Source organism: Nocardioides sp. Soil774 (genome assembly GCF_001428125.1).
Classification (GTDB): Bacteria; Actinomycetota; Actinomycetes; order Propionibacteriales; family Nocardioidaceae; genus Nocardioides.
Genome location: NZ_LMSM01000009.1, coordinates 1 through 55,243 on the forward strand (window position 1 = coordinate 1; position 55,243 = coordinate 55,243).

The following is a 55,243-nucleotide window of genomic DNA, read 5'->3' on the forward strand; positions in this document are numbered from 1 at the left end:
CGCGGAACTCCTTGGGGAACGCCTTTGGCACGCGGAACTCCTTGGGGAACGCCTTTGGCATGGTGAACATCCTTCCAGCGCCGACACATCGACGCAGATTCAGATGTCACCTATCCGTGCAGCAGTCCCGACGGCCGACGGTGCGTTCATGTCTGCGGAGGTCCGTTCGGCGCCTCCCCCACATGTGTCGCCGGTGGTCTCTTCGACGCTGAGCGAGGCTGACAAGCGGCGCAACTAAGGACAGAGCGCAGCCAACGGTCGAAGAGCCCAGCGTGGCTGCCCATTCCTTTAGGCGGCAGCCAGGCCGTCAACACCAGCAACCCCCGATGCGGCTTAGGGGGAGTGCAGCCTGCTAGTTGGGGGCATGTCGCCTTGCGCGTCTCGCTCGATGGACTCGAGGCGATGCTCGCGGATGAAGCGGTGATGGCACGCCCGCACAGTGGCGGAGGCGACGGTTACGAGCGTGGTCGCGATCGCCGCAGCCCATGGGGCGCCGGTGAGGGGCCACAGGATGGCAGAGATGCTCAACCACATCGCAACAATCACGCCGACCAGGTACCACCACTGCAGACGGCCGATTATGTATCCGAAGCTTGTGGCGGCGAACATCAGGACCACGAGGAGCAGAGTCACGGCACCGAGACCGTAGGTGGACTGGAAAACGAGCTGACCCATCGAAGTTGTTCCTCTCCTTTGGTGCCGCTACTCAGCTTCCGTCGGCGGCTCCAGCGGAAGCTCATGCTTGGTCTCTTTCGGCTTCCGCCCCCAAGGGACCAGCGCCCGTAGTTTGTTCGTCCCGTCCGCCTGTCCAGCGATGCGGACGGTTCCTAGGGTCAGGAAGCCTATGCACGCGACGAAGCACACGCCGAGCACCATGACGGCGTTCGAGTTAGCGTCCACCCTGACGTCGGCGTTGACATCGACATTGACGTGATCGTTCAGGTTCTGCTCGTACATCTCAACAACTTTCCACAGCGACTGACCACCGGAGACTGGGGCAGAGCTGCTTCATCGGTCGTTGTTAGACGCTGCCCCTCCGGGCGACAGAGTCCGTGTCGTCATCAAGGTCCACTGGTGGCCTCGCTAAATAAGTCCGCTTGCGAACGGCGGATCGCTTTGAATTAGAACGAGCCCCCGAAGGGGGTCTCGCTCTGCTGGTCGTGCAGGACGAGCATACGGACGCCTTCCCGCATGGCAACCCCAATCCCGGCGTGGCACGAGGTCATTCGCACTCAAGTCCTGGGCGGTCCTTGGACAGCTGCTGGCCTCGCGGGCCGTGGCCAGGTGGAACGCCGGCCTGACGAAGGTTTCGAGGTGCGGGGCACCGCGCCGCCCCGTCCGCTACTTTGGCGACGCGACTAGCGGCCTGCTGCGACACTGAGAACGCCGGTCGTGCTCTGAGTTGATGGGGGATCGACATGGCAACGACACTGGTGCCGCGAAAGCTTCGCGACGCAATCGAGCAGGCGATCCTCAATTCGTCCGCAGGTCTGGACGACCTGGTCGCTGACAATCTGGAGATAGCGACGTGGCCGCGCGCACGGCGGTTGCCGCTGGCCGTGAAGTATGTGCCGTCTGAGTACGCAGCCGACTACCGCGCGCCAAACCCGGGGCTCTACATCGGCGCTAACAACTACACATGGGGTCGCGGCGTTTACGTCACTGGTGTGAGCGAGCCGCTGTCTACGGCGATCTACGGGCGCGCTGGTGTGTTGAGCCGCTTTGACCCCGCGGTTGGCGCGCGTTCGATGCTCGCATCCCCGCGAACGAGGATCTGTACCTCAGGTGGCTGCAGGCTCAGCCCGTCTACCGGGACGCTGTCCTGACCGTGCACTCCGGGCTCTGGCTAAACGACCTGCGGAACCACTTTCGCGAGCAGTTCCACATCGATGTCGTGTTGTTCCGACCCGACGAGCGCGACGCACACGCTTGGTACACCCAAATGAGCGACACGTGGCTGACCGTGAGCGACTGGACGGCCTCGGGCACCCTCGACACGGAGTACTCCACCCGCTTCAGCGACTCTCGCCTTACGGTCCTCATCGAGGAAGAGTTCAAGGAGGACGACCCGGCGCTCACAAGGTCCCCACTGTTTGCGCTCTCGGGCGGATCGCCGGCCTCGTCCACGTTGTCAAATCTGGTGCGGCATGCCTACGCAGGCAACACCATGATCAGGGTGCAGTCATGAGTCTTGTCCCGCTCGCCGCTGCTCTCATTCGCCTTGCGGCAACGGACGTGGGCTACCAACGGAACTTGACCAGCGCCACGGCAGACGCCCTGGCGCTTCAGGGTCTCGTGGACAGCGCCATCGGTGAGCAAGACCTTCCGTGGCTAAGCCCGTCCGAGTGGCTCTGGTTCCTACAGTGGCGCAGGGACCGCGGTGGTGCGACCGCGGAGGTCGTGCTGCGCCATTTGGAGGAACAATTTCGATACGGCCCTCGGTATCTCCAGTTCTCCTTGCGAGGCGTCGTCCTGCTAGACCCTGCGGCTAACGCCGAGGCCGCGTACCTTGTCTCCGAGCGGCAGGAGGCCGAAGGCTCCGGCCTGCGCTGGCTCCGTAGCCACGCTCTGGAAGCCGCACAGCCCCTCGACCTCGCGCGTGACGCACTCCAGTTCGGAACGCCGGCGGCTTGGTACGTTCTACGGACTCTGACAGCCGCCCGCGAGGGCCGCAGTTCCGAGGTCCGGGCATGGCTCGGACGCTTCACCGGAGCACGTCGGCTGGATCGCGAGACGACGACCCAGTGGCGGTTCGAGGACGACCGCTAGCCAGGACCTGAGGACTACCAGTATCAGACGCGAGTCGCGTTCGTCATAAGGAACTCGATAGACAGCTCCGACTCGCGCGAGTCGGCATCTCTCCGCTCAACCTGGTCGAGCAGGTCGAGAGCCTGCTTGCCCCGCGGCGTGCAGTCTTTCGCGTCATCGCGTCATCGCGCAATCGCGGCCTACGGCACGGTGAGACCATCGTCCTTGAGGTAGGGCCGTCCCGGCTTCGACAACGGACGTGCAGCGCTTGGGTCGTGCGGCCCCAGCGGGATCCCAATACTTCCTCGGCGGTAGTACTCCTCGCCAAAGACCCACCAATGGAGGTCATAAAGCTCTCTTGGCCAGAGCACGATCCCAGCCCCGGCGGTCTCACCGGTGAGCCGGGTATGTGCGAGTTCCTTCAGCAGCGGCACGAGATCGTGGCCCGCCTTTCGCCCGGCCACGGCGGCTGTCGTCGCAGCCGTCACCAGATCGGCAAGCTGGAGATGGGGGACGTGGTCCGATGGGGCCGTGACGATCGGCATTACCACTCGCTCGGCCTTCACGTGCCGTGTGCCGTTGTTCGTCAGGCTCAAGGTCTCCGTGAGCCAGTGCTTCTCGGCCTTCGCTCCGCCCCCGGGCTGATCAGCGATGACCATTCCAACCTCCTGGTAGTCGGACAGGCTCATCTCGATCCGCTCGTAGAGCCAGGCCAGCACCTTCATACCTGCCTCTGCTGTGCTCAATCCTCGGTACGCCGCGCCATGGTCGAGCACCACAACTGCCGAGCGGATGTCGCATTCCTTGGCTGCGACGAGCATGCTGCGGCGCAGGTCAGTTACGACATCACCACCCGCGGTGCTCAGGAAGCTTCCCTTCGGAGGCTTCCACTTCAACTCCTCGCCTTCGGGAATCCCCAACCGAGACCGAAGGTCCTGCAGGCGGCTGCTGAACGGTGCCAGCTGCGACTCGTCGATGATGACGGCGCCGATGGCGACAAGCGGCCCGAGACCCCTGCGCGGGGGAACCCTTTGCTCACTGTCGTCGATAAACACAAGGCGCATACGCCACCTCAGGATCTTTAAGCGGGCGCATAGGAGCAGAGTCGTTCAGCGCTAACGACCGGGGCTGCGCGCGTGCTGAGCGTCAAGACGTCTCGGGGAACTTGACTCCCGTGTTCGAGTGACACCTGTACCCGAATACGTTTTTTGCGAGGTACTGCTGGTGGGCGTCCTCGGCGTAGTAGTACGGCGTCTCGCTGGCCGGACGGATCTCGGTGGTGATCTCGCCGAGGCCCCGGCGGTCGAGCTCCTCGCCGTAGACCTTGGTGAGCTCGCGCGCGGTCTGCTCCTGCTCGGGCGTGGTCCAGTAGATGGCCGAGCGGTACTGGGTGCCGACGTCGTTGCCCTGGCGCATGCCCTGGGTCGGGTCGTGGATCTCGAAGAACTTCTTCAGCAGGTCGGCGTAGGACACCTTCGACGGGTCGAACACGACGCGCACGGCCTCGGTGTGGCCGGTGTGGCCGCTGCAGACCTCCTCGTAGGTGGGGTGCGGCGTGCTGCCACCGGCGTAGCCGACCGACGTCGACCACACGCCGGGCACCTGCCAGTAGATCTCCTCCGCGCCCCAGAAGCAGCCCAGCCCGAGCACCGCGACCTCGAAGCCCGCGGGGGCCTCGTCGGTGACCACCGGCGTGTGCAGCACGACGTGCTCGCCGAGGGTCCACATCGACTCCGCACGGCCCGGCAGGGCCTGGTCGGGGGTGGGCAGGGTGGAGGGCTTGCCGAATCCGAACATGGGCCCATCATCCCCCCGCGGACAAGCGCGTCGCGTGGCCGTCCCGCACCCCGGCCCTACGTGGAACTACGCGGTCTAGACGTCGTACTGGCACCGATGCGCACGGACGCTCGTGCGAGGACCGTGGAGGCCTACTCGTCAGTGGAAAGGAACGCACCATGTCGTCACGTCGTTCGGTCCGGCAGCTCCTCGTTGCCGTGCTTCTCGGGGTCCTGGTCGGTGGGGGCCTGATGGCCGTCACACCCGCGGGCGCCGAGGTCAGCCAGGCGGTCGCCACCAACTGGAAGAAGATCTGGAAGAAGAACCTCAAGCCCCTCGCGGACAAGCGCTACTACACCAAGGCGCAGAGCGACACGAAGTACGCCACGAAGGCGGAGTCTGCCGCCGGCGACGCCGCGTCCAACGCGGCCACCGACGCCAAGCTGGGCAGCTACTACAAGAAGACCGAGTCCGACGCGAAGTACGCCGGCGCCGGCTCGAGCTACAGCAAGGCGGAGAGCGACGCGAAGTACGCGCCGACCCCGACGGTGATCCGTGGGTCGTGGTCGATCATGGACGGCGGGAACTCCGGTGCGTACGGCAGCACCGACATCAACTGGGGCTACACGTTCTCTGGCGCGGTGACGCCGCACTACATCCCGTCCGGTGGACCGCTTCCCGTCGGCTGCTCCGGCACAGTGGCCGCGCCAGTGGCCAGCCCCGGCCACCTGTGCGTGTTCGAGTACGCCAAGGCCAACTTCGGAACCGTCTACATCCGCGGTGTCCTGGACAACCCGAACAACACCGCTGCATTCGGGGCGAACCTGTTCTCCACGACCACGAGCACAACGAACGCTTACGCCTTCGGCTCGTGGGCGGTCCGGGGAGCCGGGATCGCGGCTGGTGCCTTCGTTCCCCCGAGTCCGAGCAGCGCCAAGGACTCTCACGGGTCCATCGTCTCGGGTGACTGACGGATCACGCTGACGAATGGCCGCCACTCCGGGGGGAGTGGCGGCCATTGCGCTGTCCGGGCGGGGTCCGGCTGGGTCTACGCTCGGCACGTGACCCAGGAACGCGCCAACAAGGCCGGGTTCGAGACGCGTGCGATCCACGCCGGCTACGAGCCCGACGCGATGACCGGGGCGGTCAACCCGCCCATCTACGCCAGCAGCACCTACAAGCAGGACGGCGTCGGCGGCCTGCGCGGCGGCTACGAGTACAGCCGCTCGGCCAACCCCACGCGTACGGCGCTCGAGGGCGCCCTCGCCGCCGTCGAGGACGGCGAGAAGGGGTTCGCCTTCGCCTCCGGCCTGGCTGCGGAGGACACCATCCTGCGCGCGCTGACCGGTCCCGGCGACCACGTGGTCATCCCCGACGACGCCTACGGCGGCACGTTCCGCCTCTTCGACAAGGTGGCGAAGGTCTGGGGCCTCGACCACAGCCCGGCGCCGGTCGCCGACACCGACGCGGTGGCCGCCGCGATCGAGCCGGGTCGCACCAGGATCGTCTGGGTCGAGACGCCGACCAACCCGATGCTCACCATCGGCGACATCGAGGCGCTCGCCACCGTCGCCCACGACGCCGGCGCCCTGCTCGTCGTGGACAACACCTTCGCCTCGCCCTACCTCCAGCAGCCGCTCACCCTCGGCGCCGACGTCGTGGTGCACTCGACGACCAAGTACGTCGGTGGCCACAGCGACGTCGTGGGCGGCGCGGTGGTCGTGCGCGACCTCGACCTGGCTGAGAAGATCGGTTTCCACCAGAACGCCATGGGCGCGGTCGCCGGACCCTTCGACGCCTTCCTCACCCACCGCGGCCTCAAGACGCTCGGCGTGCGGATGGACCGCCACTGCGACAACGCCGAGAAGGTCGTGGAGTTCCTCGACGGTGACCCGCGGGTGGTCGAGGTGATCTATCCCGGCCTGGCCGCGCACCCCGGCCACGAGGTCGCCGCGCGCCAGATGAAGCGCTTCGGCGGGATGATCTCCTTCCGCGTCGCCGGCGGGATGGAGCACGCGCTCGCGGTGTGCGAGCGCGCGGAGGTCTTCACCCTCGGCGAGTCGCTCGGCGGCGTCGAGTCGCTGATCGAGCACCCCGGCAGGATGACCCACGCCAGCGTCGCCGGCACCGACCTGGAGGTCCCGGCCGACCTCATCCGGCTCAGCGTCGGCATCGAGAGCGTCGAGGACCTGCTCGCCGACCTCGACCGGTCGCTGGGCTGATGGCCGAGCCCGACATCCGTTTCTCGCTCGCCAACGAGCGCACCTTCCTCGCCTACGAGCGCACCGCGGTCGGCCTCGTCGCCGCCGCGCTCGCCGTCTTCCACCTGCTCGACGCCTCCTGGTCGCAGCGGGTGCTGGGCATGCTGCTCATCGCGACCGCGGTGGTCGCCGCCGGAGGCGGGTGGCTGCGCTTCCGCCAGGCCGAGCGCGCCATCCGGGCGGGGGAGGACCTGCCCGCCGGCACGACCGTGCACCTCCTGGCCGCGGCGGTGCTCGTGGTGATCGTCGCTGCCGGCATCTCGGTGGTCGTGTGAGCGGCGGGCCCACCTGCGTGGTGTGCGTCGACTTCGGGTCGACCTTCACCAAGGCCGCCCTGGTCGACCTCGCGACCGGTGACCTCCTCGCCACCGCGAGCCACCCCACCACGCTGCCCGACAGCCAGGGGGATGGTGACGTCCTCGACGGGTACGACGCGTGCGTGCGCGCCCTCGCCGAGCAGGACCCCCGTGCCGAGGACGCCGACGTGCTGGCTTGCTCCAGCGCGGGTGGCGGCCTGCGGATCGCGGTCGTCGGCAATGAGGAGCTGGTCACCGCAGAGGCGGGTCGCCGGGTCGCGCTGTCCAGCGGCGGCAAGGTCGTGCTCGTGCTGCACAGCGGTCTCGACGCCTCCAAGCTCGCCGAGCTGCGCGCCGCCGAGCCCGACGTGGTGCTGCTCGTCGGGGGCACCGACGGCGGCAACGCCGAGGTCCTCGAGGGCGACGCCGCCTTCCTGTCCGGCACGCCGTGGACCGGCCCGGTGGTCGTCGCGGGCAACGTCGAGTCGCAGCCGTTGGTCGCGTCCCTGCTCCAGCAGGCGCAGACCCCCTACGTCCTCGCCGACAACGTCGTGCCGCGGATCGGCGTCCTCGCCCCCGACAGCGCCCGTCGCGCGATCCGCGAGATCTTCCTCAGCCACGTCATCGGCGGCAAGCACCTCAGCAGCCGCACCGACCCGCACGGCCGGTCCTTCACCGACCTCGTGCGCGGCGCGACACCCGACGTGGTGCTGACCGGGGTGGAGCTGCTCGCGCGCGGCCTCGACGACGGGCACCGCGGTGCCGGTGACGTCGTCGTCGTCGACGTCGGTGGCGCCACCACCGACGTGCACAGCGTCGTCGAGCTCGACCCGGAGGACAGCGGCCTGGCGCGCGAGGTCGTCGCCACCACGCCCGTGACCCGCACCGTCGAGGGCGACCTCGGCATGCGGTGGTCGGCGGTCTCCACCGTCGAGGCCGCCGGACGCGACGACCTGCACGCCGCCGCCGTACGCCGCCGGGCGCAGCCCGACCTGCTGCCCGACGCCTGTCCCGACCCGGCCGCCGAGCGCGAGGCAGACCTCGACATCGCCGCCGCCGCCGTGCGGATCGCCCTCGAGCGCCACGCCGGTCGCAGCAAGGTCGTGGTGAGCCCCGAGGGGCGCGTGGTCGAGCGCAGCGGCAAGGACCTGCGCGAGGTCGACCTGCTGGTGGGCTCCGGTGGCGTGCTGCGCCACGGCGGCCCCGATGCCGTACGCCGTGTGCTGGCGCCCGCGACCGGCGACGCCTTCGAGGGCGGGTGGCAGCTGCCGCGCGACCCGCGGGTGGTGGTCGACCACGACTACGTCCTCGCTGCCGCGGGCCTGCTCGCCGAGGCCCACCCGGTCGCGGCGCACCGGCTCGTGAGCCGTCTCGCGACGGCCGGGGATCGGTAGCGTGGGCGAGGTGAGCGTGCCGCACCCCTCCGAGCCGGACGAGACCGACGAGTCACGGCGCCGGCGGATCTTCGCCGCTCTGGGTCGCGGCGACGACGAGGACGGCCTGACCGAGCGCTTCGTCGCCCAGTGGGCGCAGGCTCGCGCCGAGCGCCGCAGCGAGCCGGTCATCACGACCGGCCCCTCCAACTTCAGCCGTGCGCAGGTGCCGTGGGGCCTCGACCTGGCCGCCGCGTGGTCGTGGCGGCTCATCGTCATCGTCGTCGCGATGCTGGGCCTGCTCTGGACGCTGCGCTACTTCGCCGTCATCACCCTGCCGCTGGCGGTCGCGCTGCTCGCCGCGGCGCTGGCCGTGCCCCTGGTCAACGTGCTGCGCCGGACCGGGCTGCCGCGCGGGCCGTCGGCGGGCATCGTGATGGTGCTCGGCCTCGGCGCCGTGGCGATGCTCTTCACCTTCGTGGGCCAGCAGGTGGCCGCGGGAGCCAGCGACCTCGGCGGCTCGGTCGTCACCGGCCTCGACCAGGTGCGGGAGTGGCTGCGCAACGGCCCCCTGCACGTCAGCGACTCCCAGCTCGACGGCTGGATCCAGGAGATCCAGGGCGCCGTCACCGACAGCACCGGCAGCAACGGTGTCGTCACCCGGGTCTCCGAGGTCGGCACGGCGCTGGGCCACGTGGTCGCGGGCTTCTTCATCGTGCTCTTCTCGACCTACTTCTTCCTCGCCGACGGGGAGCGCATCTGGTCGTGGCTGGTGCGGCTCACCCCGCGCGCCGCACGTGAGCGCGTCGACGCCTCGGGCCGGGTGGCGTGGGTCTCGCTCACGCAGTTCGTGCGGGCCACCGTGCTGGTCGCGCTCACCGACGCCCTCGGCATCATGATCGTCGCGTTCTGGCTCGACGTGCCCTTCGTGGTCGCCCTCGGCGTGCTGGTCTTCCTCGGCGCCTTCGTGCCGATGATCGGCGCCACCGTCGCCGGCACTGTCGCGATCCTCGTCGCCCTCGTCGACCAGGGCCCGGTGACAGCGTTGCTGATGCTCGCGGGCGTGGTCGTGGTGCAGCAGTTCGAGGGCCACGTGCTCCAGCCCTTCCTGATGGGACGCTTCGTCTCCCTGCACCCGCTCGGTGTGATCGTGGCCATCGGCTGCGGCGTGCTCGTCGCGGGCGTCGCCGGCGCGCTCGTCGCCGTACCCCTCGCTGCGGCCGGCAACGCCGTCGCGCAGCACCTGGCGAGCTACACCGACATCGGGGACGACGAGCCCGACGACGCGCTCGAGGACGACCTCGGCAGGCCACCGCCGCCACCCGAGGTGCCCACCGACGACAGCCCGCTCGCCGGACCCGATGCCCCCCACCGCTCCGACGACCCCGACGAGGACGACCCCGCATGACCGACCAGGTGACCCTCGCCGACATCGTGGCCGCCCGCGAGCTCCTCGAGGGCGTCACGGTGACCACGCCGATGGAGGAGTCGCGCTGGCTCTCCGCGCTGGTCGGCGGACAGGTCTCGCTCAAGTGCGAGAACCTCCAGCGCACCGGCTCCTTCAAGTCGCGCGGCGCCTACGTCCGCATCGCCGGGCTCTCGGCCGAGGAGCGCGCCCACGGCGTGGTCGCGGCGTCGGCCGGCAACCACGCGCAGGGCGTCGCGCTCGCCGCCACCACCCTGGGCATCAAGTCCACGGTCTTCATGCCCGAGGGCGCACCGATCCCCAAGGAGAAGGCCACCCGCGGCTACGGCGCCGACGTCGTCTTCCACGGGCGCTACCTCGAGGACTCCCTGGCCGCGGCGCGCGCCTTCGCCGAGGAGACCGGCGCGGTGCTGATCCACCCCTTCGACCACGTCGACATCGTCGCCGGGCAGGGCACGCTCGGGCTCGAGGTCCTCGAGCAGGCCCCCGACGTACGCACGGTGCTGGTGCCGACCGGCGGCGGCGGGCTGCTGGCGGGGGTGGCGATCGCGATCAAGGCGCTGCGCCCCGACGTGCGGGTGGTCGGCGTGCAGGCCGAGGGCGCGGCGGCGTACCCCGGCTCGCTCGCCGCCGGGCACCCGGTGCCGCTCGAGCACATGAGCACGATGGCCGACGGCATCGCGGTCGGTCGCCCCGGCGACATCACCTTCGCCGCGGTGCGCGACCACGTCGACGAGGTCGTCACGGTGTCCGAGGAGTCGCTCTCGCGCGCGCTGCTGGCGCTCATCGAGCGGGCCAAGCAGGTGGTCGAGCCGGCCGGGGCCGCGGCCGTGGCGGCCATGCTCGACAACCCCGGCGGCTTCGAGACCCCCGCCGTCGCGGTCCTCTCCGGCGGCAACATCGACCCGCTGCTGCTGAGCAAGGTGATCCGGCACGGCCTCGCCGCCGCCGGGCGCTACCTCTACCTCCGCGTGTGCATCCCCGACCTGCCCGGCGGGCTCGCCTCGCTGCTCGCCGAGGTCGGCGCCGAGGGCGCCAACGTGCTCGAGGTCGCCCACGAGCGGATCTCGCCGTCGCTCACCCTCAACGAGGTCGAGGTGCGCATCCAGCTCGAGACCCGCGGCGAGACGCACGCCGAGCACCTGATGGGCCGGCTGCGCGAGCGGGGCTACAAGGTCAACAACTGACCGCTGCCCCGTCGGTCGCGATCCCCGGATATCCGGGGAACCTCGAGGTTCCAGTGCGAAGTTTCGGGGGTGAGGCTCCAGTTTCCCCGGATATCCGGGGAAACCGACGAGCGCTGCGGGGCGGAGCGGGAGGACGGTTCCACGGGCACAGAACCCGCCTCACGCACCGCCCGTACGCCGAAATGCCGCGGGGCGGTGCGCGAGGCTGGTTCCGCGGGTGCAGAACCTGCCTCACGCACCGCCCAGGCGGTGATCGCGACGCTCAGGCGCGGTAGGGCTCCGCGTCGACGATCGTGACGGTGAGGTCCTTGCCGTTGGGCGTGGTGTAGGTGACCTCGTCGCCCTTGGTCTTGCCGTTGATGGCCGCGCCCATGGCGGACTCGGGGGAGTAGACGTCGAGGTCGTCGCCCTCCATCAGGTTCTCGCGCGCGCCGAGGAGGAACTTCTCGGTGTCGCCGTCGCCGAAGTCGACGGTGACGACCATGCCGGGCTCGACCACGCCGTCGTCGGGGGGCGTCTCGCCGACCTCGGCGCGGCGCAGCATGTCCTCGAGTTGGCGGACCCGGGCCTCCTGCTGGCCCTGCTGGTCCTTGGCCGCGTGGTAGCCGCTGTTCTCCTTGAGGTCGCCCTCGTCGCGAGCCGCGGCGATCTTCTCGATGATCTCCTGGCGCCTGGGACCGCGGAGGTCGTCGAGCTCGGCCTGCAGCTTGTCGTAGGCCTCCTGGGTCAGCCAGATGGTGCCCTGGTCGGTCATGTCGTTGCTCCTGCTTCGCGTCGGACCGGGTGCGGGTGTGCCTCAGCGGCCCCGCACCGGGTCGGTTGGTGTCTTCCGTCCGATCGGAGTCGGCGCGGCGACGGACGTCGGCCAGCGCACCCGGACGGGCAGAACGATCAGGTTAGCAAGGTGCGCGCAAAAGCGCAGGCCGACGACTCGGGGCGGGTCAGCGGGGTCGCGACTGGCCCGGGGCGGTGCAGCCGAGCTTCTCCACGCTCGTGGCCCGCCGCTCGGTGCGGATGACGACCTCGTTGGCGCCCGCGACGGGGGAGAAGGCGAGCTCGCCGACGGCCGTCTTGTCCACGGCCAGCGCCCGCAACCGGCAGCTGGCCTGCACCCCGTCGCCGAGGCGTACGTCGAGCCGCGCGGCGACCTCGTGGTCGCTGGTCACCTCGTAGGTCACCAGCTCGGAGGTCACCGCGGGGTTGGTGTGGAACCACACCGTCCACGCCAGCCACCCGAGGCCGACGACGGCCAGCACGACCGCGAGCGTGATCCAGGCCGGGCGGCGCAGCCGTGACGGGGCGCCGTAGCGGTCGGTCAGGTCGGTGGTCACGCACCGAAGCCTAAGCGGCTGCTCCTAGACTCGGGCCCATGGCCCAGCACCCCGACCGGACCGGCACCAAGCCCCGCACCGGCCTCCGCCTGATGCACGTGCACGCCCACCCCGACGACGAGTCGAGCAAGGGGGCTGCGTCGACGGCGAAGTACGTCGCCGAGGGCGTGGACGTCCACGTCGCCACCTGCACGGGCGGGGAGCGCGGCTCGGTGCTCAACGCCAACATGGACCGCCCCGAGGTCTGGGAGAACATCTCCGAGATCCGCCGGGAGGAGATGCACCGCGCCCGCGACATCCTCGGCATCCGCCAGGACTGGCTGGGCTTCGTCGACTCGGGCTGGCCCGAGGGCGACCCCAAGCCCCCGCTGCCCGAGGGCTGCTTCGCGCTCGTCCCGCTCGAGGAGGCCACCGAGCGCCTGGTGCGGCTGATCCGCGACTTCCGGCCCCACGTGCTGACGACGTACGACGAGCGCGGTGGCTACCCCCACCCCGACCACATCCGCTGCCACGAGGTCTCGGTCGCCGCCTACCACGCGGCGGGCGACCCGGAGCGGTTCCCCGACGCGGGGGAGCCGTGGCAGCCGCTGAAGCTCTACTACCACCACGGCTGGAGCTGGGCGAAGACCAACGCCCTGCACGAGGCGATGCTCGCCCACGGCCTGGAGTCGCCCTACGAGGAGCGGCTGAAGAACTGGGAGCGCGAGCCCGAGTGGGACGACCGCATCACCACGCGCGTGCCGTGCGGTGAGTACTTCGGCGTGCGCGACCAGGCGCTGCTGGCCCACGCGACGCAGATCGACCCGGACGGCATGTGGTTCGCCATCCCGCGCGAGATCCAGCAGAAGACGTGGCCCACCGAGGACTACGAGCTGGTCCACGCCCACGTCGAGAGCACCCGCCCCGAGGACGACCTCTTCGCCGGCATCCCGACGCCCGCCCCCTGAGGAGCGGGTGGGACACTAGAGGCATGCTCGAGGTGATCATCATGCTGGCGGACGACCCGACGCCGAAGGAGAACGACGTCGTCGCGGGTCCGCTGGGCTTCGCGCTGTGGATCTTCATGATCCTCGCCGTCGTCGTCCTCGGCTTCAGCCTCGTCAAGCAGCTCCGCAAGGCGCAGGCGGCCAAGGACGCCGGTCTCTACGGCGACGAGCCGGTCGAATCATCCGAGACGACCGGGACGACCGACACGACCGACCCGGCCGGGCGCACCGACACCGAGCGCTGACCTGACCTGGCTCAGCGCCGGACCACCCGCACCAGGCAGTCCCAGGCCGTACGCCGCTCAGCCCCGCGGTGCTCGTCGCCCGGGCTGACCTCCCGGGCCACGCGCTCGGCGCGCACGACCTCGATGCCGATGCCGGACAGGTCGTCGAGCACGTCCTCGGCGCTCATCAGCACCGCGGGGTCCTGGGGCCCGCCCGTGCCCTCGGCGAGGTTGGTGGAGTCGTGGGCGACGAGCAGCAACGTGCCGCCGGGCCGCAGCATCCCGGCTGCGTTGCGCACCGCGCGGCGCCGGTCGTCGGCCGGCACCTGGAAGTAGGCCATGACCACCAGGTCGACCGGGGCAGCTGCGTGCCAGGTGGTGGCGTCGGCGCACACCCAGGTCACGTCGGTCCCGCTGTCCGCGGCCAGACGGGCGCCCTTGTCGAGCGCGACCTGGGAGAAGTCCACCGCGGTCGCCGACCAGCCGCGCGAGGCGAGCCAGATCGCGTTGCGGCCTTCGCCCGCGGCGAGGTCGACAGCGGTGCCCGGGGGCAGGTCGGCGAGCTCGCTGGCCACGAACTGGTTGGGCTCGCGCGACCACACGAGCTCGCTGGCGGAGTAGCGCTGGTCCCAGGCGTCGGCGTCCATGGCCCCAGACTAGGACCGGATCAGCCCTCCGCGACCAGCCGCAGCACCCGCGCCTCCTCGGGGTCGAGCACCGGCAGGCCGACCCCTACGGTGGCGAGCGCGCGACCGGTGAGCACGGCGCCGTCGGCCGACCAGGTCGGGGCCAGGTCGGCTCCGGGCGGGGGCGGGAGCGCCTCGGCGAGGCGGTAGGTGCGGTCGGGGTCGAGCCCGGTGAGGCGCAGGCGGGCCGGGTGCTGGGTCTCGGTGGCAGCCACCGTCGCGACGACGTAGCAGGCCTCCGACCGGTCGGCCGCGATGATCCCGGTGACCACGACGGCGGGGTCGGGGTGGTCGGGGTGCACGAGCGTGCCGGAGCCGATGAGCGGCCGCACCTGCTTGTGCAGCTCGACCCACGAGCGCAGCTCGGCCAGCGAGGCGTCGTCGAGGCGGGAGACGTCCCACTCGATGCCGAACCAGTGCAGCAGCGCGGTCGCGGCCCGGTAGCGCAGGCTGTGGGTGCGCTTGGTGGTGTGCGAGGTCGGCCCGCCGACGTGCGATCCCATGAGCTCCGGCGGCACGAGCAGCGAGGTCCAGCGCTGCAGGTGCTGGCGCTCTAGGGGGTCGATGGTGTCGCTGGGCCAGATGCGGTCGGTGCGCGAGAGCACCTCGGCGTCGACGCGTCCGCCGCCGGAGGCGCACGACTCGATCTCGAGGTCGGGGTGGGCGTCGCGGAGCTCGTCGAGGAGCCGGTAGGCGGCGAGCGTCTGCCCGTGCACCGCCGGCCGTCCGTCGTGGGTGACGTCGGTGAGGTCGCGGTTGTGGTCCCACTTGAGGTAGGCGATGTCGAGCTCGTCGAGCAGGGTCGTCAGCGCGTCGCGGAGGTCGGCATAGGCCCCGTCGTCCTGCAGGTCCAGCACCTGCTGCTGGCGCCACTCCATCGGCACTCCCGCGCGACCGCGCAGCACCCGCTCGGGGTGGTGGCGCGCGGTCTCGGAGTCGAGGTTGACCATCTCGGGCTCGACCCACAGGCCGAACTCCATGCCGCGGCCCGTCACGTGCGCCACCAGCGGCCCCAGGCCCTGCGGCCAGATCGCCGGGTCGACGGTCCAGTCACCGAGGCCGGCGGTGTCGTCGCGCCGGCCGAGGAACCAGCCGTCGTCGAGCACGAAGCGCTCCACGCCGACGTCGGCGGCCGCGTCGGCGAGCTCGGCGATGCGCTCGAGGGAGTGCTCGAAGTAGACCGCCTCCCACGAGTTGGCGATGACCGGCCGCTCGGTGCGCGCCCGCGGGGTGACCGCGCGGAGGTGGGCGTGGAAGCGGTGGCTCAACGGGTCGAGCCCCGAGCCCGACCACGACCCGAGCAGCCAGGGCGAGTGGTAGGTCTCGCCGGGGGCCAGCACGACCTCGCCGGGCGAGAGCAGCTCGCCGCCGCCGAGCAGGCACTCGCCCTCGGGGGTGCGCTCGGCGTAGTGGGTGTGGTTGCCGCTCCACGCCGCGTGGACCGCCCACACCTCACCGGCGCCGAAGGCGAAGCCCGGGGTGCCGGCGACCATGAGCAGCGTGGCGTCGTGGCCCGTACGACCGTGGCGGGCGTCGCGGCGGTGGGTGCCCTGCACCCAGCGGTGGCGCTGCGGGGCGCGCTCCTTGCACCAGCGTCCGGTGAGGTCGAGGAGCTCGGAGGCGTGCGCGGGGACGGGCAGGGAGGTCAGCACCGAGGCGAGGTGGAGGTCGCCGTCGGCGCTGTTGGTGACCGACGTACGCGCGTGCAGCAGGCCGGCCTCGTCGAGCGCGAGCTGCAGCACCACCGACCAGCCGGCCTCCGGGTCCTCCGAGCGGCAGGTCAGCGACGCGTCGCCCGCCTCGACCTCCCAGTCGACCAGGCTCGGTGCCGCCGCCGTGGCGCTGCCGCCGACCCGCTGGCCGGACAGGGCGGGAGTGCCCGAGTAGCCGCGGGCGGGGTCGGGCAGGGCGCCGGTGCGCCGCGACACGTCGAAGGACGAGCGCGAGATGCCCGGCCGGGTGGCGTCGGCCAGCGCCTGCAGCCCGGCGTCGTCGAGGTCGCCGAGCTCGGCCCCCCAGTGCAGGACGACCAGGATGCCGGTGTCGTCACGGCCGACCACGAGGCTCACGCCGGCGCGGGTCAGGTGGACGGGGGGCGAGGTCATGCGTCCTCCGGGGTGTCGAGGTCTTGGTCGTCGTCGAGGGGATCGACCACCACGAGCTCGCCGACGTGGTCGGCGAGGGCGCCGCTGGCCTGGGCGGAGAGGCCGGAGTCGGTGACGAGCACCGAGGCCTCGGAGAGCGCCGCCATGCTGCTGAGGCCCACCACGCCCCACTTGCTGGAGTCGGCACACACGATGAGGCGGCGCGAGCGCTCGATCATGGCGCGGTTGGTCTCCGACTCGAGCAGGTTGGGCGTGCTGAAGCCGGCGCGCACGTCCATGCCGTGCACGCCCATGAAGAAGGCGTCGACGTGCAGGCTGCGCAGCGACGACACCGCGACCGGGCCGACCAGCGCGTCGGACGGGGTGCGCAGGCCGCCGGTGAGCAGCACCGAGGTCGTGGCCTCGCCCGTGCGGTGCAGCACGTCGGCCACCCACACGGAGTTGGTGACGACCGTGAGGTGGGGGATGCGCGCGATGTGCTCGGTCAGGGCGTGGGTCGTGGTGCCCGCCGAGACCGCGATCGCCATGCCGGTGTGCACGAGCTCGGCGGCCGCCGCGGCGATGGCCTCCTTCTCGCGGCGTCGCTGCACCGACTTGGCGGCGAAGCCCGGCTCGGACGACGAGGGCTCGGCCACGGCCAGCGCACCCCCGTGCACCTTCTCCAGCAGGCCGTCGCGGTGCAGGGCCACGAGGTCGCGGCGCACCGTCATGTCGGAGACGCCGAGCAGCTCGACCAGGTCGGTGACGCGGACCGTGCCGTCACGGCTGAGCTCGGCGAGGATCCGACCGCGTCGCTGGGCCGCCAGCATCAGGCCTCCCGCACCACGGCGACGCCTCCGGCCGCGACCTCCAGGTCGCCGGCGACGTCACGCCCGGTCACCAGGTCGTGCCCGTGCACCGGCACGGCGGCGGGCGCGCCGCCGTGGTTGATCACGAAGAGCCAGCTCGCGGCGTCGCCGACGCGGCGCGTCACCTCGACGTCGGCGCCGGCCCCGGGCAGCTGCTCGACACCGGACTCGGCGACCAGGTGCTCGACCAGGCGGTCGGTGCCGGCGGGGTCCAGCCGCGTCGCGACGTACCACGCGGAGCCGCTGCCGACCTCGCGACGGGTGACGGCCGGCAGGCCCGCGGCGGGGCCGTCGACGTACGTCGCCACGGCCGAGGCGCCGGCGAGCTCGAGGTCCTCGGCCCAGGTGTCGGCGCCGACCGCCGCGTCGCCGAGCCCCTCCACGCGCACCGACTCGCCCTCCAGGAGCGGCAGGAACTCGGTCGTGCGCACGCCGAGCAGGTCGCGGAACGCACCGGGGTAGCCACCGAGGCGGATGTGGTCGTGCTCGTCGACGATGCCGCTGAAGTAGGTCACGACCACCGTCGCACCGGCCTCGGCGGCCGCCGCGACCGCGGCCGCCGCCTCGTCGCTGACGAGGTAGAGGGTGGGCACCACGACCAGCTTGTACGACGACAGGTCGGCGCTCGGGTGCACCACGTCGACGCCCACGCCCTGGGCCGACAGCGCCCGGTGCAGGTCCTCGGCCCGGTCGCGGTAGCGCACGTCGATGCTGGGGTGGGAGTCGAGCTCGCAGCCCCACCACGCCTCGTAGTCGAAGAGGATCGCGGCCTCGTTGCGCGCGGTGCTGCCGGAGACCTCCTCGACGGAGTCGAGCAGGCGCGAGAGCTCGACGACCTCGCGCCACTGGCGGGTGTCGGTGCCGGCGTGGGGCAGCAGCCCGGAGTGGAACTTCTCCGCCCCGGCGCGCGAGGCACGCCACTGGAAGTAGAGCACCGCGTCGGCGCCGTGGGCGACGTGGGCGAGGCTGTTGCGGATCATCTCGCCGGGCTTCTTCGCGCGGTTGCGCGGCTGCCAGTTGACGGCGCTGGTGGAGTGCTCCATCAGCAGCCACGGCCGGCCGCCGGCGGTGCCGCGGGTCAGGTCGGCGCTGAACGCGAGCTCGCGGTGCGAGCCCTCCTCACCGGCGATGACGTAGTGGTCGTTGGAGACCACGTCGAGCTCACGGCCCCAGCGCAGGTAGTCCATCTCCATGGTCTGGCGCATCACCATGAAGTTGGTGGTGACCGGCACGCCGGGCGAGATCCGGTGCAGCACGTCGCGCTCGACGACGAAGTTGTCGAGGAGCTGGTCGGAGGAGAAGCGCAGGAAGTCGAGCTGCTGGGTCGGGTTGGCGTGGGTGGGAGCCACGCGCGGGGGCAGCACCTGGGCGAAGTCGTCGTAGCGCTGCGACCAGAACGCGGTGCCCCACGCGTCGTTGAGGTGCGCCACGTCGTCGTCGTAGCGGGCGCGCAGCCAGTCGCGGAACGCCGCTGCGCTCACGTCGCAGTAGCACCGCGCGTTGTGGCAGCCGAGCTCGTTGGACACGTGCCACAGCGCCAGCGCGGGGTGGTCGTGGTAGCGCTCGGCGAGCGCCGTGCAGAGCGCCAGGGCGTGCTCGCGGTAGATCGGTGAGCTCGGGCAGAACGCCTGCCGGCCGCCGGGCGACAGGGTGCGGCCGTCGTGGGTGATCGGGAGCATCTCGGGGTGGCGCTGGGTCAGCCACGGGGGCGGCGACGCGGTCGCGGTGGCGAGGTCGACCTTGATCCCGGCCGCGTGCAGGTCGTCCATCTGCTCGTCGAGCCAGGCGAAGTCCCACTGGTCGGGACCGGGCTGGAGCCACGCCCACGAGAAGACACCGAGCGTGACGAGGTCGACGCCGGACTCGCGCATGAGCTCGCGGTCCTCGACGTGGGCCTCGCGGGGCCACTGCTCGGGGTTGTAGTCGCCGCCGAAGGCCAGAGCGGGCAGGGGAGTCGGCATGCCGCAACTGTGTCGACCCTCACAGGTGAAAGTCAACGCCACATGGCAGAAAAAGGTTTGGAAATGTTTGATCCACTGCCCAAACGCTCGCCCAGAAGGGTTGACGAGGGTGTGCTCGTCGTCACATGCTGTGCATCCCTGTTTGGTTTTGTCTCAGGAGGACGTCGTGTCACTTTCCCGTTCCAGCGCCATCCCGCGCTCCGCCCTCACCACCATGGCGGCCTCGCGCCGCTCCGTCCTGCGTGGCATGGCGCTCAGCGGCCTCGCCGTCGGTGGCGCCAACATGCTCGCCGCGTGCGGCGGCGACTCGGGCGGTCCGGCGACCGGCTCCGGCGCGACGGTGAAGTTCGGCATCAACGAGGCCGAGGGCTCCGGTGCCGCCTACGACCGCCTCAAGGCGATCGGCGACGCCTACGCCAAGGAGAGCGGCACGAAGGTCGCGCTCAACGCGGTCGACCACAACACGTTCCAGGAGAGCATCAGCACCTACCTCCAGGGCACCCCTGACGACGTCTTCACCTGGTTCGCCGGGTTCCGGATGGCGCAGTTCGCCGAGAACGGCCTGATCACCGACCTGAGCGACCAGTGGCCGATCGACGGCCTCAACGACTCCTTCAAGCAGGCCTCCACGGCGCCCGACGGCAAGCAGTACTTCGTGCCCATCAGCTACTACCCGTGGGCGGTGTTCTACCGCAAGTCGGTGTGGGAGAAGAACGGCTGGACCCCGCCGGAGACCAACGACGACTTCATGGCGCTGATGGACGAGATGAAGGGCAAGGGCGTCACGCCGTTCGCGTTCGGCGACAAGGACGGCTGGCCCGCGATGGGCACCTTCGACATCCTCAACATGCGCCTCAACGGCTTCGACTTCCACATGAGCCTGATGGCCGGCGACGAGCAGTGGGACGGCGACGAGGTCAAGCTCGTGTTCGACACCTGGCGCAAGCTGCTGCCCTACCACCAGGAGGACCCGCTGGGTCGCACCTGGCAGGAGGCGGCGACCGCGATGGGCAAGGGCGAGTGCGGGATGTACCTCCTCGGCACCTTCGTGGTCGACGCGCTCGGCGAGAACGGTGACGACCTCGACTTCTTCACCTTCCCCGAGCTCGACTCCTCCATCGGCGCCGACGCCCTCGACGCCCCCATCGACGGCTTCTGCGTCGCCGCCGCCGGCAAGAACCAGGAGGCCGGCAAGGCGATGGCCAAGTGGCTCGGCAGTGCCGCCGCGGCCGACGCGGGCAACGACGCCGCCGACGCGCCGTTCATCGCCGCCAACTCCGGCGCCAGCACCTCGACCTACAGCGACCTGCAGAAGAAGTCGGCCGAGGTGGTCGGTGCGGCCGCCAACATCGCGCAGTTCATGGACCGTGACACCAACGCCGACTTCGCCAACACGGTGATGATCCCCTCGATCCAGGACTTCCTGAAGAACCCCGACGACATCGACGGGATCACGGCCAGCATCCAGGAGCAGGCCTCCTCGATCTTCGGCTGATGCCCGGACCTGACATGGCACACATCGACGAGGCGCCGCAGCCCACGACCCAGCCTTCGCGGGCTGTGGCGCCGCCGCAGGGCCGGGAGAAGAAGCTCCCGGCCCGGGACCGGCTCACCGTGATCGTCATGGTGACGATCCCGCTGCTCCTGGTGCTCGGCCTGGTCTGGGTGCCGGCGCTGCTGTCCGTGGTGCTGTCGTTCGGCAAGTGGAACGGCTTCGGCGACCTCGACACCATCGAGTGGGTCGGCTTCCAGAACTACCACGACATCGTCACGATCTACCCGGCCTTCTGGCCGGCGATCCAGCACAACCTGATCTGGCTGGGGTTCCTGTTCCTCATCCCCACCGTGCTGGGCATGCTGCTGGCGGTCGTCCTCGACCGGGAGATGCGTGGGAGCCGGTTCTACCAGACGGCGTTCTACATGCCGGTCGTGCTGTCGCTGGCCCTCATCGGCTTCATCTGGCAGCTCTTCTACTCCCGTGACCAGGGCCTGATCAACCAGGTCTTCGGCACGCAGGTGGACTGGTACGGCGACCCCGGCATCAACCTGTGGGCGGTGCTGGTCGCCACGGCCTGGCGCCACACCGGCTACATCATGCTGATCTACCTGGCCGGCCTGAAGGGCATCGACGCCAGCCTGCGCGAGGCCGCGGCGGTCGACGGGGCCAACGAGGTGAAGACCTTCTTCAACGTGATCTTCCCGGTCATGCGCCCGATCAACATGATCGTCGTCGTGATCGTGGTGATCGAGTCGCTGCGCGCCTTCGACCTCGTGTGGGTGATCAACAAGGGCCGCAACGGCCTCGAGGTCATCGGTGCGCTGGTCGCGCAGAACGTCATCGGCGAGGCCACGAGGTACGGCTTCGGCTCGGCGCTCGCGGTGATCATGATGCTCATCTCGTCGGTCTTCATCACCATCTACCTGCGCAACGTCTTCCGTGAGGAGCGCCGAGGATGACCACCGAGACACCGGTCGCGGCGCCGACCGCGCGTCGGGCCACCCCGCCCGCGCGCAAGGAGGGCGGCGTGCTGAGCAAGCGGCGCGGCGCCGTCGCCACCACGATCATGGCGGTGCTGGCACTGATCTGGCTGTTCCCCCTGTTCTGGGCGCTGATCAACTCCTTCCGCGAGTACGACTACACCCAGGCCAACGGCTACCTCTCGTTCGGCGGCTGGACCACGTCGAACTACGAGGACGCGTGGTCGCGGGGCAACTTCGGGCTCCACATGCGCAACTCGCTGCTCATCACCATCCCGGCGGTGCTGCTGACGCTGTGGCTCTCCTCGATGGTCGCGTTCGTGCTGGCCCGGTTCAGCTACCGGTTCAACCTGACCCTGCTGGGGGTCTTCCTGGCCGCCAACCTGCTGCCGCCCCAGGCGCTGCTGATCCCGGTGTTCCGGATGTTCCGCGAGATCCCGCTGCCCTACTTCATGAGCGACTCGGGCTCGATGCTCAACAGCTTCTGGGCGCTCATCCTGGTCAACACCGCCTTCCAGATGGGGTTCTGCACCTTCGTGCTCAGCAACTACATGAAGACGCTGCCGCACGAGATCTACGAGTCCGCCGAGCTCGACGGGGCCAGCGTGTGGCGCCAGTACTGGCAGCTCACGATGCCCCTCGTGCGTCCCGCGCTGGCCGCGCTGGCGACGCTGCAGGTGACGTGGGTCTACAACGAGTTCTTCTGGGCGACCGTGCTCATCCAGCAGGGCGACAAGCTGCCGGTGACCTCCGCGCTCAACAACCTGCGCGGGCAGTTCTTCACCGACACCAACCTCGTCGCGGCGGGCTCGATCATCGTCGCGCTGCCGGTGCTCGTGGTGTTCTTCGCCCTGCAGAAGCAGTTCGTCTCCGGGCTCACCCTGGGCTCGACGAAGGGCTGACCCAGACGCCGGACCGCATCACGCGTGCGACCTCGAGGTGCTCGTCGAGCACCACGAGGTCGGCGCGGCGTCCGGCCTCGAGGGCGCCCACGTCGTCCAGGCCCCACGCACGGGCCGGGGTGGCCGTCGCGGCCGTCACGGCCTCGAGCAGCGGCACCCCGGCGCGTACGGCCTCGCGCACCGCTGCGACCAGGGTGAGCGTCGAGCCGGCGATCGCTCCGAGCCCTGGCCCCCCGGCGAGCCGGGCGACCCCGTCGCGCACCTCGACCGCCTGGCCGCCGAGCCGGAAGTCACCGTCGCCGAGCCCGCCGGCGGCCATCGCGTCGGTGACCAGCACGCACCGGCCCGGCCGCGCCGCGAACACCGCGCGCAGCACCGCCGGGTGCAGGTGCGCGCCATCGGCGACGAGCTCGACGTCGACCGGCGCCTCGAGCAGCGCACCGACCGGCCCGGGCTCGCGGTGGTGCAGCGGCCGCATCGCGTTGAACAGGTGGGTGCCCATGCCGGCGCCGGCGTCGATCGCGGCTCGGGTGACGTCGTAGGACGCGTCGGTGTGGCCGATGGCGACCACGACCCCTGCCGCGCGGATCCGGCGTACGGCCTCGATGCCGCCTGGCAGCTCGGGTGCGATGGTCACCATCCGCACCGCGCCGTCACCGGCCGCGAGCAGCGTGTCCACGGCGGCCGGGGACGGGTGGCCCAGCAGCTCCCGGCGGTGGGCGCCGGCGTGCAGGGGGCTGAGCCACGGACCCTCCAGGTGGATGCCTGCGAGCACCCCGTCGTCGACGAGCGGCGCGAGCCCGCGCACCGCCCGTGCCGTGCGGTCGGGTGCGTCGGTGACCAGGCTCGCGGCCAGTGTGGTGGTGCCGTGCCCGAGGTGGGTCGCGGCGGCCGTCGCTGCCGCCTCCGCGCCCTTGTCGTACGACGCCCCGCCGCCGCCGTGGACGTGCAGGTCGACGAACCCGGGAGCGAGCGTCGCTGCGCCGAGGTCGAGGTCGGCCGTGCGTGGGGGCGCTCCCGCCCCGACCGCGACGACGCGGTCGCCGGCCACGTCGACCCAGCCCGGCGCCATGTCGTGCGTCGGGGTGAGGACGTGCTCGGCGGCCAGCAGCATCAGTCGACGGCGCCGTCGCCGACCGTGCGGGCGTGCGGGCGTCCGGGGTCGTCGAGGGCCGGCCCGGGCTCGCCGGCGCGGAGCGACTCGAGCTGGGCGCAGACGGCCGTGCCGTAGAAGAGCGCGATCGAGCAGAGCAGGGCCCACAGCAGGAGCGCGAAGATCCCGGCCAGGGGGCCGTAGACGCCGCCGCTCGAGCCGATGAGCGAGACGTAGGCCGCGAGGCCGCCGGTGGCGACCGCGCTGAGCACGACCGCGATGCCCGACCCGAGCGCGAGCCACGACAGCGCCGGCTGGCGGCGGCGCGGGGCGTGGTCGAGCAGCACGGCGACGGTGAGGACGAGCAGGGCCAGGCCGATCGGCCAGCGCAGCGCGTTCCACCAGTCGAGCGTGGTGTCCGACCAGCCGTAGGTCTCGACCATCGCGTCGCCGAGGGCGCCACCCCCGACGATCATCACGAAGCCGGTGCCGACGGGACCGGCGAGCACCGCGGTCAGGACGGCTGCCCGGCCGTACTTCCGCAGCGCCTTGCGGTCGCGGCGGATGCCGTAGATCCGGTTGGCGCCGCGCTCGACCTGCGCCATCGCCGTGGTCATCGACATGAGCGCGAAGGCCAGACCGAGGACGAGGGCCACCTCGCCGACCTGCTCGGACTCGTCGCTCTTCTCCACCGCGGTGGTGAGCGCGTCCCCGTTGCCCGCGCCGGGTGACAACGAGTCGACGACGTGGGCCACGACCGCGGCGGGCCGCTCCTCGTCGATGTCGGAGGCCAGCCCGGTCAACGCCAGCAGGAACGGCACGACGGCCAGGCAGGCCTGGAGCGCGAGGGCCCGGGAGTTGGTGAACCCGTCGCCGAAGCGGAACCGCACGAACGACTCGACCGCGATCGCGCGCAGGCCGTGGTGGCGCGCGAGGTGCCAGGCGTCCATGGCGTCGAGCTCGTCACCGTCCATCTCGGTGGTCACGGGCACGGTCCGCGCGGTCGTCATGGCCGAACCCTAGGGCGGGGAAGGGTCCTCGGTCAGGCCGGCGTCGGGGGTGCGGTGGCCGGCGGAGTCTCGGACGATCAGCGTCGCGGGCAGCCGGACCTCCCGGGCGGGGAGCGAGGGGTCGGCGATCCGCTCGTGGAGCATCGTCGCTGCGCGGGTGCCGAGCTCGGTGAGCGGCTGTGCCACGACGGTGAGTCGCGGCCGGAAGAGCGTGGCCCACGGGAAGTCGTCGAAGCCCACCAGGCCCACGTCCTCCGGGACCCTCAGCCCGAGGTCGGAAAGCGCGCGCATCGCGCCGATGGTCATCGCGTTGTTGCCGGCCACGATGGCGGACGGCGGGTCGGCCAGGCCGAGCAGGCGTGATGCCGCCTCGTAGGACGACTGCTCGTCGGAGCCACCCACCACGACGAGATCGGGGTCGGGGTCGAGGCCGTTGCGCTGCACCCCCAGCTCGAACCCGGCCAGGCGCTCGCGGCTCGTGCCGAGCCCCGGAAGGCCCGCGATGAAGGCCACCCGCGTGTGGCCGCGGCCGGCGACGTGGTCGACGAGCTCGGCGACGGGCTCGACGTTGTGCACGCCCACCGAGTCCGCGGCCAGCGTGCCGGTGTCGGCGAAGCGGTCGACCAGGACCGTTGGCACGTTGCGGCGCTCCAGCAGGTCGAACGTCCTGGCCGGCGACGCCGAGGGGGCGAGGAGGATGCCGTCGCAGCGACGCGCGACCAGCTCCTGGACGGCCATGAGCTCCCGTTCGGGATCGTCGTGGGTGTCGACCAGCAGGACGGTGCGCCCCATCGCGGAGACCTGGCGCTCGATGGCGCCGACCACTTCAGCGAAGAACGGGTTGGAGATCGCCGCGATCGCCAGGCCCACCGTCTGCGTGCTCCCCGTGCGCAGCGAGCGCGCGATGGAGTCGTTGACGTAGCCAGTGCGGTGGATGGCCCGCCAGACTGCTGCCTCGGTCTCCGGCGCGATGGCGCGGGTGCGGTTGATGACGTGCGAGACCGTGGACTGCGAGACCCCCGCCTCCCGCGCGACCGCCTGCATCGTGACCATGTCGCTCAGCCCCCGGCCGTGGAGGGGATGAGGTCGCCGTCGAGGCGGACCACCAGGTCGGCGCGGTCCCGGCTGTCCGCGATCAGGGCAGCGTTGACCTCGTCGACGCCGTCGACCCACCGCTCGGCCGCCTCGGGCGACCTGCCGAACCTGACGTGGCGCTCGACCAGCCGCTGGCGTCGGAGGTCGGGATCCACGTCCACGAACCAGACCTCGTCCATCTGCCGGCGCGCACGGGTCCAGCCCGGTCCGTCGGAGAGGAGGTAGTTGCCCTCGGTGAGGACCAGCGGGACCTCGCGCTCCACCGCGACCACGGCGGCGATGGGCTCGCCGAGCGCCCGGTCGTAGTCGGGGGCGTAGACGACCGGCTCATCGGCCTGCCGGATGCGCGTGAGGAGCGCGGCGTAGCCGTCCGCGTCGAAGGTCTCGGGCGCTCCCTTGCGGTCCGCGAGGCCCTGGGCGCGGAGTGCTGCGTCAGACAGGTGGAAGCCGTCCATCGGCACCAGTCTCGCAGTCTGCGCGGTGAAGATCCCGACAAGCCAGGCCGCCAGCGTCGACTTTCCCGCACCCGGGGGTCCGCAGATGCCCAGGATGGCCCGGCCACCCTCCGTCAGGGATCGCACGCGCGGGACCAGCGGGTCTGCGTGGCCGTCGAGGACGATGGTCGGAACGTCTCTCAACGTCACCCCTCTCGCTCGTGGCCGGAGCTCTCGACGCTCGCGGCCCCGGTCATGATCGCCACCCCGTCCGTCATCGAGTGCGACTGGGGGGTGATCACGCCGGCGCAACCGCCGAGACGGGAGATGTGGATGCGGTCGGCCACGGCCCAGACGTCCGGCATGCTGTGGCTGATCAGGATCACCGCGATGCCGCGCTCGCGCAGCTGCTCGATCATGCGCAGCACCATCCCGGTCTCCTTGACGCCCAGGGCGGCGGTCGGCTCGTCGAGCACCGCCACCTTGGACCCGAAGGCGCCGGCGCGGGCCACGGCGACGGCCTGGCGTTGACCGCCCGACAGGGACTCGACCGCGACGCCCATGTCCTGGATCGTCTGGATGCCGAGCTCGCGGACCGACTGTCCGGCGCGCTCGCGCATGCCTTTCTTGTCGAGCATCCGCAGGACCGAGCCCAGCACGCCGGGACGACGCTCCTCGCGCGCGAGGTAGAGGTTGCTCGCGACGTCGAGGGCGGGCGCGACGGCGAGCGTCTGGTAGACGGTCTCGATCCCGGCGTCCCGCGCGTCCTGGGGGCGCCTGAACTCGACCTTGCGGCCGTCGAGCCGGATCTCGCCGGCGTCCGGGACGAGGGCACCAGTCAGCACCTTGACCAACGTCGACTTGCCCGCGCCGTTGTCGCCGATGATGGCGAGCACTTCGCCGGGGTAGAGGTCGATGTCGACGCCGGCGAGCCCGACCACGCGACCGAAGTGCTTGCGCAGTCCGCGGCCCGAGAGGACGGGCGTACGGTCGTCCGCCGCGCTGGCGGGTGCGGTGCTCGTGCTCATGCCTTCACCTTCCGGATCCATTGGTCGACCGAGACGGCCAGCAGGACGAGCACGCCGACGGCGAACACGCGCCACTGCTGGTCGGCGCCGGCCAAGGACAGGCCCCTGTCGAAGCTGGCGTAGATCAGCGCACCGAGCAGCGTGCCGACCAGCCGGCCACGTCCGCCGAACAGGCTGGTCCCACCGATCACCACGGCGGTGATGCTGGCCAGGTTGGTGTCGGCGCTCAGCAGGTTGGGGCTGGCCACGGAGCTGAGCCCCATGGCCATCCAGCCGCCGACGGCGAAGAGCAGGCCCGCGACGGCGTAGACGCTGAACAGCACGCGCTTGACGCGCACGCCGGACAGGCGGGCCGCCTCGGCGTCGTCGCCGACGGCGTACACGTGCCGCCCCCAGGCGGTCTGGCTCAGGGCGAACCCCACGGCGGCGTAGAGGACCAGCATGATGACGATGCCGAAGTAGATGGCGAAGCTGTCCGGGCCCCGCTCCGCGCCGAGCCGGGCGGGAATCTTGCCGGCGACGAGGTGCGCGTCGGTGAGGTCGGCGCCGAGCACGGTCCTGCCCTTGGTGTAGAGCAGCATCACGGCCTGCACGACCCCCAGCGATCCGAGCGTCGCGATGAACGGAGGGAGGTTGAGCCAGGTCACGAGGGTGCCGTTGAGGGCGCCGCAGGCCAGTCCCACGACCAGTCCGGCGAGGATCGACAGCCCGGGCGACCACCCCTGCTCGGCAGACGTCTTGGCCATCACCATCATCGAGAGCAGTGCGATGAAGCCGACCGACAGGTCGATGCCGGCCGTCAGGATGATCAGCGTCTGCCCGAGGGCCAGGATGGCCACCACGACCACGCTCTTGATCATCGTGGCCTGGTTGGCGGGCAGGATGAACCGGTCGTTGAGGAGCGTGAAGACCAGGAACGACAACGCCAGGACGATCAGCGGACTGAGGTAGGGGCGGGCGTGCAGCACGTGCTGCACCCGGTCGAGGGGCGTCTCGGTCCGGCCCGCGAAGGCGGTGGGTGGGGAGCTGGTGTCAGCCATCGGTCCGCTCAGCCCCAGCAGCTGTCCAGGCCGGCATCGGTGTCGATGCTGTCGACACCGTCGGCCGGCGTGTCGGTGACGAGCTGGACGCCGGTGTCGAAGAAGTCGAGGCCCTCGCTCACCTCCGGCGGCTCACCGCCCTCGGCGATGGTCTTGATCGCCTTCACGCCCTCCTCGGCCATCTTCAGCGGGTACTGCTGCGACGTGGCGTCGATGGTGCCGTCGGCCACGGCCTGGACGCCCTGGCAGCCCCCGTCCACGGCCACGGTGAGCACGTCGTCGGCGGCCGTGCCGACCGCGTCGAGGGCGTTCATGGCGCCGTAGGCCGCGGGCTCGTTGATCGCGTAGACGACGTTGATGTCGGGGTTCTTGGCCAGGCAGTTCTCCATCGCCGCCTGACCGTCGGACTCGTTGCCGTTGCTCGGCTCGTTGCAGACGATCTCGTAGTCGCCCCCGTCGTAGCTGCCGGTCGCGTCCTCGTCGCCGTTGACCTTCGGGTCCTTGACGTCGATGCCCATGCCGGTCAGGAAGCCCTGGTCGCGGTTGTAGTCGACCGAGACCACCTTGTCGTCGAAGATGTCGAGCAGCGCGATGACGGCCTTGTCGCCGTTGAGCTGGGCCCTGGTCCACTGCCCGATGCGCTTGCCGGCGTCGAAGTTGTCCGTCGCGAACGTGATGTCGACCGTGTCCGGGGGGTCGGGCGGAGTGTCGAGGGCGATCACGAACAGGCCTGCGTCGCGGGCCTCGGTGATCTTCGGGTTGACCGCGGGGCCGTTGGGCACGATCAGGATGCCGTCCTGGCCTGCGGCGACCGCCGCGTCGATGGCCTCGATCTGGCCCTGCTCGTCGCCGTCCTCCTTGCCCGAGGCGATCGTGATGTCGACACCGTTGGCCTTGCCGGCCTTCTTCGCGCCCTCCTGCATGGTGACGAAGAACGGGTTGACGGAGTCCTTGGTGATCAGGGTGACCGCGATGTCGTCACCGCCCGCGGCGTCTGCGTCGGAACCGCCACACGCGGCCAACGAGGAGAGCGCGAGGGCGCCGATGCTCGCCAGGACGTAGCGGCGACGCCGGCTGGCGGAGGTTCGGGTGGGAGGCATGGTCGGACTCCTTCTCAGAGGCCGTCGACGGTCGACGACAGTGCGGACAAGAGGGCGCGGAGATCGCGTCGCGACGAGCCGGAGCAAGGGGCTGTGTCGCTCGTCACATCCGGCAGTATGCCTGCGCGCAACCGTATGCGCAACCGTATGCGCGCATCTTTCGGCACGCACCAGTGCTGGAGGATGGACGCCATGAACCGTCTCCGCGCCGCGACGAGCCCCTACCTGCTCCAGCACGCCGACAACCCGGTCGACTGGTGGGAGTGGGGTTCCGAGGCCTTCGAGGAGGCCCGCCGCCGCGGGGTGCCGGTGCTGCTGAGCGTCGGGTACGCCGCCTGCCACTGGTGCCACGTGATGGCGCACGAGTCCTTCGAGGACGCCGCGACGGCTGCCCAGATGAACGAGCAGTTCGTCAGCATCAAGGTCGACCGCGAGGAGCGCCCCGACGTGGACGCGATCTACATGCAGGCGACCACGGCGATGACCGGCCACGGCGGCTGGCCGATGACGGTGGTGCTCGACCACGACGCCAACCCGTGGTTCGCCGGCACCTACTTCCCCGACACGCCCCGGCACGGGCAGGCCTCGTTCCGCCAGGTGCTGCAGGCGGTCACCGACGCGTGGCGCGACCGGCGCGACGGCGTACGCCAGCAGGCTGCGCAGCTGCGCGAGCACCTGCAGGCGCCGGCCACGTTGCCCGCCTCGCCCATCGGGGCCGACGAGGTCGACGCCGCGATCGGCAGGCTCGCGCAGGACTTCGACGCCGCCGCGGGTGGCTTCGGCGGTGCGCCGAAGTTCCCGCCGTCGATGGTGCTCGAGCTGCTGCGCCGCAGGGCTGCCCGCGCCGACGACGAGGTCGGGCGGCAGGCCGCGCACATGCTGGCCCAGACCGTCGCCGCGATGGCCGGCGGCGGGATCTACGACCAGCTCGGCGGCGGGTTCGCGCGCTACGCCGTCGACCGCGGCTGGGTGGTGCCGCACTTCGAGAAGATGCTCTACGACAACGGGCAGCTCCTTGCCCTGTACGCCCGCCTCGGCACGCCGCTGGGCGACCGCGTCGCCGCCGAGACCGCGGACTTCCTGCTGCGCGAGCTCGGCACCGTCGAGGGCGGCTTCGCCAGCGCGCTCGACGCCGACAGCGAGGGCGAGGAGGGCACGTTCTACGTGTGGACCCCCGCGCAGCTCGTCGCCGTGCTGGGCGAGGACGACGGCGCCTGGGCGGCCGACCTGCTGGCGGTCACCGACGGCGGCACCTTCGAGCACGGCACCTCGACGCTGCAGCTGCGCCACGCGCCCGACGACACCTCGCGCTGGGCGTCGGCGAGGGCGCGGCTGCTCGACGCCCGTGCCGCGCGTGTGCGCCCGGCACGCGACGACAAGGTCGTCGCCGCGTGGAACGGCCTCGCGATCAGCGGGCTCGTCGCCACGTGGCAGCGTCTGGGGGAGCAGCGCCACCTCGACGCCGCGGTCGCCGCGGGCCGGCTGCTGGTCGACGTGCACCTCGTCGACGGCCGGCTGCGCCGGGTCTCGCGCGACGGTGTCGCCGGTCGCCCCGACGGAGTCGTGGAGGACCTCGGGTGCGTGGCCACCGCCTTCGTCGACCTCGCGGCCGCGACCCTCGACGCCACCTGGACCGACCACGCCCGCGCACTGCTCGACGACGCCCTGGCGCGGTTCCGCGCCGACGACGGTGGCTTCTTCGACACCGCCTCCGACGCCGAGGCACTGGTCGCCCGCCCGCGCGACCCCTCCGACAACGCCTCGCCGAGCGGGCTGTCCAGCGTGGTCCACGCGCTGGTGGCCTTCTCCGCGCTCACCGGCGACGACCGCCACCGCACGGCCGCCGAGGAGGCGCTCGCCACCGCCGGGGTGCTCGCGCGCGAGGCCCCGCGCTTCGCGGGCTGGTCGCTCGCCGCGGCGGAGGCGATGCTCGACGGCCCCCGCGAGGTCGCGGTCGTCGGCCCCGCAGGTGCCGCGCGCGACGCCCTCGCGCGGGCGGCGTACGACCTGCCGGGAGCGGTGGTCGTCGTCGCCGACGGGCCCCGCGACGACTGGCCGCTGCTCGCGGGGCGCGGTCCCGTGGACGGGCAGGCGGCGGCGTACGTCTGTCGCCACCACGTCTGCGCAGCCCCGGTCACGGACCCCGCCGACCTGCGCTGAGCGTGCACGAAGTGCCCGCTCAGCTAGCGCGAGGTGAGGGCGGCGGCCTCCAGTGCCGCCACCGCGACGGAGACGTCGGGCAGCGCACGCACCTCGTCCGCGACCGCCCGGCACCGTGCTTGCATCGCGGTGTCGGCCAGGACCTCGACGGCGGCCGTAGCGACGGCGTCGGCCGGGCAGGTCGGCGCGTCGAGCGTGGCCGCGAGGCCGAGCGCGACGGCACGCTCAGCGTTGTGCGGCTGGTCGGCGCCGAGGGGGAGCAGCAGCGACGGCAGCCCGTGCGCGAGCGTGGCCATCAGGCTCCCCGACCCGGCGTGCGATACGACGAGGTCGACGCCCGGGAGCACCTCGGCCTGCGGCACGAAGCGCTCCACCCGCACGTGCGCGGGCCGGGGGCCGAGCTCGGCCGGGTCGAGCTCGCGACCGATCGTCACCAGGACGTCGGCGTCGAGCGCACCGAGGCCGGCCAGGAGGCGCTCGAAGAGGTCGCCCGAGCCCTTGTTGAAGATCGTGCCGAGCGTGACGTAGACCTTCGGGCGCTCCGCGCGGTCGCGCGTCACGAGGACGGCGGCGGAGCGGTAGTGGATGGGCGTCACCTGCAGCGGCGCACGTGGGTCGCGGAAGGACGGGGCGAAGTCCGACAGCACGGGGCCGGCCGTGAGCCGGGTCAGCTCGGGGTCGGGCGCCAGCCCGTGCTCGGCGCGTACGCCGTCGAGCCGGGGCGCGACGAGCTCGGGTCGCACGAGCATGCCCGAGGCCAGCACCAGGTGGGTGGCCAGCGGCACCCCGGCCAGCTCGGTGGCGATGGTCGTGCCCAGGTCGGTCTCGTCGCGCAGGACCACGTCGGGCCGGAAGTCGGCGAGGATCCCGCTCACCGCGTCGGCCATCCTGCGGGCTCCGCGGACCGCGAAGTTCTCGGCGAACTCCAGCTCGCTCGCTCCGGCGTCGGTCGCCTCCAGCGGTGCGGGGTCACGGGTCACCGGGGCGCCGCCGTGGTGGGGCGTGGGACTCGTCGGGAAGGCCCGGAAGCCGGCCTGCTCGATCTGCGCCACCAGCCCACCGGACCCCGCGACGGCCACCTCGTGCCCGGCGTCGCGCGCCGCCCGCGCCACGGGGAGGAGGGGAGCGAGGTGGCCGAGGCCCCCGACGAAGGTGATCAGGACGCGCATGGTGGACCACCCTAGGCACGCGCGACCGTGGCCCGTTGTCGGTCGCTCCCGCCACACTGGGTGCATGCGATCTCGGGATCGGGTCTCCAGCGGAGCGGACAAGGTGGCGGGCAGGGCGTCGATGGGCGCGCCGGTGCCGCAGCAGCCGCGTCGGTTCTACGACGGCGGCACGCTGCCGAGCGGGAGCGATCCCGGCGAGCCGCCCGACCCCGGCGCCGACCCGCGCATCGTGCTCGAGCGCCACACCGAGGAGGGCGTCGAGACGTTCTCCCTCGAGCGGCGCCTGGCCTACCTCGACCGCCACCTCGGTGAGCTGCTCGTGCCCGCCGACGCCGGCTTCCGCACCGACCTGACCTCGGTGCCGGCACTGTTCACCTGGCTCGTGCCGAAGACCGGTGCCCACCTGCCCGCCGCGCTGCTCCACGACGCGCTCGTCGCCGGACGCGCCGACCCGACGTCGTACGTCTCATCGGAGGGCCACGTCGTCGACCGGGTCACGGCCGACCGGGTCTTCCGCGACGCGATGGCCGACACCGGCACGGGTGTCATCAGGCGCTGGATCGTGTGGACGGCCGTCACCGTGGCGACGATCTTCGTCGGGCGTGCCGTGCCGTGGTCCCGCGCGCGCCACTGGTCCTACCGGGTGGCCGCAGTGGTGACCATCGCGACGATCCTCTACCTCGGCTACTCCTCGACCAGCGACCTGTTCGACCGGGTGTGGGTCGGTGCGGTCGACGTGCCCTGGATGGGGCAGCGACCCTGGTGGGTCGAGGTCGTCGGCGGCCTGGCCGGTGCGGTGGTGGTGCCGCTCGCGCTCAGCCTGCTCTGGGGGCGGCTGCGGATGGCGGGGGCCATCGCGGGGGTGATGCTCGCGGTGCTGCTGCACGTCACCGTCGGGCTCGCCGTGATCGGCGCCAGCTACCTCGCGCTCGAGCGGCTGGCCCGCCGCTCGGCGTCGCTCGCGTGGGGCCTGGCCGCGCTCGTGGTGCTCGGCTCGCTGGTCGTCTTCGCGGTCCTCACCCTCGGCTGACGCCGACGCTCAGGAGTGCTCAGCGCAGCGAGTACGTCGCCAGCGACACGCCGATGTAGTGCGCGGCGAAGGCCAGCACCGTGAACGAGTGGAACACCTCGTGGAAGCCGAACCACCGCGGCGAGGGGTTGGGCCGCTTCAGGCCGTAGACCACGCCGCCGAGCGTGTAGAGGATGCCGCCGGTCGCGACCAGGGCGAGCGTGGTGATCGCGACGCCGCTGCTGAAGCGGTCGGCGCCCTCCATGAACTGCGGGATGAAGAAGACCGCCGCCCAGCCGAGCGCGATGTACATCGGGGTGTAGAGCCAGCGCGGCGCGTCGGTCCAGAAGACCCGGAAGATGACGCCGGCGATGGCGGCCCCCCACACGACCAGCAGCAGCGTCGTACGGGCGCTGCCGTCGAGGAAGAGCAGGGCGTAGGGCGTGTAGGTGCCAGCGATGAGCACGAAGATGTTGGCGTGGTCGAAGCGTCGCAGGAAGGCCCACGTGCGCGGCGACCAGGTGCCGCGGTGGTAGATCGCGGAGACGGTGAAGACCAGCAGCGCCGACAGCGCGAACGCCGCCGAGCCGATGCGCGTGGATGGGGTGGGGGACAGCGCGACGAGGACGATCCCGGCGGCGAGCGCCAGCGGCGCGGTGCCGGCGTGCAGCCAGCCCCGCAGGTGGGGCTTGACCTCGGCCATCTTGTCGGACATCACCTCGCCGGCACGCTCGACGGCGCGCTCCACGGCGTTCTCGACACGGTCCCTCTGCGTCATGAGGTGGTCTCCATGCGCCCAAAATAGCCGTACGGCGGTGGCGCGCGCACCCGAGCGGCGCGGAGGGGTCGGTCACACGGCGCTACCATCGGCTGGTGGTGAGGTTCAAGGACGCAGTGCGACGGGTGCTCTACCCGGCCTACGAGTCCCGGGTGGTGAAGTCCCTGCCCCACGACCAGATCCCGAAGCACGTCGGGGTCATGCTCGACGGCAACCGCCGCTGGGCCAAGGCCGTCGGTCTCGACACCGCGGAGGGCTACCAGGCGGGCGCCGACAACATCCGGCCGCTGCTGGGCTGGTGCGACGAGGTGGGGGTCGAGGTGGTCACGCTGTGGCTGCTCTCGAGCGACAACCTCACCAACCGCCCGCCCGAGCAGCTGAGCGGCCTGCTGACGATCATCGAGGGCGCCGTGCAGTCGCTCGCCGAGGCCGGGCGCTGGCGCATCCACCCCGTGGGCGCGCTCGACCTGCTGCCCCCGGAGACAGCGGAGCGGCTGAAGGCGGCCGAGGAGGCCACCCGCGACATCGACGGCATCCTGGTCAACGTGGCCGTGGGCTACGGCGGTCGCCGCGAGATCGCCGACGCCGTACGCGCCCTGCTGGCCGAGCACGCCACGAAGGGCACCTCGCTCGAGGAGCTGGCCGACCTCATCGACGTCGAGCACATCGCCGAGCACCTCTACACCAAGGGCCAGCCCGACCCCGACCTGGTGATCCGCACCTCGGGCGAGCAGCGGCTCGGTGGCTTCCTGCTGTGGCAGTCGGCCAACTCGGAGTTCTACTTCTGCGAGGCGCTGTGGCCCGACTTCCGCCGCGTCGACTTCCTGCGCGCGATCCGGGCCTACGCCGCCCGCGAGCGCCGCTTCGGCGGCTGAGGCGAGGCGTCATCCGCCCGTCACCTCGCGTTCGGGCGTGTCGTCACGGGACGACCCCCGCGCGGGCGTACTTTCGCCGGTATCGGCAGGTGGGGAAGCCTGCTGAACCGGGAGGCAGCCTTGAGCACTCGAATGGGAGCTCTCCGGTCCGTTGAATGACATCGGGCCGGGCGAGGAGTGTGCGCGCCGACCCGCAGCAAGGGGTTAGTCGTGGCCAGCAATTCCTCGCAGAACAGCTCCGTGTCAGCCAGCACCGACCGTCGCACGTACGTCCTGGACACCAGCGTCCTCCTCGCCGATCCGGGCGCCCTGACCCGCTTCGCCGAGCACGAGGTCGTCCTCCCCGTGGTGGTGATCACCGAGCTCGAGGGCAAGCGGCACCACCCCGAGCTGGGCTACTTCGCCCGCAGCGCCCTGCGCTCGCTCGACGACCTGCGGGTCGTCCACGGGCGCCTCGACGAGCCGGTGGGGATCGGCACCGAGGGCGGCACCCTGCGCGTCGAGCTCAACCACACCGACGCCGACTCGTTGCCCTCGGGCTTCCGCCTCGGTGACAACGACACCCGCATCCTCGCCGTCGCCCGCAACCTGGCCAACGAGGGCCACGCGGTCACGCTGGTCTCCAAGGACCTGCCGCTGCGGATCAAGGCCTCGGCCGTCGGCCTGGACGCCCAGGAATACCGCGCGGAGGCCATCAGCGACTCCGGCTACACCGGCATGACCGAGCTCGAGGTGCCCGCCGCCGACCTCGACGAGCTCTACGAGGACGGTGTCGTCGACCTCGCCGAGGCACGCGACCTGCCGTGCCACAACGGCCTGGTGCTGCTCTCCGACAGGGGTACGGCGCTGGGCCGGGTCGGCGCGGACAAGCGCGTGCACCTGGTGCGCGGCGACCGCGAGGCCTTCGGGGTGCACGGGCGCTCCGCGGAGCAGCGCGTCGCCCTCGAGATGCTCCTCGACCCCGACGTCGGCATCGTGTCGCTCGGCGGACGCGCCGGCACCGGCAAGTCGGCGATGGCCCTGTGCGCCGGCCTCGAGGCCGTGATGGAGCGTCGCCAGCACAAGAAGGTGGTGGTGTTCCGTCCCCTCTTCGCCGTCGGCGGCCAGGAGCTCGGCTACCTGCCCGGCTCGGAGAACGAGAAGATGTCGCCGTGGGCCCAGGCGGTCTTCGACACCCTCGGTGCGCTCGCCGGCAAGGACGTCATCGACGAGGTGATGGACCGCGGGATGCTCGAGGTGCTGCCGCTGACCCACATCCGCGGCCGCTCGCTGCACGACGCCTTCGTGATCGTCGACGAGGCCCAGTCGCTCGAGCGCAACGTGCTGCTCACCGTGCTCTCGCGCATCGGCGCCAACTCCAAGGTGGTGCTGACCCACGACGTCGCCCAGCGCGACAACCTGCGCGTGGGCCGCCACGACGGCATCGTCGCGGTGGTGGAGAAGCTCAAGGGGCACCCGCTCTTCGCCCACGTCACGCTCACCCGCTCCGAGCGCTCGCCGATCGCGGCGCTGGTGACCGAGATGCTGGAGGACATCACGCTCTGAGGCTGGTGTCTGCGCACGGTCAGCCGTCGCCCACCCCCGCTGTAACGCCGGGTTGTGTGCTGTACCCCCCATGGTGCACGGGGGTGGGTACAAGCCCTAACCCGGCGTTACAGCGCGGCGGGGGCGACGTACATCACCCGGCCTCACGAGACGCATGGGCCCCGAGCGACAGGTGGGGCCTGTGTGACGCAAGGGACGCGACCAATTGTGGAGTTCGGTTTGCACGCCCTCCGCACCTCATGCATGGTGGCTCGTGACCGTTTCGTGATCTTGGTCGTGGGCGGGGTCGGGGGACCCTGTCGGGACGTCGTCCCGCCGCCCTCGACCTGCCCCTGATCGCGAGGGTCGCCCGTGCGCCCCAGTGGCGCGCACCACCCCCTGTCGTCGATCCCCGTGAGCACCTGTGCCCAAGTCAGACCGCTATGTCCCCACGCACCGCGCCCCCGGCAAGCACAAGGCCGCGCGTGCGCCCCGCCGAGCCCTGCGCACCGGCCTGGTCCTCACCGGCCTGGCCGCTGCGGCGACCGGCGTGAGCGTCACCGGCGGCGTGGTGGGCAACGACTCCGTCACGCTGGCCCCGGCGGCCGCTGACGTCGCCGTGACCACCCCGGCCGCAGCCCGGGACGAGAGCCCGGCCGCCAGCGAGGCGGTGCAGCGGCGTACGCAGCGCAGCGAGGTCTCGCGCTCGGCCCGCCGCACCGACGCGACCAAGGCCACCGCGCTCGCCATGTCGGCCGGCTCGGCGGTGACGAAGTCGCAGAAGCTCTCCGAGGGGGACCCGCGCGACATCGCCCGGGCGCTGCTGCCGGCCTACGGCTTCTCCTCCGACCAGTTCTCCTGCCTCGACTCGCTCTACGTCAGCGAGTCCGACTGGCGCATCGACGCCGACAACCCCAGCTCCTCGGCCTACGGCATCCCGCAGGCGCTGACCGAGCTGCACGACATGCCGGCCGGCTACATGACCTCGGCCGAGGTGCAGATCCGCTGGGGCCTGGACTACATCCGCGACGCCTACGGCACGCCGTGCAGCGCGTGGAGCTTCAAGCAGGGCCACGGCTGGTACTGAGGGCGGCCCCGCCCGAGCGGTGGTGGGGACGTTCTTCGTGACATGTCGCGGACGATCCTCTCCGCTCGTCGGGCGAGCCGCGAGGTCGGCATGAAACGGTGGCGTCCATGCATCCCGTCATCCGTCCAGCCGTCGGGGCGGACCTTCAGCGACTCGTCGTCGTGGAGGTCGAGGCGGGGCAGGTCTTCCGAACGATCGGCATGGCCGAGGTCGCCGAGGACCGACCCCGGATCGCTGACCTCCGCGAGACCGCGGAGGCTGAGCGGCTGTGGGTGACCCAGGTCGGCACGGAGGTCGCGGGATACGTCAGCGCCGAGGTCCTCGATGGCAACGCGCACGTCGCGCAGGTGTCCGTGGCGCCAGACCATGCGGGTCGTGCCCTGGGCAAGGCCATGATCGAGCACGTTGAGGAGTGGGGGCGAGCCCGTGGCTGCCCGGCCACGACGCTGACGACGTTCCGGGACGTACCGTGGAACGGCCCGTACTACCGGCGTCTGGGCTACCGCTTCCTCGAGGAGGACGGCATCGGCCCCGAGCTGGCGCAGACCATGGCCCACGAGTCGTCACTGCCCGGGATCGACGCCTCGCTGCGCTGCGCCATGATCAAGACCATCTGACGGTCAGGCGTCATCGCCCAGCAGCGTGCGACGACATCGGCTCGTCCGTGCCGAGGTCGTCGGCGAGCGACACCACCAGCCCGCCGAGCATGAAGGCCGCGATGGCCGCGACCAGCGTCGGCGTCGCGAGGTCGGGGATGAACCGGCGTACGCCGACCGGCTCGGCGCCGTGGTAGCCGTGCGTCAGCGCGTGGCCCTTGCCGCGAGCCAGCAGCCACCGGTTGACCGGCCAGGCGGCGAAGAACGCCGCGGTCAGGGCGAGCGCCATCGAGAGCCAGAAGACCGGGTTGACCAGACCGGCGTCCATCGCGCCGGGGACGACGGCCACCACGAGGTTGTCGACGACCTCCATCGTGGCGATGGACAGCGTGTCCGCAGCCAGCACGACGCTCAGCGCGGCGCCCACGCCGAGGCCGGCGCGCAGCAGCGGGAGCGTGGAGAGGCTGTAGCCGAAGACGAACGCGAGGCCGATGGCGATCACGATGACGGCGAGGTTGCCCAGGCCCAGCGCGGTGCCGATCACGAGGCCGAGGATCTCCCCGATCGCACAGCCGGTGAGGCAGTGCAGGGTGGCGGAGACGGCCATCGCGTTGGTGGCGTGCTGGTCCGCGTGGTCCGGGGAGTGGTGGGCGTGCGGGTCGTGGTCCATACGTCGAACATACCCCCGGGGGGTATGTGGGTCAAGGTCTGGCCGCGGGTGACACCTCGATGCTCATCACGCAGTTCTTGAGCCCCTTGGGACGGACGTAGGTGAACCCGAGGCGCTCGTAGAGGCGTCGGGTGCCGTTGTAGAGGAACGACGACGACATCTTCTTCGTCTGCTCCGTGAGGTCGTGCGGGTAGGCCTCCACGACCCCGCCGCCGGCCTCGGCGATGAGGTCCAGCGCGCCGCGGATCGCGACCTCCACCAGCCCCGTGCGGCGGTGGCATCGGTCGACGAAGACGCACGTGATGCGCCAGTCGGGATCGGCATCCTTCTCGGCGTCGTACTGCTTGCGGTGATGGATGCCCGGCAGCTCCGCCGGGGTGCCGTACTCCGCCCAGGCGATCGCCTCGTCGCCGTCCATCACCAGCGCGGCGTGGGCCTCGCCCTTCTCCACGAGCGAGCACTTGAGCGCCCGGTTGGCCTCCTTGCCCTGGCCGCGCTCGGGGCCGTCGGGGTGGAAGGCGATGCAGTAGCACCCGCCGAAGATGCCGTTGTGCCGGATGACGAGGTCGTCGAACGCCGACCACGTCTCGGGCGTGAGCGCCTTGATCTCGTACGTCGTCGCGTCGGCCATGGCCCCACGCTAGGGCGCGACCCGGACGATCAGCGTCCGGTTGTCCGGCCGGTCATCGAGTCGACGTCGAGCGCCGCGTCGAGCTGCTCCTCGGTGAGGTCGCCCCGCTCGAGGTAGCCCATGGCGATGACGGTGTCGCGGATCGTGGCCCCGTCGGCGAGCGCCTGCTTGGCGACCTTGGCGGCCGCCTCGTAGCCGATGAAGGCGTTGAGCGGGGTGACGACCGAGGGGGAGGACTCGGCGTAGCGCCGCATCCGCTCGGCGTCGGCGGTGATGCCGGCGACGCACCGCTCGGCCAGCAGCACGGTCGAGGTGGACAGCACGTGGATCGACTCGAGGAGCGCGTGGGCCATGACCGGCATCATCACGTTGAGCTCGAAGCTGCCCGAGGCCCCGGCCCAAGCGATCGTGGCGTCGTTGCCGACGACCCGCGCGCAGACCATGAGCGTGGCCTCGGGGAGCACCGGGTTGACCTTGCCCGGCATGATGCTCGAGCCCGGCTGGAGGTCGGGCAGGTGGATCTCGGCGAGGCCGGTGGTCGGCCCGGACGACATCCAGCGCAGGTCGTTGCAGATCTTGGTGAGCCCGACCGCGATCGTGCGCAGCACGCCCGACAGCTCGACGAGCGAGTCGCGCGTGCCCTGGGCCTCGAAGTGGTCGCGGGCCTCGGTGAAGGGCTGGCCGGTGCGCTCGGACAGCGCGGCGATGGCGCGCTCGGCGAAGGCGGCGGGGGTGTTGATGCCGGTGCCGACGGCCGTGCCGCCGAGCGGGAGCTCGCGGACCCGGGGGAGCACCGACTCGAGCCGCTCGACGCCGAGGCGCAGCGTGGCGGCGTAGGCCCCCATCTCCTGGCCGAGCGTGACAGGGGTGGCGTCCATCAGGTGGGTGCGCCCGGCCTTGACGGTGTCGGCAAGCTCGCCGGCCCTCGACTCGAACGCCTTCGCCAGGCGGTCGAGCGCCGGCAGCAGGTCGTCGACCACCGCGAGCGTCGCCGCGACGTGGATGCTCGTCGGGAAGGTGTCGTTGCTGCTCTGCGAGGCGTTGACGTGGTCGTTGGGGTGGACCTCCACCCCGGCCCGCGCCGCCAGGGTCGCGATGACCTCGTTGGCGTTCATGTTGGAGCTGGTGCCCGAGCCGGTCTGGAAGACGTCGAGCGGGAAGTCGCCGTCGTGCTGCCCGGCGGCGATCGCGTCGGCGGCCCCGATGATCGCCTGCGCCTGCTCGTGCTTGATCACGCCGAGCGCGGCGTTGGCGGTGGCGGCCGCGGCCTTCACGTGCCCCAGCGCCTGGACGTGGCGCGGCTGGAGGGTCAGGCCGCTGATCGGGAAGTTGTCGATCGCGCGCTGGGTCTGCGCCCGCCACAGGGCCTCGCGCGGCACCTCGACGTCGCCCATGGAGTCGTGCTCGGTGCGTGTCTCGCTCACCCGGCGACCGTACCCCCGGCACGATGTGCCCATGCGATCTCTCCGTCTCGGGATCGCCGTCGTGCTCGTGGGCGTCGGCTCGGCCTGCTCCGCGCTCGGTGGCGACGACGCCGATCCTGCCTCCGACCTCGCCACCGACCTGGCCGCGGCGCTGTCGGAGCACTCGCTGGGCGATGTACCCCTCGGCGACGAGTCGCAGCGTGCCGCCTTCGACGAGCTGGTCGCGCCCCTCGACGAGGTGCCGGTCGCGGTCGCGGTGTCGTCGATCGAGGTCGTGGAGGAGGAGGGGTGGGCCGACGCCACCCTCGCCTGGCGCTGGGACGTCACCGACGACGCCACCTGGGAGTACGACACCACCGTGCGGCTCGCGCAGGGCGGCGAGGAGCCGGAGGAGTGGCGGGTCCAGTGGTCGCCCGAGTCGTTCGCGCCCGGCCTCGCCCAGGGGGAGACCGTCGGCCTGCGCACGCTGGCACCCGCGCGCGGCGACATCACCGGCGACGCCGGCGCGGTCCTGGTGGCCGAGCGCCCCGTGCTGCGCTACGGGCTCGACAAGACCAAGGTCGAGGGCCCCGGGGTCGCCCGCAGCGCGCGTGGCATCGCCCGCGTCCTCGACCTCGACGTCGCGTCGTACGTCGCCCGCGCCGAGGCGATGGGGCCGGACGCCTTCGTCGAGGCGCTGGTCCTGCGCGAGGACGACCCGCTGGAGGTGCTGCCCGCCTTCCGCCAGGTCCCGGGCGCGCTCGCCGTGCGCGACACCCTGCCGCTGGCCCCGACGCGCGAGTTCGCCGCTGCCCTGCTCGGCCGGGTCGGCCCGGCGACCGCCGAGCTGGTCGAGGGCTCGGAGGGCCGCATCGTGGCCGGCGACGAGGTCGGCCTGTCCGGGCTGCAGGCCCGCTACGACGACCAGCTGCGCGGCACCCCCGGCACCGCCGTGGTCGCACGGGGCGCCGACGACCGGCTGCGCACGCTCTTCGAGGTGCCGGCCACCGACGGCACCGACCTGGTCACCACCCTCGACCCCGGCCTGCAGCAGCGCGCCGAGGACGCCCTCGCCACGCTCGGCGAGCAGGCGCCGGCCGCCGCGCTCGTGGCGATCCGCCCCTCCGACGGCGCGGTGCTGGCCAGCGCCAACGGCACCGGCGCCGCGGGCGCCGACCTGGCCGCGACCGGGCAGTACGCCCCCGGCTCGACCTTCAAGGTCGTCTCCTCGCTGGCCCTGCTGCGCAGCGGGCTCGGCGTGGACGACGTGGTGTCGTGCCCGGCGACCACCGTGGTCGACGGCCGCTCCTTCAAGAACTACGACGACTACCCGTCCTCGGCCCTCGGCGACATCCCCTTCGTCCAGGCCATCGCCCAGTCGTGCAACACCGCCCTGATCGGCAACGCCGACCGGCTCSCGCCCGGTGGCCTCGCGGACGCGGCCGCCGCCCTCGGCCTCGGGGTCGACCACGACCTCGGCTTCGGCGTCTACTTCGGCCAGGTCCCCCCGGCCGGGACGGAGACCGGCGCCGCCGCCGACATGATCGGCCAGGGCACCGTGCTCGCCAGCCCGATGGCCATGGCGACCGTGGCCGCTTCGGTTGCCGCCGGGCGAACGGTGCTCCCGGTGCTGCTGCCGGAGCACGAGGTGGAGCAGGTCGCTCCCGAGGTGCCGCTCACGCCGCAGGAGGCCGGCACCCTGCGCGGCCTGATGCGGGCGGTGGTGACGACCGGCTCCGGGCGGTTCCTCCTCGACGTACCTGGTGAGGTCGGCGCGAAGACGGGCACCGCGGAGTACGGCGAGCCCGACGCGTCCGGTGCGCTGCCCACCCATGCCTGGATGATCGCCACCCGCGGCGACCTGGCGGTGGCGGTGTTCGTCGAGACAGGTGTGTCGGGGTCGCAGACCGCAGGCCCGGTCCTGGAGGCGTTCCTGAGCTGAGACCTCAGGCGTGGCGGGCGAGGTAGAGGTAGTAGTCCTCCGGCCGGTCCTGCAGCAGCACGCTGTGCGCCTGCTCCTCGGCGTCGCCGAAGACCTCGCGCAACGCCTCGAGCAGCGCGGGCGCCGGGTTGGCGGACCAGATCACCAGCACGCCGCCGGGGCTCAGCAGGTCGCGGCACCGGGTGAGGAACCGCGCCTCGTAGACCGCCTCGTTGTCCTGGTGCACGAGGTAGCCGGGGCCGTTGTCGACGTCGAGCAGGACGAGGTCGTAGGTCGAGCGCGCCTCCGCTATGGCCATCGCGATGTCGGCGTTGAGCACCGTGACCCGGGTGTCGGCCAGGACCGAGGGGCCGTGGGGCACCGTCCCGTCGCGCATCCAGGCGATCAACGCCTCCTCGATCTCCACCACGACGGCGCGCTCGACCCGGGGGTCGGCCAGCACGCGCTGCAGGGTGAAGCCGAGGCCCAGCCCGCCGACCAGCACGGCGCCCGGCTGCTCGACCAGCTCCAGCGCCTGGGCCGCGAGCTCGATCTCGCTCGTCGTCTCGAGGGTGTCCATGACGAAGACGCCGTTGACGCGCAGCTCGATCACGTCGGCGCCGGTGCCCGACGTACGTCGTCGCAGCACCACCTCGCCGCGCTCGCTCTCGGCGCGGGCCATCTCTGCACTGCTCGGGAGGGACACGCGCTCATCCTGCCCTGCGACGCAGCCGCGCGCCGATGCGGCCGACCCACCCGAGCGCCGCCACGAGGAGCACCACGACGACCGGCGGGACGAGCACCAGGCTCCACCAGAGCGTGCGCGGGCTCTCGCGGCGCGCCTCGGTGACCCCGGGTGCCACCCACACCCGGACCCGGTCACCCACGTCGTAGCGCAGCGGCCCGCAGGTGGCGAGTGCCGCGGTGTGCACGCCGTCCGCGTCGCTCCAGCGCACGTCGTGCACGGTGCGGTCCGAGCGGCAGCACCGACCCTCGGAGTGGGACGACACCACCTCGGCCGTGACCTGGTGCGTGCGACCCAGCAGCCCCGCATGCAGGGCGGGGAACGACATCCCGATCACCAGCATGATCGCCAGGACGGCGAGCGCGAGCCAGGCGTAGGGGAGCCACCGACGAGCCGGGGCCGGCGCCTGCTCGAAGCCGGGGCGGGGGTCGGGGCGCACGGCCCCATCGTGCAGCACTGCGCGGGTGTCCGATGCCTGCCAGGGGGTGGACGTTGTCCAATGTCTGGGCAGGGACGACGCGCAAGGTCAGGTTGACGAAAGTGCTGGTCGGAGCGCGTGTCGCGATCTACGGTGAGCAGGTGTACACAGTTGGGAGGACCGCCGAGCTCACCGGCGTGCCCACCGGGACGCTCCGCAAGTGGGAGCAGCGCTACGGCGTGGTCGTGCCGCAACGCTCGCCGGGCAACTACCGCCTCTACGACGACGACGCGGTGCGCCGCCTCAGCGTGATGCGCACCCTGGTCGACGCCGGGTGGACGGCCCAGGAAGCGGCCCGGCACGTGACGGAGGACGTCGCCGCCGCCGAGGCGGAGCTGCCCCGACCCGAGGTGGCGACGCTCGACTCCCGGGTCGAGGAGCTGGTGGCCTGTGCCGCCGACTTCGACGTGCCGCGCCTCGAGCGCCTGCTGGCGCAGTCGCTGGTCGACCGCGACCTGGTGACGGAGGTCGACGAGTGGCTGCTGCCCGCCCTGGTGCGGCTGGGCAAGGCCTGGCAGCGCGGCGAGGTGTCCGTGGCCGGGGAGCACTTCGTCACCGGCGCGCTGCACCGCCGGCTGGGGTGGGTGTTCCAGTCGCTGCCCGGAGCCGACCCCGCCGCACCACGCGTCGTGGTGGGACTGGCGCGCGGGTCGCGGCACGAGCTGGGCGTCCTGGCCTTCGCCCTGGTGCTGCGCTCGCGCGGCGTGGGGGTCACCTACCTGGGCGGCGACCTGCCGCTCGAGGCGTGGGTGGCGACCGTCGAGCTCCTCGCACCGGCTGCGGTCGTGCTCGCCGCGCCCACGGTCGAGGACCTGCCGGCCGTCCGCGAGGCGGCTGCGGCCCTCGCCCCCCTGGCGCCCGTGCTCCTCGGGGGAGCGCACCAGGACGGTGTCGACGGGCCGGAGCGGCTCGGCCACCTCGCCGGTGCCGCGGCCGCCGACCTCGCGTCGCGGCTGCTCGCCTAGCGAGCGGCGTCGGCGTCCGTGCAGCCGTGGCCGGTCCACTGGTCGCCGACGACGCTGATGCGGCACGTGCTGTCGGTCGACGGGGGCTCCGGCATGGCCGGGGTGGCGTAGAGGACCGACCCGAGGCCGGCGGCCACCATCGCCGCGATCCCCGTCGAGCGCAGCCAGAACCTGAGTCGGACGTCGTCCGGGAAGGGCTGCTGCATGCTCGGCATCGGTGCTCCAGGTGAGTTGTCCACAGTTTGTCCACTGTTGTGGGCAATGCGGACGCTAGAGGACTGTCCACTCTTTGTCCAATGTGCTGATACCCTTCCGGGTGTGTACACCGTCGGCCGCACCGCAGACCTCACCGGAGTGCCGCGCGAGACGCTGCGCAAGTGGGAGCAGCGCTACGGCGTCGTCGCACCCGCGCGCACGGAGGGCAACTACCGCCTCTACGACGACGAGGCCGTGCGCCGCCTCGTCGTGATGCGCGACCTCGTCGACGCCGGCTGGGCGCCGAGGGAGGCGGCCCGTCGGGTCCTCGAGGACCCGGCCGGGGCACTGACCGCGTCCCCGGCCGACACGGGCTCGCCGCTCACCCACCGCGACGACCTGGTCGCGTGCGGACGGGACTTCGACGTCGTACGCCTCGAGAGCACGCTGGACAAGGCCTTCGCCCAGGCCGACCTCGACGAGGTCGTCGACGAGTGGCTGATGCCGTCGCTGGTCCGCCTCGGCGAGGCCTGGCAGCGCGGCACCGTGACGGTCGCCGGGGAGCACTTCGCCAGCGCGGCCGTGCTGCGCCGGCTGTCCCAGGCCTTCCACGAGCTGCCGCACCCCCCGAGCGAGGCCCCGCGGGTGCTCGTCGGACTGGCCCGCGGGTCTCGCCACGAGCTCGGCGTGATGGCGTTCGCGATGGTCCTGCGCAGCCGGGGCGTCGCGGTGACCTACCTCGGCGGCGACCTGCCGGTGGAGGCCTGGGTCGACACCGTGCACGAGCTCGGCCCCGACGCCGTGGTCCTCGCCGTGCCCACCGTGGAGGACCTGCCCGCCGTGCGCGAGGCGGTGCGGGCGATCTCCGCCAACGCGACCGTGCTGCTCGGCGGCGCCCACCAGGGCCGTGTCGAGGGCGCCGAGGCGCTCGGCCACCAGCCCGGCGCCGCCGCGGTGTCGCTGGCCGGTCGGCTGCTCGCCGCCGGCTAGCCAGGCGGGCCTACTCGGCCGAGCGGACCCGGATGCCCGAGAGCGGCACCGTGGTGGTCCCGGCGGGGTCGGTGAAGAAGTCGTTGCCCTTGTCGTCGACGACGATGAAGGCCGGGAAGTCCTCGACCTCGATCTTCCAGACCGCCTCCATGCCGAGCTCCTCGTACTCCACGACCTCGACCGACCTGATGCAGTCCTGCGCGAGGCGGGCCGCGGGGCCGCCGATCGAGCCCAGGTAGAAGCCGCCGTGGGTGTCGCACGCCTGGGTGACCTGCTTGGACCGGTTGCCCTTGGCGAGCATCACCATCGAGCCGCCCGCGGCCTGGAACTGCTCGACGTAGGAGTCCATGCGACCGGCCGTCGTCGGGCCGAACGAGCCGGACGGCATGCCCTCCGGTCTCTTCGCCGGGCCGGCGTAGTAGACCGGGTGGTCCTTGAGGTAGGCGGGCATGTCCTCGCCGGCGTCGAGGCGCTCCTTGATCTTGGCGTGCGCGATGTCGCGCGCCACCACGAGCGGCCCGGTGAGCGAGAGGCGCGTCTTGACCGGGTGCTTCGACAGCTCGGCGAGGATGTCGGCCATCGGCTGGTTGAGGTCGATCGGCACCACCGCGCCGCCTTCGATGTCGTGGGCCATCCCCGCGTCGGGCATGTAGTGCGCGGGGTCGGTCTCCAGCTGCTCGAGGAAGACGCCCTCGGGCGTGATCTTGCCCAGCGCCTGGCGGTCGGCCGAGCACGAGACGGCGATCGCGACGGGGCACGAGGCACCGTGGCGGGGGAGCCGCACCACGCGGACGTCGTGGCAGAAGTACTTGCCGCCGAACTGCGCGCCGATGCCGAACGACTGGGTGAGCTCGAAGACCTTCTCCTCCAGCTCGGTGTCGCGGATGCCGTGCGCGGCCATCGAGCCCTCGGTCGGCAGGTCGTCGAGGTAGTGCGCGGAGGCGTACTTCGCGGTCTTCAGCGCGAACTCCGCGCTCGTGCCGCCGATGACGATCGCGAGGTGGTAGGGCGGGCACGCCGCGGTGCCGAGCGAACGGATCTTCTCGTCGAGGAACTCCATGAGCCGCGTCGGGTTGAGGACGGCCTTGGTCTCCTGGAAGAGGAACGACTTGTTGGCCGAGCCGCCGCCCTTGGCCATGAACAGGAACTTGTACTCCGGGACGTCCTTGGCCGGGGTGGAGTAGAGCTCGATCTGCGCCGGCAGGTTGGTGCCGGTGTTCTTCTCCTCGAACGTCGTCAGCGGCGCGAGCTGGGAGTAGCGCAGGTTGAGCCGGGTGTAGGCGTCGTACACGCCGCGGCTGATCGCCTCCCCGTCGTCGACGCCGGTCAGCACGCCCTCGGACTTCTTGCCCATCACGATCGCGGTGCCGGTGTCCTGGCACATCGGCAGCACGCCGCCGGCGGAGATGTTGACGTTCTTGAGCAGGTCGAGGGCGACGAAGCGGTCGTTGCCCGAGGCCTCGGGGTCGTCGATGATCTTGCGGAGCTGCGCGAGGTGGCCGGGGCGGAGGTAGTGGCTGATGTCGTGCATCGCCTCCTCCGTGAGCCGGCGGATCGCCTCGGGCTCGACGTGCAAGAAGGTGCGCCCGTCGACCTCGGTCGTGGAGACGCCCTCGGTCGTGATCAGCCGGTAGGGGGTCTCCTCGGCGCCGTTGGAACCGGCGGTGGGGAGGAGGTCGGAGTAGTGGAACTCGGGGCCTGCGGCTGCGGTCGTCACGAGTGCTGAGCGTACGCCGCGCCGCTGGCGGGCCGGGACGCGGCTCAGCCGTCGGCGCGTGGGCGCACCCGGGCCGGCCGGTCGAGCCGGGAGAGCTCCTCGAGCAGCACCCGGCGCAGGGTGGCCCCCATCGCCGGCTCGATGCCGCCCTTGCAGTCGAGGTAGCCCTCGATCCCCTCCGGCGTGATCTTCGGGTCCGCGGCGTAGTTGGGGGTGTAGAGGTCGTCGGGGCCCTCGTGCGCGTCGAACGCGACGTCGAGAGCCGCTCCGTCGGGATGCTCGATGCCGAGCTCGTCGACCAGCATGAAGCGGGCGTTGGCCCGCCGCACGGCCGCGATGACGTCGACCGGCCGCGACGTCGACTCGACCACGAAGGCCTCGTGGCAGGTGCCGAAGTCGCGGTCGTGGCCGAAGACCTCTGGCTCGACGACGACCGTCGGCTCGGCGGCAGGCGACGGGGGCTGCTCGGGCGCGGCGACGCCGCGGCGCTGCCGCTCGGCGCGCTCGCGGACCGCCCGCCGGTAGGCCTCCTCGGCACCCGGGTCGGGCGGGGTCGGCGTACGCGCGACGGCGTCGTCGCCCGCCGCTGCGACGAGGCGTCGCTGGAGGAGCCGGACGACGACGTAGACCGCGACGGCGACGGCGAGCAGGACGAGGGCGATGCGCACGGCCAGAGGCTACGGCCCCTACCGCCAGGGCTCGACCAGCGCGGCGAGGTCCGGCGCGAGGGCGCGCTGCAGGAGCGGGCCGAACGTCACGCGGTGCACGCCCATGACCTGCAGGTCCTCCAGGGACCCGGCGGCCGAGCCCTTGCGCGGGTCGGCGATGACGTTGACCGGCCCGTCGAGGCCGTCGAGGAGCGCCTGGAGGGTGGTGGCGTCGGGCACGCCGACGGGGTAGACGCAGCGCGCCCCGGCCCCCTCGCACGCGCGCAGCCGGGTGAGCGCCTCGGCGACGGGGTCGTCGAAGCGGTCCTTCTTGATGAAGGCGTCGGTGCGCGCGTTGACGACCACGTCGACCCCTGCGGCGTCGGCGGCCTGGCGCAGGGCGCCGATGTAGTCGGCGTGCTCGGCCACCGAGCGCATCCGGCCGCCCTCGGAGTGCACGGTGTCCTCGATGTTGAGCCCGACCGCGCCGGCCTCGAGCAGCCGCTCGACGAGCTCGGCGGGGGCGGTGGCGTAGCCCGACTCCATGTCGGCGGTCACGGGCACGTCGGGCACCGCGGCACAGATGCGGCGTACGCCGTCGAGGGCGTCGTCGAGCGTCATGTCCTCGTTGTCGCCCTGGCCGCGGGAGTCGGCGAGCGGGTGGCTGCCGATGCTGAGCGCGGCGAAGCCGGCCTCGGCGACGACCCGGGCCGACCACGCGTCCCAGACGTTGGGCAGGACCAGCGTGGTGCCGGTGTGGTGGAGCTCGAGCAGCCGGGTGGCGCGGGTGGCGATGTCCATGGCTCGAGGCTGCCACGCACGCGGTCGCGGGCATAGGGGCCGCTCGCGACGCGTTGCACCGGCGTGGAGGTCTGGGAGTCGGTCGTGGTGGGTGCCGGACAGGCGGGCCTCGCGGCGTCGTACTTCCTGCGACAGCGCGGCATCGACCACGTGGTGCTCGACGCCAACCCCGCCCCCGGCGGCGCCTGGCAGCACCGGTGGGACTCGCTCGGCATGGACGACGTCCACGGCGTCGCGGACCTCCCGGGCTCGCAGGCGCCGGCCCCGTCGGCACGCGCCGCCAACGTCGTGGTGCCGGCGTACTTCGGCGACTACGAGCACGCCCACTCGCTCCCCGTGGTGCGACCTGTGCGCGTGGACCGCGTCGACAGCGACGGCGACCTGCTCGTCGTGCGGTCCGGTGGGCGCGAGTGGCGCACCCGCACGCTGGTCAACGCCACCGGCACGTGGACGCGGCCGTTCGTGCCCCACTACCCGGGCGTCGAGACCTTCCGCGGCGAGCAGCTGCACACCGCGGGCTATCCCGGTCGTGACCACTTCCGCGGCAGGCGCGTCCTCGTGGTCGGCGGCGGCGCCTCCGCCGTGCAGCTGCTGGGCGAGCTGGCGCCGGTGACCGACACCCTGTGGGTGACCCGGCGCGAGCCGGTGTGGCGCACGGGCTTCGACGCGGCCGCCGGGCTGGCGGCCGTCACGGCCGTCGAGGAGCGCGTACGTCGCGGCCTGCCGCCGGCCAGCGTCGTCAGCGTGACCGGCCTGGCCCTGCGACCCCAGGAGCTGGAGGCGGCCCGGCTCGGGGCCTACGAGCGGCGACCGATGTTCTCCTCGATCGGGCCCTCCGGCGTGCACTGGGACGACGGCACGTCCGAGGCCGTCGACGTGATCCTCTGGGCCACCGGCTTCCGGCCCGCGCTCGACCACCTCGCTCCGCTCGGGCTTCGCACGCGCGAGGGCGGCATCGCGCTGGAGCCCGTGCGGGGCAACGTGCAGGGCGCGACCACCTCGGTCGTCGACCCCCGCGTGCACCTCGTCGGCTACGGGCCCTCGGCCAGCACGGTCGGGGCCTCACGGGCCGGTCGGCAGGCGGCGCTGGCGGTCTCGCGCCGGCTGGAGGCTGCGGCCGCCTGACGGACCAGAGCTCAGGCGCCGCGAGCCGTCGCCGCGATCGCCTCGTGCAGGGGCACGTGCTGGTGGGCGTCGGTCGACGCGCGCGTCAGCAGACGCGCGGCGATCGACCCCTGGCCCTCGAGCAGGGCGCACTGGGCTGCCCGCCACCGGCAGTACGCCGCGTCGTGGGGGCGGGCCATGTCGTCCCACGCGGCCGCCGCCCGGACCCAGGTCTGGACGGTCCCGGCGCCCTCGACCCGCGAGAGCTCGGCCTGCCACGACACGGACATGGCGGGCCGTGCGGGATCGCCCACATCGGCTCCGAAGGGATCGACCGATGCCCGCGCCGCGATGTCCCGGAGCTCGCGCCCGACCGCGTGCCCACGGGCCAGGTCTGGCGTGGAGGCATCGACCAGGTCCGCGCGCCCGCGGGCCAACAGGACGAGCAGCGGGGCTGCCTGGCCCGCGGTCTCCGTGGTGAGTCGTGGCTCCAGCCAGCCGGCCAGCAGCTCGACGGCCTCGTTGGCACGCCCGCCCCAGAGCTCCACCTCGGCGATCCACGGCAGGCACTCCGCCCAGCTCTGGTCGTGGTTGCGGACCTGCGCGTCGGCTGAGCGCAAGCGTTCCCGTGCCGCGGCCAGGTTGCCCTCGCGCATCTCCACCGCGGCCAGCATCACGTGGGCGTAGACACTGTTGACCACAGGGGCGGCCCGGGTGACCGGCTCGACCCACTCGCGCGCCGCCCGGGTGTTCCCCTCGCGCAGGTGTGCCCAGCAGACGTTGCCCCGGACCAGGACCGCCGGGAACGTGTGCTCCAGGCCCCAGGCCGCGCCTGAGCGGAGCGCTTCGGCGCCCAGCTCTCCGGCCCGGACGGCGGAGGACGGCACCCGGAGGAGGACGTCGGTGACGCTCGCAGCGATCATCAGGTCCGCGACGGGGTCGGGCTCGGGGATGGCAGCCTCCGACGCCCGGCGGGCGATGGCCAGCGATGCCTCGACGTCTCCCGTGGTGTCCATCTCCAGCAGCACGGCCCCGGCAAGTGTCCGCCGCCGCAGGGCCGGGTCCTCGTGCGCGTCCAGAATGCTGAGCGAGCGGGTCAGGGCCGCGTGGGCCTCGACGTGGCGGCCCGACTGCAGGAACATCCAGAATCGCTCCTCGAGCACCCGGAGGAGCTCGCTCGAGCTGGGCAGCGCCTCCACCAGGCGCAGGGAGTCGTCGAGGGCCGCTTCGGCGCCAGCAAGGTCGCCGTCCTCCTACAGGAACGAGCCGACGCGCTGCAGGACTTGTTCGCGCGGCCCGGCGGGCAGGTCGAGCGACGCGGCCCTGGCGGCCAGCACCCGACCGGCGTCGAGGTCACCGAGACCGATGGCGACGTCCAGGGCCAGGACCAGGACCTGCCACAGCTCGATGTCGCCGTCGCGGTGCCCGTCGTCCCACAGCTCGAGCACCCGCAGCCAGGCGTCCAGCGCCTCCTGCTGGGCGAAGCGCTCGTCCGCCCTCCGGGCGGCAGCCACCCGCAGGACGACCTCGCGATCCGGACGCCCCGCCGCCCTCCAGTGGTCAGCGACCTCGCCGGGCTGGATGGCGGGCGCGGACTCCAGCGCGTCGGCGAGCCGAGCATGTGCGTCCGCGGCCTCGCCGGGCAGCAGGCGGCGCTCGATCGCCTCGATGAACAGCGGGTGGGCCAGTCCCGCGCCGCCGAGGCTGTGCTGGAGCAGTCCCCGACGCTCGAGCGCGTGCATCGCTTCGTCCTCCTCGTCAGCGTCGAGCCCGGTGGCGGCCCGCAGGGTGGTGGGTGTCATCTGCCGCTGAGCCACGCCGAGGAGCCGCGCCACTCGCCACGGAGCACCGTGGAGCTCGCCGATCCGCCGGTCCAGGAGCTCGGCCAGGTGGCGAGGCATCTCGGCCCCGGGCGTGACCGTGGCCAGCTGCGCCGTGTAGAGCGGGAGGCCCTGGCCGCGCGCGTGGATCGTCCTCGCGACCTCGTCGTCGACCCTCGCTCCCGTGATCAGCTGGAGCTGGCGCGCCGTCTCCTCGAGCGTCATGGGGCGGAGATCGATGGCGTCCACGCCCGGCGCCCACCGATTGCGCAGCAGCCACTCCGAGTGCTCCACGGCGACGTCCGGGTCTCCGGAGCGCCAGGTCACGACGACCGGGACCCCGGACGGGTGACTTGCCATGTGGGTCAGGAGGTCGAGGGTGCCCCGATCAGCCCAGTGGCAGTCCTCCAGGTGCAGAGCCAGGGGACGTGTGGCCGCGAGCGCGCTCAGGACCGCCGTGACGGAGGAGAAGAGCCGCTCCTGCCCCCACGGGTCGTCGGCCACCGACGTCGGCGTCGAGCCAGGGAGCAGCTCCGGCACCAGGCGTCCCAGTGATGCGCGCACGTAGGTCGGGCAATCGGCCAGCGCCTCCTCCATCCACCGGCCGGCGTCGACCTGGTGGAGGGACCGCAGTGCATCGATGAACGGCAGCAGCGGCACCTCGCTGGACAGCTGGAGGCAGCGGCCCACCGCGACGACGGTGTCCACGGACTCGGCTGCGGCATCCACCAGTGTGGTCTTGCCCATTCCTGCCTCGCCGGTGACGAGGAGCATGCCGGCTCCGGTCTCCAGGTGACGTCGCAGGGCGGCGATCTCGTCGACCCGCCCGGCGATGCGGGCGACCGAGGCATCGTCGGTGTCGGCAGGAGTCGACGCGGCGAGCCAGAGGTCGTGCATGTGGGCGACGTCGCCGTGCAGCGCCTCGGTGAGCAGCTCCAGGTTCCCCCAGGCCGGGAGAGTGGCCGAGGACAGCACCTTGGAGACAGTGGTGTGGGAGACGCCGGTCTCGCGCGCCAGCTGGCGCAGGCTCGGCCAGCCTGCGCGGTGGTGCAGGGAGTGGAGCGTGTCGACGAGCTCGCGGTGTGGTCCGGGAGCGACGACAGGCTGGGGCAACGCGCCCATCCGGTCAGCATCCGCCCGACGTCGGCAGGTGTCCACGGGGTTTCCGCAGCCCACGGTCGCGGGCGGTCCAGACCATCCGGCTGGGTGCTGTCAGCCGTCGTCAACATTCGTCAACCGCCTCTGTCCCGGTCGCACGGTGGACTCATCGCCGGTCATTCGAGAGCCCGGCACCACGAAAGGGACAGCTCATGAACACCACCGCCACCACCATTCGCCGCCGGATCGCCTTCTGCACGATCGCGGCCTTCGTCGCCCCGGCGTTCGCCGCGTGCGGCACCGAGATCTCGCCGCCTGCCCAGGACGTCAGCCGGGCCACGGTCGAGAAGAAGGACGCACCGGCGACGCCGCCGCGCACGACGGGCAACCGTTTCCGCTTCGACGACGAGTACGGCACGGCCAAGGTCCCCGAGCGCAAGCCCCGCCCGGCGGGGAGCGGCACGCGCAACCGGATGAACTTCCGGGACCGGGGCTTCTGAGAGGACAGGGACCGGGCGGCGCGGGGGTCGCCCGGGTTCCTGTCCCTGACCGGGGTCCCAGCGATGGCCACCGCTCCTGAGCACCAGCTCAGGGCGGTGGCCATCGCCGCGGCAACGGCATGGGACCAACGACGTAACCTGCCCCGCATGCGACTTCGGCTGGTGGCCACCGACCTCGACGGCACCCTCCTGCGCGACGACCGCACGGTGAGCCCGCGCACCCGGGCCGCCCTCGACGCCGCCCGGGCCGCGGGCGTCCACGTCGTCCCGGTCACCGCGCGCCAGCCCCTCGGCGTGCGACCGCTCGCCGCGGCCGCCGGCTTCGACGGGTGGGCGGTGTGCTCCAACGGCTCGCTCGGCGTCCACCTGGCCACGGGGGATCTGCTCTTCGAGGAGCCGATCGCCGTCGAGGCCCAACAGAGGCTGGTCGCCGCCCTCGCCGAGCAGGTCCCGGGGCTGCTCCACGTCAGCGTCCGTGACGGGGGCGAGGGGTTCGTCGCGCAGGAGGGCTACGCCGACCTGGCGACGTTCGACGACCACAAGCGCGACCCGTCCACCATCAGCAGCCACGAGCTCGCCGAGGTGCTCGCCGAGCCCAGCCTCAAGCTCGTCGTGCGCCACCCCGAGCTCGGGGTCGCCGAGCTGCTCGAGGTCGCCCGGGCGCTCGGCCACGACGACGTCGCGCTGACCCGCTCCGGGGCACCGTTCCTCGAGGTGATGGCCGCCGGCGTCAGCAAGGCATGGGGTGTGGCGCGCCTGTGCGAGCGGCTCGGCATCGACGCCGCCGACGTCGTCGCCTTCGGCGATGCCCCCAACGACGTGGAGATGCTGGCCTGGGCCGGTCTCGGTGTGGCCGTCGCCAACGCCGTGCCGGAGGCGATCGAGGTCGCCGACGAGGTCACCGCCTCCAACGAGGACGACGGTGTCGCGGTCGTCCTGGAGCGACTGCTCGCGACCTGACGCCCGTCACGG

Annotated in this window: 56 protein-coding genes; 26 read left to right on the top strand and 30 right to left on the bottom strand. The window is 72.0% G+C overall.

Going from position 1 to position 55,243, the window contains the following annotated elements; genetic code table 11:
• Positions 1-333 precede the first annotated feature (333 nt).
• Complete coding sequence (locus tag ASG76_RS13950) at positions 334-675, bottom strand: hypothetical protein (RefSeq protein WP_056604489.1); 342 nt, start codon at positions 673-675, stop codon at positions 334-336.
• A 27-nt stretch (positions 676-702) separates the two neighbouring features.
• Positions 703-957: a hypothetical protein gene (locus tag ASG76_RS13955; RefSeq protein ID WP_056604491.1), complete on the bottom strand. Its 255-nt coding sequence runs from the start codon at positions 955-957 to the stop codon at positions 703-705.
• 461 nt (positions 958-1,418) lie between these two features.
• Between ASG76_RS13955 and ASG76_RS19150 the strand changes: the two genes are divergently transcribed.
• From ASG76_RS19150 to ASG76_RS13965, 3 genes are read left to right on the top strand one after another with little or no spacing between them, the layout of a single operon-like run.
• Positions 1,419-1,826: a hypothetical protein gene (locus ASG76_RS19150; RefSeq protein WP_157559125.1), complete on the top strand. Its 408-nt coding sequence runs from the start codon at positions 1,419-1,421 to the stop codon at positions 1,824-1,826.
• 2 nt (positions 1,827-1,828) lie between these two features.
• On the top strand, positions 1,829-2,188 hold the full coding sequence (locus tag ASG76_RS13960; RefSeq protein ID WP_056604493.1) for a hypothetical protein: 360 nt from the start codon (positions 1,829-1,831) through the stop codon (positions 2,186-2,188).
• Positions 2,185-2,769 (top strand): hypothetical protein, encoded by a 585-nt coding sequence (locus tag ASG76_RS13965; RefSeq protein WP_056604494.1) that lies wholly within the window; start codon positions 2,185-2,187, stop codon positions 2,767-2,769. The genes ASG76_RS13960 and ASG76_RS13965 overlap by 4 nt, the downstream gene beginning before the upstream one ends.
• 179 nt (positions 2,770-2,948) lie before the next feature.
• Here the strand turns inward: ASG76_RS13965 and ASG76_RS13970 are convergent, their stop codons facing one another.
• A complete protein-coding gene (locus ASG76_RS13970; protein ID WP_162254117.1) occupies positions 2,949-3,803 on the bottom strand; it encodes a DUF3800 domain-containing protein in 855 nt (284 codons plus the stop codon).
• 91 nt (positions 3,804-3,894) lie between these two features.
• Positions 3,895-4,545: a peptide-methionine (S)-S-oxide reductase MsrA gene (gene msrA / locus ASG76_RS13975; protein WP_056604498.1), complete on the bottom strand. Its 651-nt coding sequence runs from the start codon at positions 4,543-4,545 to the stop codon at positions 3,895-3,897.
• Between the two features lie 158 nt (positions 4,546-4,703).
• Here msrA and ASG76_RS13980 point away from each other — a divergent pair, with 158 nt between their 5' ends.
• The 6 genes from ASG76_RS13980 (at position 4,704) to ilvA (ending at position 11,067) form a co-directional block, all read left to right on the top strand.
• Entirely contained in the window at positions 4,704-5,495 is a 792-nt protein-coding gene (locus ASG76_RS13980; RefSeq protein ID WP_157559126.1) for a hypothetical protein, read from the top strand.
• Between the two features lie 90 nt (positions 5,496-5,585).
• Positions 5,586-6,746, top strand: coding sequence for a cystathionine gamma-synthase (locus ASG76_RS13985; protein ID WP_056604503.1), 1,161 nt, complete (start codon positions 5,586-5,588; stop codon positions 6,744-6,746).
• Positions 6,746-7,060, top strand: coding sequence for a YidH family protein (locus tag ASG76_RS13990; protein WP_056604505.1), 315 nt, complete (start codon positions 6,746-6,748; stop codon positions 7,058-7,060). The genes ASG76_RS13985 and ASG76_RS13990 overlap by 1 nt, the downstream gene beginning before the upstream one ends.
• Positions 7,057-8,475, top strand: a complete 1,419-nt coding sequence (locus ASG76_RS13995) for a glutamate mutase L (protein WP_082587553.1) — start codon at positions 7,057-7,059, stop codon at positions 8,473-8,475. The genes ASG76_RS13990 and ASG76_RS13995 overlap by 4 nt, the downstream gene beginning before the upstream one ends.
• 10 nt (positions 8,476-8,485) lie before the next feature.
• A complete protein-coding gene (locus tag ASG76_RS14000) occupies positions 8,486-9,862 on the top strand; it encodes an AI-2E family transporter (protein WP_235529626.1) in 1,377 nt (458 codons plus the stop codon).
• Positions 9,859-11,067, top strand: a complete 1,209-nt coding sequence (ilvA, locus tag ASG76_RS14005; RefSeq protein ID WP_056604509.1) for a threonine ammonia-lyase — start codon at positions 9,859-9,861, stop codon at positions 11,065-11,067. Before ASG76_RS14000 ends, ilvA begins: the two co-directional genes overlap by 4 nt.
• A 262-nt stretch (positions 11,068-11,329) precedes the next feature.
• Here ilvA and greA read toward each other — a convergent pair whose 3' ends face one another.
• Both greA and ASG76_RS14015 read right to left on the bottom strand, forming a co-directional pair.
• Positions 11,330-11,821, bottom strand: a complete 492-nt coding sequence (gene greA, locus ASG76_RS14010) for a transcription elongation factor GreA (RefSeq protein WP_056604511.1) — start codon at positions 11,819-11,821, stop codon at positions 11,330-11,332.
• A 187-nt stretch (positions 11,822-12,008) separates the two neighbouring features.
• Complete coding sequence (locus ASG76_RS14015; protein ID WP_056604513.1) at positions 12,009-12,398, bottom strand: DUF4307 domain-containing protein; 390 nt, start codon at positions 12,396-12,398, stop codon at positions 12,009-12,011.
• 38 nt (positions 12,399-12,436) lie between these two features.
• Between ASG76_RS14015 and mca the strand changes: the two genes are divergently transcribed.
• Both mca and ASG76_RS14025 read left to right on the top strand, forming a co-directional pair.
• The gene (gene mca, locus ASG76_RS14020; protein WP_056604515.1) at positions 12,437-13,345 is read left to right on the top strand and encodes a mycothiol conjugate amidase Mca; all 909 of its coding nucleotides are present in this window, start codon (positions 12,437-12,439) and stop codon (positions 13,343-13,345) included.
• 23 nt (positions 13,346-13,368) lie between these two features.
• On the top strand, positions 13,369-13,629 hold the full coding sequence (locus tag ASG76_RS14025) for a hypothetical protein (RefSeq protein ID WP_056604517.1): 261 nt from the start codon (positions 13,369-13,371) through the stop codon (positions 13,627-13,629).
• Between the two features lie 11 nt (positions 13,630-13,640).
• On the opposite strand, the gene ASG76_RS14030 is transcribed toward ASG76_RS14025, so the two are convergent.
• From ASG76_RS14030 to ASG76_RS14045, 4 genes are read right to left on the bottom strand one after another with little or no spacing between them, the layout of a single operon-like run.
• Positions 13,641-14,255 carry a class I SAM-dependent methyltransferase gene (locus ASG76_RS14030; RefSeq protein ID WP_056604518.1) on the bottom strand — a complete coding sequence of 205 codons (615 nt, stop codon included), beginning with the start codon at positions 14,253-14,255 and terminating at the stop codon, positions 13,641-13,643.
• 20 nt (positions 14,256-14,275) lie between these two features.
• Complete coding sequence (locus ASG76_RS14035; protein WP_056604519.1) at positions 14,276-16,399, bottom strand: alpha-galactosidase; 2,124 nt, start codon at positions 16,397-16,399, stop codon at positions 14,276-14,278.
• On the bottom strand, positions 16,396-17,208 hold the full coding sequence (locus tag ASG76_RS14040) for a DeoR/GlpR family DNA-binding transcription regulator (RefSeq protein ID WP_056604524.1): 813 nt from the start codon (positions 17,206-17,208) through the stop codon (positions 16,396-16,398). The genes ASG76_RS14035 and ASG76_RS14040 overlap by 4 nt, the downstream gene beginning before the upstream one ends.
• Positions 17,208-19,208, bottom strand: a complete 2,001-nt coding sequence (locus ASG76_RS14045) for a beta-galactosidase (protein ID WP_056604526.1) — start codon at positions 19,206-19,208, stop codon at positions 17,208-17,210. Before ASG76_RS14045 ends, ASG76_RS14040 begins: the two co-directional genes overlap by 1 nt.
• A 166-nt stretch (positions 19,209-19,374) precedes the next feature.
• On the opposite strand from ASG76_RS14045, the gene ASG76_RS14050 reads away from it, so the two are divergent.
• Genes ASG76_RS14050 through ASG76_RS14060 form a run of 3 tightly spaced genes read left to right on the top strand, consistent with a single transcriptional unit; the run spans position 19,375 to position 22,588 of the window.
• Positions 19,375-20,703 (top strand): ABC transporter substrate-binding protein, encoded by a 1,329-nt coding sequence (locus tag ASG76_RS14050; RefSeq protein WP_056604529.1) that lies wholly within the window; start codon positions 19,375-19,377, stop codon positions 20,701-20,703.
• Entirely contained in the window at positions 20,703-21,665 is a 963-nt protein-coding gene (locus tag ASG76_RS14055; protein ID WP_200948190.1) for a carbohydrate ABC transporter permease, read from the top strand. The genes ASG76_RS14050 and ASG76_RS14055 overlap by 1 nt, the downstream gene beginning before the upstream one ends.
• Positions 21,662-22,588 carry a carbohydrate ABC transporter permease gene (locus ASG76_RS14060; protein ID WP_082587556.1) on the top strand — a complete coding sequence of 309 codons (927 nt, stop codon included), beginning with the start codon at positions 21,662-21,664 and terminating at the stop codon, positions 22,586-22,588. The genes ASG76_RS14055 and ASG76_RS14060 overlap by 4 nt, the downstream gene beginning before the upstream one ends.
• Here ASG76_RS14060 and nagA read toward each other — a convergent pair.
• From nagA to ASG76_RS14095, 7 genes are read right to left on the bottom strand one after another with little or no spacing between them, the layout of a single operon-like run.
• Positions 22,563-23,702 (bottom strand): N-acetylglucosamine-6-phosphate deacetylase, encoded by a 1,140-nt coding sequence (gene nagA / locus ASG76_RS14065; RefSeq protein WP_056604538.1) that lies wholly within the window; start codon positions 23,700-23,702, stop codon positions 22,563-22,565. The genes ASG76_RS14060 and nagA overlap by 26 nt on opposite strands.
• Positions 23,702-24,691: a YihY/virulence factor BrkB family protein gene (locus ASG76_RS14070; protein ID WP_056604540.1), complete on the bottom strand. Its 990-nt coding sequence runs from the start codon at positions 24,689-24,691 to the stop codon at positions 23,702-23,704. Before ASG76_RS14070 ends, nagA begins: the two co-directional genes overlap by 1 nt.
• 9 nt (positions 24,692-24,700) lie before the next feature.
• On the bottom strand, positions 24,701-25,744 hold the full coding sequence (locus tag ASG76_RS14075) for a LacI family DNA-binding transcriptional regulator (protein ID WP_056604543.1): 1,044 nt from the start codon (positions 25,742-25,744) through the stop codon (positions 24,701-24,703).
• Between the two features lie 5 nt (positions 25,745-25,749).
• Entirely contained in the window at positions 25,750-26,430 is a 681-nt protein-coding gene (locus tag ASG76_RS14080; protein ID WP_268788368.1) for a nucleoside/nucleotide kinase family protein, read from the bottom strand.
• On the bottom strand, positions 26,427-27,248 hold the full coding sequence (locus tag ASG76_RS14085; RefSeq protein WP_056604545.1) for an ATP-binding cassette domain-containing protein: 822 nt from the start codon (positions 27,246-27,248) through the stop codon (positions 26,427-26,429). The genes ASG76_RS14080 and ASG76_RS14085 overlap by 4 nt, the downstream gene beginning before the upstream one ends.
• Positions 27,245-28,288 (bottom strand): ABC transporter permease, encoded by a 1,044-nt coding sequence (locus tag ASG76_RS14090; protein ID WP_056604548.1) that lies wholly within the window; start codon positions 28,286-28,288, stop codon positions 27,245-27,247. Before ASG76_RS14090 ends, ASG76_RS14085 begins: the two co-directional genes overlap by 4 nt.
• 8 nt (positions 28,289-28,296) lie before the next feature.
• Positions 28,297-29,388 (bottom strand): substrate-binding domain-containing protein, encoded by a 1,092-nt coding sequence (locus ASG76_RS14095; RefSeq protein ID WP_056604550.1) that lies wholly within the window; start codon positions 29,386-29,388, stop codon positions 28,297-28,299.
• Positions 29,389-29,580: 192 nt separating this feature from the next.
• On the opposite strand from ASG76_RS14095, the gene ASG76_RS14100 reads away from it, so the two are divergent.
• Complete coding sequence (locus ASG76_RS14100; protein WP_056604552.1) at positions 29,581-31,548, top strand: thioredoxin domain-containing protein; 1,968 nt, start codon at positions 29,581-29,583, stop codon at positions 31,546-31,548.
• Positions 31,549-31,571: 23 nt separating this feature from the next.
• Here ASG76_RS14100 and ASG76_RS14105 read toward each other — a convergent pair whose 3' ends face one another.
• Positions 31,572-32,717 (bottom strand): glycosyltransferase, encoded by a 1,146-nt coding sequence (locus tag ASG76_RS14105; protein WP_056604554.1) that lies wholly within the window; start codon positions 32,715-32,717, stop codon positions 31,572-31,574.
• A 64-nt stretch (positions 32,718-32,781) separates the two neighbouring features.
• On the opposite strand from ASG76_RS14105, the gene ASG76_RS14110 reads away from it, so the two are divergent.
• Positions 32,782-33,747 carry a DUF1353 domain-containing protein gene (locus ASG76_RS14110; protein ID WP_162254118.1) on the top strand — a complete coding sequence of 322 codons (966 nt, stop codon included), beginning with the start codon at positions 32,782-32,784 and terminating at the stop codon, positions 33,745-33,747.
• Between the two features lie 19 nt (positions 33,748-33,766).
• Here the strand turns inward: ASG76_RS14110 and trhA are convergent, their stop codons facing one another.
• Positions 33,767-34,504, bottom strand: coding sequence for a PAQR family membrane homeostasis protein TrhA (trhA, locus tag ASG76_RS14115; RefSeq protein WP_157559127.1), 738 nt, complete (start codon positions 34,502-34,504; stop codon positions 33,767-33,769).
• A gap of 95 nt (positions 34,505-34,599) precedes the next feature.
• On the opposite strand from trhA, the gene ASG76_RS14120 reads away from it, so the two are divergent.
• The 4 genes from ASG76_RS14120 (at position 34,600) to ASG76_RS14135 (ending at position 38,607) form a co-directional block, all read left to right on the top strand.
• Positions 34,600-35,379 carry an isoprenyl transferase gene (locus ASG76_RS14120; protein WP_157559128.1) on the top strand — a complete coding sequence of 260 codons (780 nt, stop codon included), beginning with the start codon at positions 34,600-34,602 and terminating at the stop codon, positions 35,377-35,379.
• Positions 35,380-35,619: 240 nt separating this feature from the next.
• A complete protein-coding gene (locus tag ASG76_RS14125) occupies positions 35,620-36,924 on the top strand; it encodes a PhoH family protein (protein ID WP_414858328.1) in 1,305 nt (434 codons plus the stop codon).
• A gap of 403 nt (positions 36,925-37,327) precedes the next feature.
• A complete protein-coding gene (locus ASG76_RS14130) occupies positions 37,328-37,990 on the top strand; it encodes a hypothetical protein (protein WP_056604564.1) in 663 nt (220 codons plus the stop codon).
• Positions 37,991-38,097: 107 nt separating this feature from the next.
• Positions 38,098-38,607: a GNAT family N-acetyltransferase gene (locus ASG76_RS14135; protein ID WP_056604567.1), complete on the top strand. Its 510-nt coding sequence runs from the start codon at positions 38,098-38,100 to the stop codon at positions 38,605-38,607.
• Between the two features lie 10 nt (positions 38,608-38,617).
• Here the strand turns inward: ASG76_RS14135 and ASG76_RS14140 are convergent, their stop codons facing one another.
• Genes ASG76_RS14140 through ASG76_RS14150 form a run of 3 tightly spaced genes read right to left on the bottom strand, consistent with a single transcriptional unit; the run spans position 38,618 to position 41,311 of the window.
• Entirely contained in the window at positions 38,618-39,256 is a 639-nt protein-coding gene (locus ASG76_RS14140) for a DUF4396 domain-containing protein (RefSeq protein ID WP_235529627.1), read from the bottom strand.
• 31 nt (positions 39,257-39,287) lie between these two features.
• Positions 39,288-39,887 carry a hypothetical protein gene (locus ASG76_RS14145; RefSeq protein ID WP_056604569.1) on the bottom strand — a complete coding sequence of 200 codons (600 nt, stop codon included), beginning with the start codon at positions 39,885-39,887 and terminating at the stop codon, positions 39,288-39,290.
• A gap of 29 nt (positions 39,888-39,916) precedes the next feature.
• Positions 39,917-41,311, bottom strand: coding sequence for a class II fumarate hydratase (locus ASG76_RS14150; protein ID WP_414858329.1), 1,395 nt, complete (start codon positions 41,309-41,311; stop codon positions 39,917-39,919).
• 31 nt (positions 41,312-41,342) lie between these two features.
• On the opposite strand from ASG76_RS14150, the gene ASG76_RS14155 reads away from it, so the two are divergent.
• Positions 41,343-43,232, top strand: a complete 1,890-nt coding sequence (locus tag ASG76_RS14155) for a penicillin-binding transpeptidase domain-containing protein (protein WP_056604571.1) — start codon at positions 41,343-41,345, stop codon at positions 43,230-43,232.
• A gap of 4 nt (positions 43,233-43,236) precedes the next feature.
• Here ASG76_RS14155 and ASG76_RS14160 read toward each other — a convergent pair whose 3' ends face one another.
• Together ASG76_RS14160 and ASG76_RS14165 are read right to left on the bottom strand one after the other, a co-directional pair.
• Positions 43,237-43,917, bottom strand: coding sequence for a spermidine synthase (locus tag ASG76_RS14160; protein WP_235529629.1), 681 nt, complete (start codon positions 43,915-43,917; stop codon positions 43,237-43,239).
• A gap of 4 nt (positions 43,918-43,921) precedes the next feature.
• Positions 43,922-44,395, bottom strand: a complete 474-nt coding sequence (locus ASG76_RS14165) for a DUF3592 domain-containing protein (RefSeq protein ID WP_056604576.1) — start codon at positions 44,393-44,395, stop codon at positions 43,922-43,924.
• Between the two features lie 140 nt (positions 44,396-44,535).
• On the opposite strand from ASG76_RS14165, the gene ASG76_RS14170 reads away from it, so the two are divergent.
• Positions 44,536-45,399 carry a MerR family transcriptional regulator gene (locus ASG76_RS14170; RefSeq protein ID WP_162254119.1) on the top strand — a complete coding sequence of 288 codons (864 nt, stop codon included), beginning with the start codon at positions 44,536-44,538 and terminating at the stop codon, positions 45,397-45,399.
• On the opposite strand, the gene ASG76_RS14175 is transcribed toward ASG76_RS14170, so the two are convergent.
• Positions 45,396-45,605 (bottom strand): hypothetical protein, encoded by a 210-nt coding sequence (locus ASG76_RS14175; RefSeq protein ID WP_082587560.1) that lies wholly within the window; start codon positions 45,603-45,605, stop codon positions 45,396-45,398. The genes ASG76_RS14170 and ASG76_RS14175 overlap by 4 nt on opposite strands.
• Positions 45,606-45,717: 112 nt before the next feature.
• On the opposite strand from ASG76_RS14175, the gene ASG76_RS14180 reads away from it, so the two are divergent.
• On the top strand, positions 45,718-46,584 hold the full coding sequence (locus tag ASG76_RS14180) for a MerR family transcriptional regulator (RefSeq protein ID WP_056604583.1): 867 nt from the start codon (positions 45,718-45,720) through the stop codon (positions 46,582-46,584).
• A 10-nt stretch (positions 46,585-46,594) separates the two neighbouring features.
• Here the strand turns inward: ASG76_RS14180 and ASG76_RS14185 are convergent, their stop codons facing one another.
• Genes ASG76_RS14185 through ASG76_RS14195 form a run of 3 tightly spaced genes read right to left on the bottom strand, consistent with a single transcriptional unit; the run spans position 46,595 to position 49,749 of the window.
• On the bottom strand, positions 46,595-48,301 hold the full coding sequence (locus ASG76_RS14185; protein WP_056604586.1) for a fumarate hydratase: 1,707 nt from the start codon (positions 48,299-48,301) through the stop codon (positions 46,595-46,597).
• Between the two features lie 44 nt (positions 48,302-48,345).
• Positions 48,346-48,969: a hypothetical protein gene (locus ASG76_RS14190; RefSeq protein ID WP_056604590.1), complete on the bottom strand. Its 624-nt coding sequence runs from the start codon at positions 48,967-48,969 to the stop codon at positions 48,346-48,348.
• Positions 48,970-48,987: 18 nt separating this feature from the next.
• Positions 48,988-49,749: an isocitrate lyase/PEP mutase family protein gene (locus ASG76_RS14195; RefSeq protein ID WP_056604592.1), complete on the bottom strand. Its 762-nt coding sequence runs from the start codon at positions 49,747-49,749 to the stop codon at positions 48,988-48,990.
• A 63-nt stretch (positions 49,750-49,812) separates the two neighbouring features.
• Here ASG76_RS14195 and ASG76_RS14200 point away from each other — a divergent pair, with 63 nt between their 5' ends.
• On the top strand, positions 49,813-50,874 hold the full coding sequence (locus tag ASG76_RS14200; protein ID WP_056604593.1) for an NAD(P)-binding domain-containing protein: 1,062 nt from the start codon (positions 49,813-49,815) through the stop codon (positions 50,872-50,874).
• 11 nt (positions 50,875-50,885) lie between these two features.
• On the opposite strand, the gene ASG76_RS14205 is transcribed toward ASG76_RS14200, so the two are convergent.
• Complete coding sequence (locus ASG76_RS14205) at positions 50,886-52,052, bottom strand: hypothetical protein (RefSeq protein ID WP_056604594.1); 1,167 nt, start codon at positions 52,050-52,052, stop codon at positions 50,886-50,888.
• 54 nt (positions 52,053-52,106) lie between these two features.
• Positions 52,107-53,795 (bottom strand): ATP-binding protein, encoded by a 1,689-nt coding sequence (locus tag ASG76_RS14210; protein ID WP_056604595.1) that lies wholly within the window; start codon positions 53,793-53,795, stop codon positions 52,107-52,109.
• A 188-nt stretch (positions 53,796-53,983) separates the two neighbouring features.
• On the opposite strand from ASG76_RS14210, the gene ASG76_RS14215 reads away from it, so the two are divergent.
• Both ASG76_RS14215 and ASG76_RS14220 read left to right on the top strand, forming a co-directional pair.
• A complete protein-coding gene (locus ASG76_RS14215; protein WP_056604598.1) occupies positions 53,984-54,271 on the top strand; it encodes a hypothetical protein in 288 nt (95 codons plus the stop codon).
• A gap of 147 nt (positions 54,272-54,418) precedes the next feature.
• Positions 54,419-55,231 (top strand): Cof-type HAD-IIB family hydrolase, encoded by an 813-nt coding sequence (locus ASG76_RS14220; protein ID WP_056604601.1) that lies wholly within the window; start codon positions 54,419-54,421, stop codon positions 55,229-55,231.
• The last annotated feature ends 12 nt before the right edge of the window (positions 55,232-55,243 follow it).

What these genes read in the sequence shown, in the direction of transcription:
- ASG76_RS14055 (WP_200948190.1), top strand. Translation starts at nt 20,703, where the DNA reads ATGCCCGGACCTGACATGGCACACATCGACGAGGCGCCGCAGCCCACG.
- ASG76_RS14100 (WP_056604552.1), top strand. Translation starts at nt 29,581, where the DNA reads ATGAACCGTCTCCGCGCCGCGACGAGCCCCTACCTGCTCCAGCACGCC.
- ASG76_RS13950 (WP_056604489.1), bottom strand. Translation starts at nt 675, where the DNA reads ATGGGTCAGCTCGTTTTCCAGTCCACCTACGGTCTCGGTGCCGTGACT.
- ASG76_RS14105 (WP_056604554.1), bottom strand. Translation starts at nt 32,717, where the DNA reads ATGCGCGTCCTGATCACCTTCGTCGGGGGCCTCGGCCACCTCGCTCCC.
- ASG76_RS14140 (WP_235529627.1), bottom strand. Translation starts at nt 39,256, where the DNA reads ATGGACCACGACCCGCACGCCCACCACTCCCCGGACCACGCGGACCAG.
- msrA (WP_056604498.1), bottom strand. Translation starts at nt 4,545, where the DNA reads ATGTTCGGATTCGGCAAGCCCTCCACCCTGCCCACCCCCGACCAGGCC.
- ASG76_RS14045 (WP_056604526.1), bottom strand. Translation starts at nt 19,208, where the DNA reads ATGCCGACTCCCCTGCCCGCTCTGGCCTTCGGCGGCGACTACAACCCC.
- ASG76_RS14195 (WP_056604592.1), bottom strand. Translation starts at nt 49,749, where the DNA reads ATGGACATCGCCACCCGCGCCACCCGGCTGCTCGAGCTCCACCACACC.
- ASG76_RS14220 (WP_056604601.1), top strand. Translation starts at nt 54,419, where the DNA reads ATGCGACTTCGGCTGGTGGCCACCGACCTCGACGGCACCCTCCTGCGC.
- ilvA (WP_056604509.1), top strand. Translation starts at nt 9,859, where the DNA reads ATGACCGACCAGGTGACCCTCGCCGACATCGTGGCCGCCCGCGAGCTC.
- ASG76_RS14085 (WP_056604545.1), bottom strand. Translation starts at nt 27,248, where the DNA reads ATGAGCACGAGCACCGCACCCGCCAGCGCGGCGGACGACCGTACGCCC.
- ASG76_RS19150 (WP_157559125.1), top strand. Translation starts at nt 1,419, where the DNA reads ATGGCAACGACACTGGTGCCGCGAAAGCTTCGCGACGCAATCGAGCAG.
- ASG76_RS14060 (WP_082587556.1), top strand. Translation starts at nt 21,662, where the DNA reads ATGACCACCGAGACACCGGTCGCGGCGCCGACCGCGCGTCGGGCCACC.
- ASG76_RS14090 (WP_056604548.1), bottom strand. Translation starts at nt 28,288, where the DNA reads ATGGCTGACACCAGCTCCCCACCCACCGCCTTCGCGGGCCGGACCGAG.
- ASG76_RS14035 (WP_056604519.1), bottom strand. Translation starts at nt 16,399, where the DNA reads ATGACCTCGCCCCCCGTCCACCTGACCCGCGCCGGCGTGAGCCTCGTG.
- ASG76_RS14175 (WP_082587560.1), bottom strand. Translation starts at nt 45,605, where the DNA reads ATGCAGCAGCCCTTCCCGGACGACGTCCGACTCAGGTTCTGGCTGCGC.
- ASG76_RS14075 (WP_056604543.1), bottom strand. Translation starts at nt 25,744, where the DNA reads ATGGTCACGATGCAGGCGGTCGCGCGGGAGGCGGGGGTCTCGCAGTCC.
- mca (WP_056604515.1), top strand. Translation starts at nt 12,437, where the DNA reads ATGGCCCAGCACCCCGACCGGACCGGCACCAAGCCCCGCACCGGCCTC.
- ASG76_RS13965 (WP_056604494.1), top strand. Translation starts at nt 2,185, where the DNA reads ATGAGTCTTGTCCCGCTCGCCGCTGCTCTCATTCGCCTTGCGGCAACG.
- ASG76_RS14070 (WP_056604540.1), bottom strand. Translation starts at nt 24,691, where the DNA reads ATGACGACCGCGCGGACCGTGCCCGTGACCACCGAGATGGACGGTGAC.
- greA (WP_056604511.1), bottom strand. Translation starts at nt 11,821, where the DNA reads ATGACCGACCAGGGCACCATCTGGCTGACCCAGGAGGCCTACGACAAG.
- ASG76_RS14095 (WP_056604550.1), bottom strand. Translation starts at nt 29,388, where the DNA reads ATGCCTCCCACCCGAACCTCCGCCAGCCGGCGTCGCCGCTACGTCCTG.
- ASG76_RS14025 (WP_056604517.1), top strand. Translation starts at nt 13,369, where the DNA reads ATGCTCGAGGTGATCATCATGCTGGCGGACGACCCGACGCCGAAGGAG.
- ASG76_RS14215 (WP_056604598.1), top strand. Translation starts at nt 53,984, where the DNA reads ATGAACACCACCGCCACCACCATTCGCCGCCGGATCGCCTTCTGCACG.
- ASG76_RS14040 (WP_056604524.1), bottom strand. Translation starts at nt 17,208, where the DNA reads ATGCTGGCGGCCCAGCGACGCGGTCGGATCCTCGCCGAGCTCAGCCGT.
- nagA (WP_056604538.1), bottom strand. Translation starts at nt 23,702, where the DNA reads ATGCTGCTGGCCGCCGAGCACGTCCTCACCCCGACGCACGACATGGCG.
- ASG76_RS13980 (WP_157559126.1), top strand. Translation starts at nt 4,704, where the DNA reads ATGTCGTCACGTCGTTCGGTCCGGCAGCTCCTCGTTGCCGTGCTTCTC.
- ASG76_RS14030 (WP_056604518.1), bottom strand. Translation starts at nt 14,255, where the DNA reads ATGGACGCCGACGCCTGGGACCAGCGCTACTCCGCCAGCGAGCTCGTG.
- ASG76_RS14210 (WP_056604595.1), bottom strand. Translation starts at nt 53,795, where the DNA reads ATGGGCGCGTTGCCCCAGCCTGTCGTCGCTCCCGGACCACACCGCGAG.
- ASG76_RS13955 (WP_056604491.1), bottom strand. Translation starts at nt 957, where the DNA reads ATGTACGAGCAGAACCTGAACGATCACGTCAATGTCGATGTCAACGCC.
- trhA (WP_157559127.1), bottom strand. Translation starts at nt 34,504, where the DNA reads ATGACGCAGAGGGACCGTGTCGAGAACGCCGTGGAGCGCGCCGTCGAG.
- ASG76_RS14110 (WP_162254118.1), top strand. Translation starts at nt 32,782, where the DNA reads ATGCGATCTCGGGATCGGGTCTCCAGCGGAGCGGACAAGGTGGCGGGC.
- ASG76_RS13990 (WP_056604505.1), top strand. Translation starts at nt 6,746, where the DNA reads ATGGCCGAGCCCGACATCCGTTTCTCGCTCGCCAACGAGCGCACCTTC.
- ASG76_RS14135 (WP_056604567.1), top strand. Translation starts at nt 38,098, where the DNA reads ATGCATCCCGTCATCCGTCCAGCCGTCGGGGCGGACCTTCAGCGACTC.
- ASG76_RS14145 (WP_056604569.1), bottom strand. Translation starts at nt 39,887, where the DNA reads ATGGCCGACGCGACGACGTACGAGATCAAGGCGCTCACGCCCGAGACG.